The sequence below is a fragment of the Janibacter anophelis NBRC 107843 genome (genome assembly GCF_001570945.1).
Lineage (GTDB): Bacteria > Actinomycetota > Actinomycetes > Actinomycetales > Dermatophilaceae > Janibacter > Janibacter anophelis.
In genome coordinates, this window is record NZ_BCSQ01000024.1 from 1 (window position 1) to 48,575 (window position 48,575).

Below are 48,575 nucleotides of genomic sequence, written 5' to 3' on the forward strand. Positions count from 1 at the left end.
TTTCCTTGCCCGTGACCACCGGGGCCGGGCCCGCCGCGGCCGCCGCGGCCGGGACCGGTCGAACCTCCGCTGCCAGAGGCAGCGGTCTGGCCGGATGCTTGTTGTTGGTCCTGGCCCTGCTGGTGCAAGGTTGGTCATGTGGTCCGGCGTCTAGGCGTCGGCGAGCTCGACGAACGAGGCCCAAGATTGGCAGTCGAGGAAGTACGTCGTGGCGTTGCGCAGGGTGCTGATGCCTGCCAGCCCGCTGACGATGACGCACAGAAACAGGAACCAGTCAGGGAAGTCGAGGGGGCGACCGTGCCGGGGGACGGTCAGGTCGTTGTTAGGGAACTCTTCAGCGATCTCCCAAAACATCGGGGTGGTCAGGACGGCACGGATCTGCTCGCCGACGGAGGCGACCGCGGCCCGCTCACCGGTGCGCGGCTGAGCGAAGGACGTCCCGGATGCCGGGTCCTGGTCGACCTCTTCGAGGGGTAGGCCGAGCATCGCGGAGGCGGTGGCGCTGTCCATCCCGCGCACCGCCTCGGTGCCCGTACTCGCCCATGCATGGATCTCGGACCGGTCGAGCCAGGTCATGACGTGGCCCCGTCCGGTGGCCCGTCCGATGTCAGCTCGTAGGCGGAGTAGGCGGAGTAGGCGGAGTTGAGTCCCCGATAGTGGTGTAGCGCGGTCTGCGGGGATTGAGCGACCGGGCTCTCAACCTCGCATCGTCTGTGATGCTCCAGAGCCACCTCAGACTCGAGTGGCGGAGGACTGTCAGGCGTCCGCCCGAATGAGAGCTAGGCCGCCAGCTCTGAACGAACGGCTCAGGAAGTCGGCTGTCCCTTGGGGCGGGCGGCCAGTGGCGTCTTTCTGCTGAGGTGTGGTGGCCAGGCAGGTTGGACGACCTACCTGGTCACCACGTCCTAGGCTGCCGCCTGCGGGACAGGGGCAGCCAGTCGCAGTTTGGGCAGCGGGACGTCGTCCAGCGCTGGTGTGTCCCCTATCGCTTTCTGGAGGGCCCGGCGGTGCGCGACGGCGTCTCTGCGGGTGCTTCTGTCGTTGAGCACGCCGAGAGGGATGCCCTCTTTGATGAGCAGTTGGCTCCAGGGGCGGCCGCGCATGTGCGTGTCCGTGTCGCGGATTGCCGTGATTGAGCGATGGGCGGCCACACGGTACTCGTCGACCCGCCTGCGGATCTGCTCCACGTCCAGGCTCGACGCTCCGCCTCGTTGCTGCTTGACGGTCAGCATGAGGGTGACCCATCGGCTGAATGAGCGGAGCAGGTACGCCTCCAGGGCCACGAGGGTGGTCACGCGACGAAGGTCCATACGGAGGGCCTGCTTCGCGGCTGGCGCGGTGCGGAAAGCGAGTGTCTTCTGCACGTCGCTTAGCTCGATCAGGAGCTGTCGGTGCTGCGCCTTGAACAACTGTTCAGCGTGTGCGATGCGCTCCCAGTCGGTCTGAGAGACGGCGCCCGTGCGCAGGTATGACTCATAGACCTCGGTGTCGATCGTCTCGACCATGGCCAGAATCTGGCCCTGCTGTTCGCCGTGGAGGAACGCCTTCAGCTCCCCGACTTCGACGCTCAGGTCCTTGACCATGTCGGTCAGGCGGTCGATGGACGCCTGAAGGCACGCGATGGCGGCCATGATGGCCAAGGAGGCTGGGTCCACTGAGGTCTGGCCGACCACCTGGGAGGGGTCTACCTCTCGGATGCCCATGTTGGTGGCGAACTTGCCGTCCTTGCCCCACGCTGTCGCGTACTTGTATCCATCGGGACGCGTGTGGTGCTTCAACTGGTCCCAGACCGCGAAGTCCTCCGGGCACGCCTCGAAGTACCTCGCTGAGCCGCTCGACGCGCTGGTGCCTCCTGCCAGGTCCAGCAGTGGCCGGATGTGCTCCCATGCTTGCTGGCCGATGGGAATCCATCCTGGGACGTCGCCCTCGGCGTAGACGACCGCTTCCCGCTCGCCCGTCTGGACGATGAGCATCGGCGCGGAGCCAACGTTGTCGTCGAAGAAGTCCTCATCCGTGGCCATGGTCCCTCACTCCTCTGGGCTCTTGGCAGCGTCGGTGTCTTCCGGCGCATCGGTGCGCGACCGACGCTGCAGGGCCTCGGCAGCGATGACCCCGAGGCCGGCTCCAGCCGGTCCTCCGGTGACCAGCCCGAACGCGCCCGCAACCGCGTCCGTGCCGATCCGCTCCCAGTCCAGGTTCCCGGTATTGCTCATGGTGACTCCTTCAGCGAGTGATTTCGTAGGAACGCCTCTATTAGAGTGAGTTGGTAGGTATCTGTCAAGTACGTGTGGTACTAACGGTCTATGCCCACCTTGCCGATCACGGTTGTAGTCGCCCCCGTCTCTGCCGTCCCAGACGGCGACGGCGATCTTGTCCTGGCCGTATACCGACCGGGAGGGTCCTGGCTGAAGCGACGCCTAGAGGCCAGCCGCCCCGAGGAGGTTGCCCAGCAACTGCTCGTGGATGACGGGCCGCAACTCGTGAAGGACCTCACCGAGTGGCAGCCACGGCTGGAGCCGGTGCGTTTCGAGGTGCTACACGACGAGCTTCACTTGCTCTACACCGTGGCGGTGCCACTATCGGCACCTCTCCTCGACTCCGAGGGCCGGCTCCAGGACATCTCTGAATACAAGGACGACTGGACACGCTTGGGCCGGGCAGACGTGGCGGCGGACCCCCTGGCGGGCCTCACCCGCGAACACTGGCGCCGAAATTTGCAGGAGACGGATGCCGTCCTGAGTCTCCTGCCGAAGTACTTCACGTCACCGCAGGCACGCTCCATCTACGAGAGCCTCTGGGGCAAAGAGCTCGACCCAGGCAACTTCACCAAATGGATGGTCCAGCAGAACCGCATGTGCGAGGTTGTCGAGGATGCCGAGCTCAGCATCCGTGGCGAGCTCGACGCATTCGCCGCGACCCGACTCGCCCGTGGACGCGGCCTTGCCGGAGTCTCTCTGGCTAAAGCGGTCCCCCAAAGCATGATCGGGGTCAGTCCGTTCATCATCGCTGCCGGGGTGCTGGGCGCCCCGCTGGGCACGGCCGTGGGAGCCGCCGCAGCCGGGTTGGTTGCTTACCAGGCCAAACCGCAGCCCGGGCGGCGTCCCGCCTGGTACACCGCGCGACGAGACCCCAGCCACGGGCACGTCCTCAAGCACGTATATGTGCCTCGCCCCGTGTGGCGTCATTAAGCGATGGGCGGGCGAGGTCGGGTCTACCGGCTCTAGGGGCGCGGGGCTGACTCTCTTTCACGCGCATCGCGTCCGCAAGCTTGGACGCACCGCGTTACTCAACTCCCGGATCCGCGTTACAGCCCTTGAATCGCCCGGACCCTGACCGGCCGAGACAGACTTTTCCGCGGGACCCTAGAGGCCCCTGGATGGTGGTACCGGGTGCGGCACCCCGAGGGAACATTCTTGGGGAGGATACGCGGCTCCCGCCGACGGGGTGCGCGCACCCGCTTGTCCGGGACGGCACCGCGGCCGGCCTCTCAGTAGCCCACCCACCCGCGGCGCTCGTAGTCGAGGATGACCGGGTCGAGGAGCGTCGAGACGTCCACCTCGCGCTGGCTGCGGTCCGGGGGGAAGGTCGCCGCCGCGTCGAGCACCTCGTCGGTGGCGAAGCGCAGGCCCTCGGGCCGCTCCTGCGGCAGCGCCAGGTCGGGCGTCGCGCCCTCGGCGGCCAGGACGAAGCCCCACTCCCCGAACGACGGGACGGAGGCGTGGTACGGCACGGTGTGCAGCCCCGCCGAGGCCACCGTCGTGTCGACGCACCAGAAGGCGTCGGGCGCGAAGAAGGGGCTGCCGGACTGCACGGTAAGGCGACCACCGTCGGCGAGCAGCCCGCGCAGGAGGGAGTACATCTCCACGCTGTAGAGCTTCGCCGTCGCCGTCGAGTCGGGGTCAGGGAAGTCGGCGATGATGACGTCGTACTCGTCGGGGCGAGCGCCCCCCTTCGCGCTGCTGGAGTGCTCACGTGCCCAGGTGAAGGCATCGGCGGCGACGTGCTCGACCCTCGGGTCGGCGAAGGAGTTGTCGGTCAGCTCGCGCAGCGGCTCGTACGTGCGCGCGAGGTCGACGACGGCTGGATCGAGGTCGACGAGGGTGACCTCCTCGACGTCGTCGTAGCGCAGGACCTCACGCAGGGCGAGCCCGTCCCCGCCACCCAGGACGAGCACGCGGGCGTGCCCGCCGCGCATCGCGGGGTGGACGAGCATCTCGTGGTAGCGGTACTCGTCGATCGACGAGAACTGCAGGTCGCCGTCGAGGAAGAGCCTCATGTCGCTGCTCTCCGGGCCGAAGATCGCCCCCTCGGTGACCACGATGGACTGGTACCGGGACCGCTCCGCATGGACGATCGGGTCGCGGTAGAGCGCTTGGCGAGCGGTCACCTCGAAGTCGTCCGCACGCGCCGCCATCGTCACGAGCATGACCCCGGTCAGGGCCGTGGCGACGGTGACGAGGGCGACGCGGGGGCCCGGACGGGTCGCCCTCGTGGCCAGCGCGAGGCCGACGACCCACGCGGCCACGACGTTGAGTGCGGCGACGAGGAGCATGCCGTCCAAGAGGCCGGCCATTGGCAGCAGGACGAAGGGGAAGGCCAGTCCGCCGACAAGGGCCCCGACGTAATCGATGGCGTTGATGTCGGCCACGGCCTCCGAGGCGCGCTGCCGGCGCAGGCGCTGCATGAGCTCCATGAGGAGCGGGATCTCCGCCCCGACCAGCCCGCCGATGAGGAGGCAGACGACGACCATCGCCGGGGTGTAGAGGTGCAGCCAGGCGAAGGCGGCATACAGCAGGGGCACGCTGAGCCCGCCGACGACGGCGAGGGCCAGCTCCACGGCGACGAATGCCCTGACCGGACGCCGCGTGAGCGGCTTGGCGGCCATCGCCCCGATCCCCATCGCGAAGAGGGTCACCGAGATGACGATCGAGGTCTGGGTGATCGAGCTCCCGAGGAGGTAGGTGCCCAGGGCCACGAGCGCGAGCTCGTAGACCAGACCGCAGGCGGCACAGACGAAGACGGCGGCGAGGACGACCAGTCGGACCACCCGGTTGCCGAGCCGCAACCGCGCGCCGCCCGGCCGCGTCCCCCCTTCGCTCGTCTCCACGCCCTCGCTCGTGGTCATGATCGTTCGGGTGCCCGTCAGGACAGGGAGGCGACGACGATCAGGCCGATCGTCAGCTGGGTCGCCACGGCGACCCACACCGCCGGGTCCTGGTGCTCATCGGCGATGATCTCGCCGAGGCGACCCGGGGTGACCAGGTCGAGCACGACGAGGGAGATCGCGAGGAGTGCCACACCGAGCAGTCCGTAGACCAGGGCGTTGACGAGGCTCATCAGGTCGTCATCGGTGGTCACCCAGATCGCCATGGCGACGATCATGCCCAGCGCGAGCAGTGACGACGCCAGCACGAGCGCGGCATCACGGTTGCGCGCCACGAAGACGTGGTGGCCGAGCCGACCCGGCGTCACCAGGTCGACCATGTAGTAGCCGGCCACGAGGACCCCCATCCCCACGGCCGCGAAGGCCAGGGTCGAGAGCACGTCCATCATCAGGTCCATCATCGGTGTCCCTTCACTTTCCGTAACCTCCGCCGCCGCCGCGGAAGGAGCTGCCTCGGTGGTGGTACCAGGGGCCGACGTGGCCCGCGTGGCGTCGATAGCCCTCGTCGAACTCGGTCACCTCGATCTGCGTCTGCCCGCCCGACGGGTAGACGCAGATCAGCCAGTCGTCGTCGTAGCGCAGGTAGTGGACGTCCTGCGGGTCGGCGCCAGTCGGGCTGGACAGCGACGTGGTCGTGGCCGACCCCCGCTGCCTCTCGTCGGGCCTGGTGCCGGCCACCACCGCGGCGAGCACGGAGTCGACGTCGTCCGAGGACGAGTAGACGACGGGCCCCTCGTCCGGGTCGTCGCCGCTCACGTGGGTGTAGTGCTCGCGCACCCACTCGTGGGGGTCCGTGGTGACCGCGGACACGGCCATCGGGATGGCGAGGAGGGAGCAGATGACGGCGATGACCACTGCCACGCCGGCGATGCAGCCCCAATTCGTGCTGGAGGTCTGTCCGTTCACGGGTTCTCCTTCGCGTCGCTGGACGTGGTCGACGTCGTGACGAGCTCCCCGGTCTGCGGGTAGGCGTGCCAGGTCCGCCACGAGATCGTGCCGGGTGTCGGCTCGTCCGCGAGGAGGGCCGTCACCGCGTGCGGGTCGCCGGGGAAGGCACCGATGACGGCGCGCGGCTCCTCGGCGAGGTCGGTCAGGAGGGCGTCGACCGCTCGACGCAGCTGCGCTCCGTCGAGCCGCTCGACGCGGGAGGTGAGGACGTAACCGCCGACGCCGACGCGCTCCGGGAGGGCGTCGGCACCCGGGAGGCCGCAGGCGACGGTCTCCGACAGGAGGGTGCGCGCTCCGTCGCGCACGAGGACCTGGTGCGAGGCGCCGAGGACGCGCAGCACCAGGGCGCGACCGTCGTCGAGCCCGATGGTCTGCTCGGCGAGCGCCGGCTGCTCGGGCAGACCCAGAGCCCATCCCAGGCCGGCCGCCGACACATCGGCAAAGGGCACGTGGATCCGGGTGATGGTCATGCGCCCGCTCCCGGGCGGATCGTCAGCTCGGACGGTGGCACGACCTGACCCAGGTGGACCTCCCACTCGTCGCCGAAGCGCTCGCAGCCGAGGAGCTGTCCGCCGTCTGCGTGGTAGTCCACCCAGTCCGCGGAACCGCTCGCAGCCGTGCCGGTCGAGCCGACTGCCGTGAAAGATGCCGTCCCGCGCTCGTCGAGGCGGTAGGTCACTCCCCCGACACCGAGCTCGGGGTCGCCGACGCTGCCGCTCTCGAGCTGTCCGCCGGGGAGCTCGTACCAGAAGGTGACGGGTGAGGCGGCGTCCGACTCGACACCGACCCAGCAGCGCGTGCCCTGCCCGTCGGCGACGATCAGCTCGGTCCACCGCGAGCCGTCCTCCATGAGGTCCAGACGGCCCAGCACGGTCAGCTCGTAGTCACCCCACAGGACGACACCGCCCTGCTGGAGACCTTGCAGGGCAACAACTTTCGCGTGATCCGGGGACGCCGCCAACGCCGGCGCGTCGCCGTTGCTCGCCTCGCGGCGGCTCCATGGCCAGCGCACGTCAAGGTCCCCCTCCGTTGTCGTCCCGGGGCCGGACACTACACGGCAGGCGCCCGGGCTGCTGGCGGGGCGGGCGTCGGGACCGTGACGGCTTTGCCCCCACGACGTGATCTGGGGCACAGTGGGTTGGATGCCCGCGGAGACCCTGCGGGCCACGTCAGAGAGGACGCCATGAGCAGCCAGGACACCACTCCCTCCAAGGTCGCCGTCGTCGGCGCCGGCATGGTCGGGCTCTCGACCGCCTGGTTCCTGCAGGAGCACGGCGTCGAGGTCGAGGTCTTCGACCGTGAGGGCGTCGCGGCCGGCTCGTCCTGGGGCAATGCCGGCTGGATCACCCCGGGCATCTCCACCCCCCTCCCCGACCCCGCAGTCCTCTCCTACGGCATCAAGGCGGTCATCTCGCCCGCGTCCCCGGTGTACGTGCCCGTGACGACCGACCCCCGGCTGCTCACGTTCCTCGCGGCCTTCACCCGCAACAGCACGATGCGCCGGTGGAGTCGCTCGATGCGGGCGCTCGTCCCGATCAACGGGCACGCGCTGCCCGCCTTCGACGACCTGGCCGCGGGCGGGGTGAGCGCCCCGGCGCACGAGGCGCACTCCTTCATCGCCGGGTACGAGACCCGCGCGGAGACCGAGTTCCTGCTCACCGAGTTGCAGCACATCGCCGAGTCCGGGCAGGACGTCGGCTTCGAGGAGCTGACGGGCGACCAGGTCCGCGAGGCCGAGCCGACCTTTTCCGAGCGGATCGGCGCCGGCATCCGCCTGCTCGGGCAGCGCTACCTCAACCCCGGCGAGTACGTCGCCGCCCTGGCCGACTCGGTGCGCGCCCGCGGCGGCAAGATCCACGAGGGCTCGCGCGTCACCGGCGTCACCGACGAGCGCACCGGGGTGCGCCTGGCGATCGCCCAGTCGGGCACCCAGACCTTCGACCACGTCGTCATCGCCAACGGCACGTGGCTCGACCAGCTCGCGCGCCCCTTCGGCGTGCGCATGCACGTGCAGGCCGGGCGCGGCTACAGCTTCAGCGTGCCGATCGAGCACACCCCCAAGGGCCCGGTCTACCTGCCCTCGCAACGCGTGGCCTGCACTCCGCTCGGGGACCGGCTGCGCGTCGCCGGGATGATGGAGTTCCGCCCGCCGGAGGCGCCGCTCGACGAGCGCCGCATCGACGCGATCGTCGACGCCAGCCGCCCCTACCTCTCCGGCGTCGACCTCGACGACCGGCAGGACGAGTGGGTCGGCTCCCGCCCCTGCACCTCCGACGGCCTGCCGCTCATCGGCGCCACGACCTCCCGCCGCGTGCACGTCGCCGGCGGCCACGGCATGTGGGGCATGACCCTCGGCCCGGCCACCGGGCGCCTGCTGGCGGGGTCCATCGTGACCGGACGGCCGGCCCCCGAGCTCACCCCCTTCGACCCCCTGCGCTGACGGCAGCGACGCCGTCGGCGAGCGCGCATCTCCCCGGGGAAATGCGCAGGTGAGCGCGCATTTCCTTAGGGAGATGCGCGGTCTGGCGGGGGCGTGAGATGGTCAACACCGCCTCGACGTGCCCCGCCGTTATCGTTCCGTTACGGTCGAAGGGATGTCCTCCGCACCCATCGGCACCCTGCTGTCCAGCCGCGACAACTCGCTCAACGCGGTCCGCCTCGGCCTCGCCGCGGCGGTGATCCTCGCGCACTCCTGGCCGCTCGGCGGCTACGGCGCGAGCGCATGGGAGCGCCTCGGCGCGGTGGGTGTCAACGGGTTCTTCGCGCTGTCCGGCTTCCTCATCGCCGGCAGCCGCCTCCGAGGCGGCTTCCCGCGCTACATCTCGCGGCGGGCCCGGCGGATCTTCCCCGGCTTCTGGGCCTGCCTGGCGATGATCGGCTTCGTCTTCGCCCCGCTCGGCGGCCTCATCGGCGGCCACGGGTGGAACCCCGCGCAGTCGCTGTCCTACGTCCTCGACAACGCGACGCTCGTCATGACCAATCCGGCCATCGGCGGCACCCTCGCCGGCGCGCCCAACCCGGGCATGTGGAACGGCTCGCTCTGGACGCTCATGTACGAGTTCGCCGCGTACCTGCTCTGCGGCGCCGCGCTCGGCATCGTCTGGGTCCGCCGCCACCTCGCCCTCTCGGCGGCCGCCGCGACGCTCGCCCTGCCCGTCCTCAGCTGGTGGGTCGGCGACCTGTCCGGCGCCGCGCACATGATCACGAGCGCGTTGCGCCTGTTCTCCTTCTTCGCCGTCGGCGTGCTCGCCTACGCCCTGCGCGACCACGTCCGCACGACGACGCCGCTGGCGATCGCCGCGGTGGGCGTCGTCGCGGCGCTCGGCATCACCTCCGAGACCGCGCTCAACCTGCTCTCCCCGATCCCCCTGACCTACGCGCTGCTGCACATCGGTGGCACGTGGCGCACGTCGATCGCGGCGAAGGAGGACGCTTCCTACGGCCTCTACGTCTATGGCTGGCCGGTGCAGCAGGTGCTCGGCATGGTCGGCCTCGGTGCGCTCGTCCCGGCTCCGGTCTTCGGCCTGGTCTCCTTCGCGTGCACCCTCCCCTTCGCCATCGCGTCGTGGCGGCTCGTCGAGCGCCCGGCGATGCGCGCCAAGCTGCCGAGCCTGCGCGGCCGCCCGACCGGCGACCTGCACCCGGCCGAGGTGCCGGTCCGGACGCCCAGCCGTGCGGGCCGGGAGCACGCCGGATTGACCGTCGGCCGCTGAGGTCAGTCCCCGGGGCGCTCCCCGGGCATCGGGTACCAGCGCAGGTCCTCGAGGGTGATCGTGCTCTGCCCCGAGCCGTCCCACGTCGGCCGCAGGCCCTGCTCCTCGAGCGCCGCGACGACCCGTCGCCCGATGGCCTCGTCCTCGGCGTACTTGCCTGCGGCAGTGGTGGACTCGTAGCGCGTGGCGGCGTAGCGCAGGTGCAGCGTGCCGGGACCGTCGGCGATGCGCTCGACGTCCTGGTGGTGGAAGAAGACATAGCCCTCGGCCGATCCGGCCGACTCGGCGGCGTAGTCATGGCCCTCCGCGTTGTCGTACCCCAAGGCTTCGAAGGCCGCGACGCCGCGCGCCCGCAGCTGCGCGAAGGCCGCCCGGAGCGTCGTCGACTGGTCCTCACCCGCGTGCTCGACGGCGAGGGCTGCCCGTCGGTCCCACTCCTCGCGGAGGATCGTCCGGCCGCGCTCCAGGGGGAAGCCCTCGGACGCGAGGTCGCGCGCGAGGTGGTCGAACTCCTCGAACGGCTCCGTGGCGGTCGCGAAGACGACCTGCGCCCGCTCGCGCAGCGAGTCCTCCATGTGGGCCAGGTCGTCGGGGTCGAGGTGGTTGTCCGGCGCCGCACCGGGAGCGGGGTCGGGGGTCGCGGCTCTGCCGCGCAGGCGGTCGAAGAGTCCCATGGTCGCCAAGGTAGTGACCACAGGCCCCACGACGAAGGGGGAGGGCTCCCCCCTTCGTCCCGCGTCAGGAGATGAGGACGGCGACGCTGTGGATCGCCAGGCCGGCGAGAGCGCCGACGACGGTGCCGTTGATCCGGATGAACTGCAGGTCGCGCCCGACGAAGAGCTCGATCCGCTCGCTCGCCTCGTCGGCGTCCCAGCGCTCGACGGTCACCGAGATGACCTCGGCGAGCTCGTCGCCATAGGTGTTGACGAAGAACGCGACGACCTCACCCAGGTGGGTCTCGAGGCGCTCCTGCCACTCGCGGTCGTGCGCGAGGTGGTCGGCGAGATGGGTGAGCAGGTCGTCGCCACGACGCCAGAAGTAGGACTCCCGATCGGCCATCGCGCCGGTGAGCGAGGTGCGCAGCGACTGCCACACGGCCACCGCGCTCGTCGGCACCTGCGGGTGGACGAGGAGCCGCTCCTTGAGCGCTTCGGCGCTCGCCATGACGTCGGGGTCGTGCTGCAGGTCGCTCGCGAGACGGGTGAGCAAGTCGTCCAGCGCCACCCGCGCGGGGTGGCGCGCGTCCGCACGCATCTCGGCGAGCCAGCCCAGGGCCTGGCGGTAGGTCCAGTCGATGACCTTGTCGTCGACCCACTCGGGCGTCCACCACGGCGCCTTGTCCCCGACGACCTGCTTGAAGAGGTGCGGGTTGTCGGCGAGCCACTGGCGCACCTCGTCGACGCCGAGGTCGACGAGGCCGGTGTGGTTGCCCCCTTCGACCACGCCCTCGAGGAGCGAGCCGAGGATCGGGCTGATCGGCTCCTGCGCCAGGCGCGGGAGCAGCAGCTGGCTGAGGAAGTCGTGGACGTCGTCGTCCTCGACCCGCGCCAGCGCCCGGGTGCCGCCACGCGCGATCTCCGTGAGCACCCGCTCGCGGTGGGCCGGTTCGGCGAGCCAGGCCCCGAGCCGCTCGGCGACGTGCGCCGCGGCGAGCCGGTCGCGGGCGATCTCCTCGGTGAGGAAGTTCTCCGTGACGAACTCCTGCAGGTTGCGCCCGAGCTCGTCCTTGCGCCGCTTGACCAGGGCCGTGTGCGGCACGGGAATGCCGAGCGGGTGGCGGAAGAGGGCCGTCACGGCGAACCAGTCCGCGAGCGCACCGACCATCGCCGCCTCCGCGGCGGTGTTGACGAAGCCCCAGACCCCGTCGTGGTCGAGGCGGAGGGTCGCGACGTAGATCAGCGCGGCGAGGACGAGCAGGCCGGTGGCCACGGCGCGCATGCGGCGCAGCCCGGCCCGGCGTCGGGCGTCGGCGGGGGTCTCCTGCAGGAAGCTCACGCCCCAGATCCTCCCCCATCGGGGCACCTAGACTCGTCACGTGGAGTTCCTCGACGGCCTGATGCCCCAGCACGACCTGACCTACGACGACGTCTTCATGGTGCCGCGGCGCAGCGACGTCGCGAGCCGCCACGAGGTCGACCTCACGACCAGTGACGGCACCGGCACGACGATCCCGCTCGTCGTCGCCAACATGACCGCGATCGCCGGTCGCCGCATGGCCGAGACCACCGCCCGGCGAGGCGGACTGACGGTCATCCCGCAGGACATCCCCGTCGACGTCGTCGCCGAGGTCATCGCCTGGGTCAAGGGACGCGACCTCGTCCACGACACCGCGATCACGCTTGAGGCGAGCACGACGACCGGCGAGGCCCTCGCCCTGATCAACAAGCGGGCACACGGTGCCGCGGTCGTCGTCGAGGACGAGCGGCCCGTCGGCATCGTCACCGAGCGCGACCTCGAGGGCGTCGACCGCTTCGCCCAGGTCCACGACGTCATGACGCCCGAGCCGATGACGCTGTCCGAGGACACCGACCCGCGGGCCGCCTTCGAGCAACTGCACCGCGCCCGGCGTCGGGTGGCGCCGGTCGTCGACGCGCAGGGCCGGCTCGTCGGCATCCAGACGAGGAAGGGTGCGGTGCGCGCGAGCATGTACACGCCCGCCCTCGACGGACAGGGGCGGCTGCGCATCGCCGCCGCGGTCGGGATCAACGGCGACGTCGGCGGCAAGGCGGCCGCGCTGCTCGAGGCCGGCGCCGACGTCCTCGTCGTCGACACCGCGCACGGCCACCAGGCCAAGATGCTCGACGCGCTCGCGGCCGTCCGGGCGCAGGACCCGCAGGTGCCCGTCGTCGCCGGCAACGTCGTCTCCGCGGCCGGCACCCGCGAACTCATCGAGGCGGGCGCCGACATCATCAAGGTCGGCGTCGGGCCGGGTGCGATGTGCACGACCCGCATGATGACCGCCGTCGGACGGCCGCAGTTCTCCGCCGTCCTCGAGTGCGCGGCGGCCGCCCGCGAGCTCGGCAAGCACGTATGGGCCGACGGCGGCGTGCGCCACCCGCGCGACGTGGCACTGGCCCTGGCGGCCGGCGCGAGCAACGTGATGATCGGCTCGTGGTTCGCCGGGACGCTCGAGTCGCCCGGCGACCTCGTCACCGACTCCGACGGGCGTCGCTACAAGGAGTCCTTCGGCATGGCCTCGGCGCGGGCGGTGCAGAACCGCACGGCGACCGACTCCCCCTTCGACCGGGCGCGCAAGTCGCTCTTCGAGGAGGGCATCTCCAACTCGCGGATGTACGTCGACCCGGCCGGCCCGGGCGTCGAGGACGTCATCGACGAGATCATCGGCGGCGTGCGCAGCTCGTGCACCTACGCCGGTGCGACCACCCTCGAGGAGTTCCACGAGCGGTCGCTCGTCGGTCTGCAGTCGACCGCCGGCTTCGCCGAGGGACGACCGCTGCACACCTCGTGGTGACGCGGTGAGGTCCCTCGAGCCGCTGCAGGCGCCCGTCGACCCCGTCGAGGCGCTGCGGCGCGTGGGATTCCTCCTCGAGCGCTCCCGGCAGCACAGCCGGCGCGTCGAGGCCTTCCGCGGCGCGGTCAAGGTCCTGCGCGGTCTGGACGAAGGGGAGGTCGCGCAGCGGGTCGAGGCGGGCACCATCACCGAGCTCGCCGGCATCGGGAAGTCGACGGCCGGCGTCATCGAGCAGGCCGTGCGCGGCGAGCTCCCGGCCTACCTGGCCACCCAGCAGGAGGAGCACGGCGGTCCTCTCGTCGAGGGCGGCGAGGACTACGTCGAGGCGCTCATCGGCGACTGCCACCTGCACTCCGACTGGTCCGACGGCGGCAGCCCGATCGACGAGATGGTGCTCACCGCCGTGGAGCTCGGCCAGGAGTGGATGGTCCTCACCGACCACTCGCCGCGCCTGCGGGTGGCCAACGGCCTGACGGCCGCGCGCCTGGTGCAGCAGTTGGAGCTGCTCGAGCGGATCGACGCCTCGCTCGGCGATGCCTTCACCCTCCTGTCCGGCATCGAGGTCGACATCCTCGACGACGGGGGGCTCGACCAGACCCCGGAGATGCTCGGCCGGCTCGACCTCGTGACGGCCTCGGTCCACTCGAAGCTGAAGATGGCCAAGGAGCCGATGACCCGGCGCATGGTCGCGGCCGTGGCCAACCCCCGGGTCAACGTCCTCGGGCACTGCACGGGGCGGCTCGTGACCGGCTCGCGCGGCACCCGTCCCCAGAGCGAGTTCGACGCGCGGGCCGTCTTCGAGGCCTGCGCCGAGCACGACGTCGCCGTGGAGATCAACTCGCGCCCCGAGCGGTGCGATCCGCCGGACGAGCTCATCGAGCTGGCCCTGGAGATCGGCTGCCTCTTCGCCGTCGACTCCGACGCGCACGCTCCGGGGCAGCTGGAGATGAAGGCCTACGGCGCCGAGCGGGCCCAGCGGCTGGGGGTGCCGCTCGACCGGATCATCACGACGTGGGACGCGCAACGACTGCGTGATTGGGCCCGCCCGGCCTGACTCCACCCTCGTTTTGGTGATCCGGGCCGAGTCTGCGTATGATTTCCGAGTCCTCGACGGATTCGGGTGCTGCCTGCTGCGTAGCGAGGGGGTTCTCGGAGACGGGTCCCCATCGTCTAGCGGCCTAGGACCCCGCCCTTTCACGGCGGTAGCACGGGTTCGAATCCCGTTGGGGATACGCACAAATGAATGTGCCTTGCACCATCAAGGCCCTGTAGCGCAGTTGGTTAGCGCGCCGCCCTGTCACGGCGGAGGTCGCGGGTTCGAGTCCCGTCAGGGTCGCTCGCTGGTCCGGTCAGGACCGGCTCGGCCAGGTAGCTCAGTTGGTACGAGCGTCCGACTGAAAATCGGAAGGTCGGCGGTTCGACCCCGCCCCTGGCCACCGGAGCCACGCACGCAAGGGCGCCACCGTCACGGTGGCGCCCTTCGTCGTGCCGGCGGGCCGGGCCACGTCGCGCCCCACCGGGCGTGCGAGGATCTGTGCGCCGGCACTGGCCCCTCGCGCCCCGCACGACCACCCTCCCGACGACGAAGGACGAGCACCTTGACCCCGATCGACCTGTCGAGCGTCAAGACCCAGGGCAAGCGCGCAGCGCGTGCCGCCTCTCGCGGGATCCCGCTCGACCGCGTCGCGGCGCTGCCCAACCATGGCGGCCGCGTCGGTCGCCGCGCGGTCCTTGCCCGGGCCCGTCGCCTCGCCCTCACCGGCGGTCGGCCGCAGGACGCCGTCGCGCTCCTCCGCACCCTCCCCGAGACGGCCCTCGGCGCCACGGGCCACGCCTTCCTCGCCAGCTGCCACCACCAGCTCGGTGCGAGGGAGACGGCACTGGTCGAGGCCGCGACGGCCCTCGACCTGCGACCGGACGCCGAGGCCCTCGGGGTCGTCATGTCCGTCGCCCAGAGCTCCGGCCACGAGCCGCTCGTCCGCCGGGTCAACGCCCTCGCGGCGACGACGACGCCTCGCCGCACCATCGACGCACAGCGCCTGCTCAGCACCTTCCGCTCCGACGTGCCGGCCGAGACCGACGCCTTCGTCGCCAACGCCGCGACGTGGACCGTCGACCACGACGCGAGCTGGCGGGCACGCATCAGCGCCGACACGCAGATCCACAGCACAGTCGGTCCGGAGGCCCAGCGCGCCGCGGCACTCGAGGTCGGTCTGCGGGGCGGCCCGGGCCTGCGCGTCGCCGTGCAGCACCTCCAGTCGGCCAGGGGGTGGGACGAGCTGCGGGAGCTGTGGCAACGCCTCGACCCCGCAGAGCTCGCCGCGGTGCCGCCTCACGTCTCCATCCGGGTCGCGGACCGGGCGCGTCGGGCCGGCTGGCTCGACACGGCTCAAGTGGTCGCCCAGCAGGTCATCGACACCACCGGTGACCGTCGGGCCCGGCTCATCCACGCCCGCGCCGCTGACGAGACCCAGATCGCGCACACCGGGTGGCCTGTCGACACCGCCATGGAGCAGCCGACCCACGCACCACGTCCCGGCACGGTCCTCGCGGTGCTCGCCCAGTCGTTGCCGCACCGCTCGGGCGGCTATGCCACCCGAGGGCACGGCATCCTCACGAGCCTGCAGACGATGGACTGGGACGTCCTCGCGGTCACCCGCCTGGGCTTCCCCTACGACTTCTGGCCGGCGGACGACCCCCGCGAGGTGCCCGAGCACGACGTCGTCGACGGCCTCACCTACCGGCGACTGCTGGAGCCGGACGAGCGCGCGTACCCCACGACCCCGATGGCGTCGTACATCGAGCGCTTCGCGACCCGCATCGAGGCGGTCGCCCGCGAGCACGGGTCGGCGCTGATCCAGGCCAGCAGCTTCCAGAACAACGGCTTGGCGGGCCTGCGCGCCGCCCGGCGCCTGGGCGTCCCCTTCGTCTACGAGATGCGGGGGCTGGAGGACCTGATGAAGGTCTCGCGAGACCCGGGGTTCGCCGAGACCGACGCGTACCGGTACATGACCGGACTCGAGCTGCACATCGTCCAGCAGGCCGACCTCACCTTCGTCATCACCGAGGCACTGCGCGAGGAGATGATCCGCCGCGGTGGCCCCGCCGACCGGATCGTGGTCCTGCCCAACGGCGTCCACGTCAACCAGTTCACCCCCCGGCAGCCCGACGAGGCACTCACCGACGAGCTCGGCCTGCGGGGCAGGACGGTGATCGGTTACGCCGGGTCGCTCGTCGACTACGAGGGGCTGGATCTGCTCCTGCAGGCCGCCGCCACCCTCAAGGCGACCCGTGACGACTTCGCGGTCATCATCGTCGGCGACGGCGCCCAGGAGGCCCGCCTGCACCGTCTGGCCCGTGAGCTCGACGTCCTCGACGTCGTGACCTTCACGGGCCGTGTCCCGCACGCGGAGGTCTCCCGCTACCTGTCGATCTTCGAGATCACCCCCTTCCCACGGCTGCCGCTGCCGGTCTGCGAGCTCATCAGCCCCATCAAGCCCTTCGAGGCCATGGCGATGGGCACCGCCTGCATCACCAGCTCGGTGGCCGCGCTAACGGAGATCGTCGAGCCCGACGTCCGTGGGCTCGTCTTCGACAAGGGCGATGCCGACGACCTCGCCCGGGCCCTCACCCGCTACCTCGACGACCCCGAGTTGCGCGCGACCATGGGCCGGCAGGCCCGTGAGTGGGTCCTTGCCGAGCGCGACTGGGCACAGGTGACCGCCATCATGGACGACGCCTATCGGCGCCTGCTCGGCTGAGGCGTCCGATCAGGGGACGTCGTCGACGGTGATCTGCGACGAGTCGCGCTCGGTGAGGTCGAGCCGGGCCAGCGACCGGTAGAGCATCGGCGTGAGACTGCGGACGTAGCTGGCCGTCACGTGGCTGCCCTGTCGGTACACGAGGGTCGTGCCGATGACCGGCGGGCACTGCTCGCCCGGTGGGCAGATCCACTGGTTCAGGTCGACGAAGGGTGCGTCCGTCGCCTCCGCCACATCCCGCAGGAGCGGCGTCCCCGTCCCGTCCCGACCCTCGTCCTTCGCCGGGAAGGCGCAGCGGGAGAAGTCCTCGGGGTTCTCCTCGACGCACGTGTACACGGGCTCGGACCCGGGACGCGGGGAGTCGGCGAGGACGACGACGTCGGTGCCCTGGTCCTGCAGCTCCTTCACGGCGGCCGTGCTGCCCTCGCGCAGGGTCTTGCCGTTGGGCGCGCCCTGGGAGACCAGTGCGATGTCCGGCGCACCCTCGTCGTCGAAGTGCGCACTGACGTTGCGGCCGAACTCGGCGCAGTCCGCCTCCTTGCTGTCGTGCGTGAAGGTGCAGGCGGACTTCAGGTACAGCTCGACCCGCCAGCCCTCCTGCTCGGCGATGGCGACGACCGCGGGGAACCACTGCCCCATCTTGGAGTCGCCCAGCAGGGCGATGGTCCGCTCCCCCTCGGGGTCGCCGTAGACGCAGGTCGTGTCGACCTCGGAGTCGCCGGGCTGGATCTGGCACTCGTCGTCGTAGTAGGCGGGGACGTCCTCGGGTGCCACGGCCGGGTCGGGGGTGACCTCCCCCGAGGTGGGCGTGACGGCCCCGACGTCCTGGCGCACCTCCCACGGATCCGCATCGGGCGAGGCGACGAGTGCGGTGGCCCCGTCGACCGGAGCAGCCTCGTCGAGCTTGGGCACGGAGGCCCAGACCGCCCCGCCCACCAACGCCGTGACGAGCATGGACGCGGCGCCGAAGAGCAGCCCGCGGGAGGCCTTCGCACTCAGTCCCGGGTGGAAGCGGACCGGGTCCTCGACCAGGTGCTTGGTCAACCACGCGAGCACGATCGACAGGATGCCGACGACGACGAGGTGACGGATGCGCACCTCGGGCCAGGCCGCCTTGGTGAGGATGATGAGCGGCCAGTGCCACAGGTAGATCGCGTAGGAGATGCCACCGATCCACACCATGGGGCCGATGCTCAGCAGCCGCGCGGTGACGGTGGCCTGGGTCGCGCACCCACCGGCGATGACCAGGGCGGCCCCGACGGTCGGCAGCAGCGCCCAGCCGCTCGGCCACGGCGTGCCCGAGCTGAGGAGGAAGGCCGAGCAGACGATCATCACCAGGCCGATGCCGGCGAGGGCCTCGGCCGCGATGCGGGGCAGGGAGGTCAGGCGCAGCACGAGGAAGGCGAGCAGCGCGCCGATCGCCAGTTCCCACACGCGGGTCGTCGTGTAGAAGTAGGCCGTGGCCGGGTCGCTCTCGGTGTGCAGCACCGAGTACACGAGCGAGGCCAGGGCGATGAGGGAGAGCAGCCCGAAGAGCAGCGGCTTGGGCCTGGCCCGCGTCCGCCGGGCGAGGAAGAGCCCGAGGATGATGACGAGTGGCCAGACGACGTAGAACTGCTCCTCGACCGACAGCGACCAGTAGTGCTGCAGCGAGGAGGGTGCCGCGTCCTCGGCGAGGTAGTCGACGGACCGGTAGGCCAGCGCCCAGTTGATGACGTAGAAGGTCGCGGCGATGACGTCGGTACCGAGGTTGGCCCGGTCCTGACCGGAGAGGACGAACCATCCGACGACCGCCGTGAAGACCAGGACGACCGAGGCCGCGGGCAGCAGGCGCCGGGCCCGTCGGGCGTAGAAGTCGGCGATCGAGATGCGACCGCTCTTGCTCGCCTCCCGCAGCAGCAGGGAGGTGATGAGGAAGCCGGAGATGACGAAGAAGACGTCGACGCCGACGAATCCGCCCGGCATGAAGGGGATGCCGACGTGGTACAGCAGGACGGTGCCGACGGCGACCGCCCGCAGCCCCTCGATGTCACCGCGGAGCTGCTTCTTCCCCTTCGCACCGTGCTGCGCCCCGGCGGCCGACTCCTTGGTGTCCTCCGTCGAGAGCGTGTCCCCCGGTCCGGCGGTCACGCCTCGTCTCGGCGCGAGGCGCCCACGGAGGCGGCGAGGACCTTGGCGATGCGCTCACCGGCGTGCCCGTCCCAGAGCGGCGGGGTGTCCCACTCGCTCAGGGGGCCCGTGGCGAGGACCTCACGGACGCGCTCGGGCAGGGACTCGCGGGTGACGAGCTGGTTGGTGCCGTGGGTGATCGTCACCGGACGCTCGGTGTTGGGACGAAGGGTGAGACACGGGACCCCGAGGATCGTCGTCTCCTCCTGGACACCGCCGGAGTCGGTGACGACCGCGGCGGCGCCGCGGACGAGACCCATGAACTCGAGGTAGCCGAGGGGATCGATGACCCGCATCTGCGGGTGGTCGAGGAAGCCGGCCTCCTCGAGCCGGGCCCGACCGCGCGGGTGGAGGGGGATGACGACCTGCGCCTGGTCGGCGACCGCGTGCATCGCGGCGACGAGCTGCTTGACGTCGTCGGGGTCGTCGACGTTGCCGGGGCGGTGGAGGGTCGCGACGACGTAGTCGCCCTCGATGCCGACCTCGGAGCGCACGGCCTCGGAGTCGAAGCGGTCCTTGTTCTTCAGCAGGGTGTCGATCATGGGGTTGCCGACGAAGTGGATGTTGTCGGGGTCGGTGCCCTCGTTGCCGAGGTGGCCGATCGCATCGGTGCTCGTCGTGAGCAGCAGGTCGGAGAGCTTGTCCGTGACGAGCCGGTTGATCTCCTCGGGCATCGTCATGTCGAAGGAGCGCAGCCCGGCCTCGACGTGGGCGAAGGTGATGCCCATCTTGGAGGCGACGAGCGCGGCCGCGACGGTGGAGTTGACGTCGCCGTAGACGACGACGAGGTCGGGGCGGCGCTCGGTGAAGAGCTCCTCCAGCGCCTCCATGACCTTGGCCGTCTGCGCGCCGTGGGCACCCGAGCCGACACCGAGGTTGACGTCCGGCTTCGGGATGCCGAGCTGGCGGAAGAAGATGTCGGACATCTTGTCGTCGTAGTGCTGGCCGGTGTGGACGAGCAGCTGCTCGACCTGGTACCTCGCCAGTCCCTCCAGGACCGGAGCCGCCTTGGGGAAGTTGGGACGTGCGCCGGTGACGTGTACGACAAGGGGAGCCATGTCTGCCCTTCGCTCGAGGAGTTGGTGCTGACCGTCGGTCAGTCTGGCACGAAATCCGGTGGCTCCCCGCATCCGTCAGCCGTAGGCCACCTGCGCCAGAACCTGCAGGGCCGCGCTCACGTGGTCGACCGGGGAGCGGTAGGTCAGCCGCTCCAGATCGAGCCGGCTCCCGGGCTCCACGATGCCCCAGACCGGGGTTCCGGACCCCTTGTAGTCACTGATCTTCGACGGGAGGAAGGGGTTGACACCGACCTCTGCCGGGGTGACCGCGTCGTTGACGAGCAGGCAGTCCATCTTGGTGCACAGGTTGAGGAACTCGAGGAACTGCGCGTACGGACGCACGACCATCGAGTCCCCCAGGGCGACGATCTCGGGGTCCTGCTGGAGCTGCGCGACCTTGTTGGTGAAGACGTGGACGGTCACCTTGGCGCGCAGCTGCGCCGGCATCGCGCCCAGGGCGTCGACGACGGTCTGCATCGAGCGGTTGGCGTAGAAGTTGCCGAAGTACCCGATGTGCTTGCGCCCCTCGGCGAGCTCGTACTCGCTGTCGACACGGTGGTAGTACTCGCGGGGCAGCGTCGGGTGCGGCGAGACGGTCGCCTTGGTCGCCGCGAGCTCCGCGAGCTGTGGGTCGTGGCAGCGCTCGAGCATGATGTCGCGCTGGTTGGGATTGGTGAAGATCAACTCGTCGGCCAGGACGAAGGGGAGCACCTCGGCCCACTCGAAGACGTTGTCCCCCGGCAGGTGGAAACCCCGGGCGGCGACGTCCCGACGCAGCTGGGCGCTCAGGGCGTTGTCGGTCACGTCGGCCCGTCGCACGCGGCCGAGGACGTCGTGCGAGAGCGGGTCCGAGAACTCAGCCGTCCAGCGCACCTCGGGACGCGCCAGCGCGTAGGCCGCTCCGAGGATGTGGGACGCGGAGAAGTGGGCGCGGCTGTACAACCGCTCGTACGGCCCCTGCTCCTCCTCCCACTCCAGCGCCTGGTCCAGGCCCAGGCGCGTGAAGGCCGTGACGGGACCCCACTTGGAGAAGTGCGTGGGGCTGGGGATCGCCGCGAAGCGGCGCACCAGCCCGCCACAGAGACTCAGCAGGCTGGGGTCGGGCGTGCGCACGCTGTCCATCGCGTTGTAGATGACGTCCACGGCCTGCCCCTGCTCACGCACACGCTTCGCGGCCACCACCGCGGCGGTGTCGCTGTAGGGCGGGAAACAGTAGGAGGCGACGAGAGTCGAGGCGCGGTGCGTCGCAGCGAACTCGGTCGGCATGGGCGCTATCGTGACACACCGGAGTTGCACCGGCACGAAGTGAGGAAAATGTGACGTCAGCATGGGCAGCCGCGCCCCGGCCGTCCCGGCGACCAGCGCTCACCGCAGTGATCGTGTCGGGTGACGACGCCCCGGCGACGGCGGACCGTCTGGACGGGTTGACCACGGGCATCGGTGACCGCGACGACGTCGAGATCGTCCTCATGCTGACCGGCCCGGTCGACGAGGCCGCCCTCGCGCAGCACCGCGCGGCGGTCATGGCCAGCACTCCGGGCAGCTACCAGGTGGTCCACGCACCCGGTGCGGATCTGGCCACCGTCGTCTCACGTGGTGTTGGCGCCGCGCGCGGCCAGCACGTCACCTTCCTCGGGATCGGCGACGAGGTCTCGCGCGGGTACCTGTCAGCGGTCGTCCGGACGCTGGCTCCCGACACCATCGGAGTGGCCGCCGAACCCGGGTGGACCCCGGCCTGGATCGGTGCGCACCCCATCGCCCAGGGCGTGACGGAGACGAGTCGGATCACCGGCAAGGTCTTCCCCGTCGACGTGCTGCGCGACGTGCCCGTACCCACCGACGTGGCCCCGGGCGCCTGCGGCGCCCTCCTGCTCGCCCGCATCGCCGGCTCGTACCGTCACCAGCACGTCGCGATGTCCGCCGCGCCCGCACGGGCCGGCGCGGTGCACCGCGGTCGCGGTCTCGAGGACGACGACGCCCACCAGCGGGCCATGTCCGGCCTCGCTGACCTGGCCCAGCACGACGAGCGCGTCGACCCACGCTCTGCCGAGGCCCTCTCGCGCATCTGGATGGACCGGCTGCGACGGGAGATCTCCACGGGCCGTCGCGACCTCACCCACGTCCACGAGGCCCTGCGCGCGGACGGCGTCGACGTCCAGCTGGGTGACCTCGTGGGCCCGGCCCCCTCGCGGACCCTCGTCTCGTTCTTCACCGAGCAGGAGCCGAAGGAACGACACCTCGTCGTCGTCCTCGACGACGTCGAACGCGCCACAGGGTTCAGCTCGGCGCTGCGCGGGCTCGCCCGATGCGGTGACAGCCTCGTGGTCGTCCACGCCGACGGGGAACCGTCGTCGAAGCTCGTCAAGTACGCCCGCACGATCGACGTCCGGGAGGACGAGGCCGCAGCGCGCTCCGCCCTGTCCGATGCCGATCAGGTGGTCACCGTGGGCCGTGGCGCCAAGGCCCTGCTCCACCGCCTGGCCCCGGAGTGCGACCACGAGCACGGCGTCGACCACGTGCTCGCCGCCTACCTGGACAAGGCCGCGCGTTCGTCGAAGGGCTCCGCCATGCCCGAAGCGCTCAACCGGGCCGCGAAGCGCCTCTCGACCTCCGGCGAGCACCTCGGTCAGGTCGACCCATGGACCTGGCCGGTCCTCACCTTCGCTGTGGTGCGCCTCCGCGCCGGGGCCCACATCGACGACCTCGTCACCGCAGGAGAGCAGGCCCTTCAGCCGGACTCCCCCGCTCGCACGGCGCTCGACGCGGTCCGGGCCCTCGACGGCTCCGAGAGCCTGGGCGCCCGTGGACTGCAGCTGGTGGCAGATCGCGTCCTGGCCACGGCCGACGAGACCGACCCCGCCGAGGAGCGCATCGCCCGGTTCCTGCACTACCTGGCGATGTGCCTGCTCTTCGAGCCGACCCAGCACACCTCGGTGCCGTCGACCCCGCTCGTCGAGGCACCCGACCGGCACCTGGGCGCGCTCCGGTCCAGTCGCCTCCATCGGCGCGTCATCGACGTGACGCGGCCCGTCGTCACCCCCCGCACCCCCCGGCGTCCCGGGCACGCGGTGCTCTTCGCCGGAGCCTTCCCGAAGTTCCACGGCGTGCTCCATGAGGCACTGTCCGTCGACCACACGGTCGAGCGGGTCGACCTGAGCGGCATCGAGCCCCGCTTCCGCAACGTCATCACAGACCCCGTCACCTTCGTCCAGCTCCTCGACACTGCCGAAGGGCGGCGCAGCCGCCTCCTGGACCGATCCGTGACGCATCAGGTGGGATCCGCCGAGATCGTCGTCGTCGACTGGGCGGACAAGGGTCTTGCTCTGGCCAGCCGTGTCGTGGGGGACCACACCCGACTCTTCGTGCGGGTCCATGGCGTCGACACCCTCAGCCCGTGGGCGCACCTGACGCGATGGGACCGCGTGGACGGCATCATCGCGCCGAGCGAGCACCTCGCCCGGGCTCTCGTCGCCGCCGTCGGCCCGGCTCTCGACGGGGTGCCGGTGCACGTCGTGCCCAACCCGGTCGATGCCTCCAGGTTCACGCTGGACTCGTCCCCGGCAGCCCGCCACACCCTCGGGCTCGTCGGGTGGGCACAGCGGGTCAAGGACCCGCACTTCGCCCTCGACACGCTCGGCCTGCTGCGTGCCGAGGACCCGCGGTGGCGCTTGCGCCTGGTCGGCAACGACTTCCCCGACCCGGCCCGCCCCGTCGAGCAGGCTGCCGCCGACGCCTTCCGTCGTCGCTCGACCCGCAAGGACGTCGCCGGCGGGATCGACTTCGTGCCGTTCACCTCGGACGTCGGTTCGGTGATGTCCGACATCGGGTGGGCGCTCAGCACCTCCCTGCGCGAGTCCTTCCACCTCGGCCTCTTCGAGATGGCGGCGTCGGGCGCCGTCCCCGTCGTGCGGGACTGGCCCGTCTACGCGGGGACCGGGGGTGTGGCCACCCTCGTGCCCGAGGAGTGGGTGATCGCCTCCCCCGAGGCCGCCGCCGAGCGCATCCTGCGGACCGAGTCCGACTGGGAGGAGCAGCGACACCTCGCGCGCCAGTACGTGGTGGACCACTTCGACCACGGCCGGGTGGTCGAGCGGCTGCGCGACATCTTCGCTGCTCCAGTCCCCACTGACACACCCGACCTCAACGCACCGCACGGGAGCACCCACTGATGGACACCCCCCACATCCCCTCCAGCGCCCGTCGAGTGGTCGGCGGAGCCGTCCGCAAGGTCGAGCGGCGCGTGGGACGGCAGATCATCCCGCGGGAGTTGCTCGGTCGACGCCCGTCGAAGGGTGAGACCCAGCCCACCCGGGCGGCCAAGGCCCCGAAGCAGCCCACCGCGCCCGCGGCTCCGGGGGCGGCACCCACGCCGTCGGCGGTCCAGGCAGCCGGGACGTGGTCCGGGCAGCCGCGGACGTCGGTACGCGCCGCGGTGATCGCGGATGATCGCTTCGCCCACCTCCTCGCTCCCGAGTGGCTGCAGACCCGACCCTCCCCCGGCCGCGAACTGGGCGCCGACCTGGACCTCCTCCTCGTACAGCTGGACACCGACGGTGTCCCGGGCTGGGACGAGCGGGCCGCGGCCGCCACGGTCCGAGCCGCGGTCGAGGCCGGCGTCCCGGTCACGGTCTGGGCCACCGCGGCCGGCCCCGTCCCTGCGTGGCTCAAGCACTGCACCGGCGTGCTCGCCTCGGACGAGGCCGCGTTCGCCGCCCTGACCGACGCCGGTGCCTCCGTGACGCGGGTGGCCCCCTTCGTCCAGCCCCTCACGCAGGGTCCGGCCGGCAACAGCGAGTCGAGCAGCCGCCGCGCCCGCCGGATCGGGATCGTCCTCGACCACCGAGCCACCTTCGACGATGAGTCGTTGCGCGAGGTGTACGCCCCTGCGCTCGAGCGGATGCCGCGTCGCGAGGTCGCGATGGTCGCGACCCACGAGGAGCACAGCCCACTCGTGCTGCCCGAGGGTCTCCCTGATCGCATCCAGGCGGTCGGCCCCTGGGCCGACCTCGGCGGCAGCGTCCGCGCGGTGACGGCCGTCATGGACCTGTCGGGCACCTCACCGTGGGCTCCGTGGACCTCCCTGGCCGCCGGCATGGGCGGCACCCCCCTGGTCGGCGCCACCGGTCCGACCGGTGCACTGCCGCAGGACATCGCCGCCCTCGTGCCGCGCGCCGAGACCGCCTTCGACCTGCGCACCGACCTCGGGGCACGGATGCGCCAGACGGAGCTCTCCCGGCGCGAGGGTCACCTGCTGCTGCGTTCGATCGTGCGCTCGCACACCGCGGGTCATCGCGTCCGGGACCTCCTCGCACCCTCGGGCATCGCCCTGAGCGCTCCCGAGCGGACCGTGTCGGCGATCGTCCCGACCAACCGGACCCACGAGCTGGACAACGTCTTCACCAACCTCGGCCGCCAGGAGGACGTCGACGTCGAGCTGGTGCTCGTCCTGCACGGTCTGACCACTGCGCACGACGAACTGCGCGCCGCTGCCGCCGAGGCGGGGGTGCAGAACCTCGTCATCGTCGAGGCCGATGCCTCACTCACGCTGGGCGCGTGCATGAACCTCGGCGTCGACGCCGCCTCGGGCCGGTACGTGGCGAAGATGGATGACGACAACTACTACGGCCCGCAGTTCCTGGCCGACCTCGTCGACTCGTTCGAATACTCCAGCGCCGGCATCACCGGCAAGTGGTGCCACTACGTCTGGCTCTCGTCCTCCCGGGCCGTCGTGCTGCGGTTCCCCGAGCACGAGCACCGGTTCGGCAACCGGGTGCAGGGCGGCGCGATGCTCTTCAGGTCGGAGGTCGTGCGACACCTGCGCTTCAGCGACATCCCCCGGCGGGTCGACTCGGACATCCTCGACCGCGCCCACGCCGAGGGCATCGGCATCTACAGCGCCGACCCGTACAACTTCGTCTCCGTGCGAGGTGCCGACCGACATGCCCACACCTGGACCGTGGGCGACAGTGTCTTCCTCACCGACACCGGTGACCTGCGGTTCTTCGGCGACCCGCGGGAGCACGTCACCCTCTGACGCGGCCCCACGTGCCGAAGTCCGGGTGCCGCAGCAGGCCGAGCCACTGCTCGCGAGCGCCGACGAGGAAGTGGCCCAGGTCCGCCGACCACGTGTGGTCCGTCCCGGCCTGACGGACGTAGACGTAACCGATGTCGTGGGGGCGGTAGATCTCGGCGCCGGCGCTCCCGGCTGCCCGCATGAGGGCGCTGTCGACGGCGCGCGGCACGTCGGCCCAGCCGCCGAGGGCCCGCAGGTCGGCCGCCGCCATGAGGATCGTCCCGCCCGCCACCCGGTGGACGAGCGTCTCGGGCGTGCCGACGATGCGACGCACGGTCGTGTCGAGGGGCTCGAGGTGGACGACCGTCGCGCTCTTGCCGACGACCGTGGCGCCCGAGTACTCGTGCGCCAGCACGAGATCGAGCAGGTGGTCCGGGCCGTAGTGGTCGTCGTCGTCCATCTTGGTGAGCAGGTCCCCACTGGCTGCCTCGGTCGCGAGCGCGAGCGCGTGACCGAGGCTGCGGTCCGCGGGGGCACCGATGACGCGCAGTGGCAGATCGCCGACGTCCGGTCGGGGCACCTCGGCGGGGTCGCCTCCGTGCACGGCGACGATGACTTCCACCCGGCGATACGTCTGGGCCCGGATCATGGCCGAGATGTCCGCGAGCAGCTCGGGACGACGCGTGGGCAGCAGCACCGAGACGGTCGGTGCCCCGTCGACCTCGGCCCGGGGCCTGAGGATCTCGCGCCGTTGCCGGACGGCAGCAGCGTCGAAGGCGAGGTCCCCGGGTCGTCCATGGGCGACCCCGGGGATCGTCGCGGCGACACCCCGCGCCACGGTGGCCGGCAGGTCACCGACGACGAAGGTTCCGCGCGCGACGGCACGCGTGACGAAACCGGCCAGCAGGCGCGTGGTCGCTGCATCGAGCGCAGGACCGGTCGGCTCGGCGTCGACGCGCAGGGCGTGGACCTGGTCGAGACGGCCCAGGCCCTCGATGAGCGCGCCGCCCTCGGTCCAGGAGCCGGACAGGCGGCGACGCCACGGCACGGTGAGCGACCAGCCGGACCCGGCCAGCTCCAGGCACGCCCGGCGATCGGTCTCCGGTCCGGGCACTCGACCCCGGGGGGTGTCCCCCTTCGCCGGGGCGGTCGCGGACGGGCACATGGACCCACGGTAACCGGGGGTGCGCCCTAAGGTGATGCCATGACCGCAACGCTGTCCCCGCCAGAGGTCGATGGCGACCACACCGGCGGTGCCGACGAACTGGTGCGGGTGCTGGGGACGGCCGATGAGGTCCTCGTGCGTCGCAGCGGCACCCGGCTGGCACCGGGTGTGCCCGCTCGGCTCGTCCACGCGCTGCACCGTCCGCACCGTCGCCTCGTCCGGGTCCTGTGTGACGGTGGGCCCTGCTACCTCGCTCGCACGGAGCTGCTCACCCAGGCCCTCCGACACGGCATCACCGCCGACGAACTCGTCCGTGACGCACCCGACCTCGACCGGCGCCTCGCCGAGACCCTGCAGATCGTCGACCCGCACGAGATGACCCGGGTGGACGACCCGGCCGCCGGACGCTGGCGGGTGTGGGTGGACGCGAGCGCCCTCGGCGAGGAATCGCCCGGGCGATGGCTGGCCTCGTGGTCGCGCCGCCGGGCCGGTATCGTCAGGCGCGAGATCGTGCGGTTGCGACAACGGTCCTGACCGGATCCGACCGCACGCAACCGATGTGCCGGCACGGGCGTCGGATGCACTGAGGGACGGATGCACTCGCGGGAGGGGCAACGCATGCGACCACGTCGACGGGGACTGTCACGGGGGACGGCCGCAGCCGGGATGTTGGGGCTGGCGATGGCTGTCGTGGCGGCCACTCCCACGCAGGCCGGGCCGACGGAGGCGACCGCCAGCGACGATGTGGGCCACTCCTTCACGGACAGGCCCTGGGGTCAGGCACCGTGCCCGGAGGGCATGTCCCGACGCCGGACCGTCTACACCAACAGCTTCGAGGACGGCCTGCCCTGGGCCCGGTTCGCCCACGGGTGGAGCTCGGTCACCTCGTCGTCCTCCTCGGGCAGCAAGGTCGCCCGCTCGCGCATGACGGCGGGTCAGAGCGACCCGGGAGAGTACTTCCACCTCCCGATGCAGCAGGTGACCCCCGGCGAGCACACCCGCGTCGCCATGGCGTCGCGCGGCACCATGGGCCAGCGTCGTGGCTGGGTCACGGCGAACTCCGTGCGGTACCAGACCAGCGGTTCCTCCTCCTGGCGCGGGGTGAGCGTCAACATCACCGGTGCCACCGACGACGACGGGGGCTGGATCGGGACCTACATCGAGCAACGACGCACCTCGGGCGTCAACTCCGTGTGGGACATCGACAACCTCCAGATGTACACCTGCCGGGACAACCGCACCACGCGCATCTTCGGGGCCACCCGATATGAGACGGCCGCCGCCATCACCCGCAGCTACTCCGCACGCCAGCCCGTCGTCTACGTCGCCCGCGGGGACGCCTTCCCCGACGCCCTGGCCGGCGCAGCCCTGGCGGGCCACAAGGGAGCCCCCCTCCTCCTCGTCGAACCCGGTCGGGTGCCGACGGCCGCCGCCCGGGAGCTCGAGCGACTCGATCCCGCGTCGATCGTCGTCCTCGGCGGCCCCGACGCGATCTCCGACGGCGTGGTGCAGCAGCTGCGTGGCCACTCGGGGCAGGTGCGGCGTCTTGCTGGCGATCTGCGGTGGGAGACCTCGGCGCTGGTCGCCCAGGAGTTCGACGACCCTGACCGCATGTACCTGGCGACGGGTCGTGATTTCCCCGATGCGCTCTCGGGTGGCGCTCTCGCGGGGAGGGACGGCGCTCCGGTCCTGCTCACCGACACGGCGACGCTGCCGCCCGTCGTGGCCGACGAGATCCGACGGGTGCGGCCCTCGGAGGTCGTCATCCTCGGCGGCCCGAACGCGGTCCAGCTCGCGGTCGAGAGCCAGGTGCGTGCCCTCGGGGTGTCGGTGAGACGGCTCCAGGGCGCCACCCGGTACGCCACCTCCGCGGCGATCGCCGAGGCCTTCGGCAATGGGCCCGACCGCTCGTACCTCGCGACGGGCACGGACTTCGCCGACGCACTCGCGGGGTCGGCCCTCGCCGGACACACCGCCTCCCCGCTGCTGCTCACCGAGCCCAACCAGATCCCGGCGCCGGTGAATGCCCGGTTGACCGCGATGTCCGAGCGCACGGGTCACGTCCTCGGCGGCCAGGACGCCGTCGCCGCCATCGTCCGTGACCGATACGGCCGGACCCTGCCGTGACCCGAGGGGAGTCTCGATGAGGACGCGCACACGCATGCTCGACGGCGAGCTGCTCGACGTCGACGCACCGGGCGCGGCGACGCTGTCGACCGCCACGGCCGTGTCGGTCGTCGACGTGGACAGCACGGAGCTGGAGCTGACCGCGGGACCCCTTGAGGTCCTGGAGTTCTTCCTGTCGTCGACCTCGACGACCCTGGACCGACAGGTGACCCTGCGCAACCAGCTGACGATGCGCCACGGAGCGCTCGGCGGCACGCCCCGTCACGGGCGCGCCTTCGCCGTCGAGGTCGCGGAGCACCGGGTCTTCGGGTCCGTCCCGCCCGGGCTCGCGCTCGACGACCTCACGGCGTGGTTGGGGCGCATGACCTTCGCCAGCACGCGTGAGGGCGCCCGGGTCGATCTTGGCCCCGGGCAGTCGTGGTCGGCGACCCGCGCCCACGCGGTCGCGCAGCATGTCGGACTGGACGCTGACACCGGGTACCTCCTCGACGTCCGGCGGGCGCGAACGCGCTCCGCCCGGGCCCGCACTGCCGGCCACGCGGTGCGCGGGGGCTCGCTCTCCCGCAGCCCGCGCAGTGACGAGCACCGTCACGTCGTGCTCGACGCGCCCGAGTTCGTCTCCTACGGTCTGCCCCTGGCGGCCACGAGTCTCGACGAGGTGGCGACGTCGATGTCGACCCTGACCACGGAGCTGGCATGACGCCGGTGGCACTGCTCACCTGCGCGCTCGTCCTGGGTGCCACGGGCCTGGGACATGCGGCTGCGCCCGGTCGCACACGGCAGGAGATCGCCGCCCACCGGGTCCTCCCCCGCCCGCTCGCCCACGTCGTCGCCCTCGCCCTGCCGCCCCTGGAGCTGGGCATCGCCGCACTGCTCGTCGGGGCCGTCCTGACGCCTCAGGTCGCGCTCGACCGGTGGTCTGGTGGGGCGGCCGCGCTGCTCCTCACGGCCTTCGCCGGCTACCTGGCCCTCGCGCTGCGGCGGGGTGCCGGGGGCCTGCCCTGCGCCTGTGGGGCCGGCACCGCCCCCCTGGCCGGCTGGAGCGTGGCGCGGGCCGCGCTCCTGGCCGGGTGCGCACTGCTGGGGGCCCTCCTTCCCTCGCCCCTCGCGATCACGTCTCGACCGTGGGCGGAGGTGGTGATCGTCGGCTGCGCCGCGGTGACCTTCGCGATCGGCCTGTGGGCGTTGCCCTCGGCCCGCCATGACCTGGGCGCCCGCCCCCGAGAGGCGCACCCGTGAGCTTCACCACCGCAGCCCTGCTCGTCTCGTGGTTGGCGATCGCACTCCTCGCCTTCGGCATGGCTGGCCTGATGCGCCAGATCGCGGTGCTCACGGTGCGCCTGGAGCACGGCCAGTCCAGCGGCAGCCGTCGCACCACCCGGGACCTCATCGGCTTCTCCCTGCCCGACACCGGCCCCGGCGGCCCGCTGCGCGGCCCCCGCGGCTCGCTCGTCCTCTTCAGCTCGCCCGCCTGTGCCAGCTGCGGCGAAGCCCTCGAGGACCTCGCCGGCATCCACACCGACCGCGACCTCGTCGTGGTCTCCAGCGGTGGGTGCGCCGGGGTCGAGTCGCGGCTGCCCGCCGCCCGGTGCGTCGAGGACGGCGGCGACCTGATGGACCGGCTCGCCGTCCCTGCCACGCCCTACCTCGTCGCCATCGACGCCGACGGCACGATCCGCGACGTCCTGCTGCCCTCCGGACCCGACGACATCGCCGCGTGGGCTCCGACCATGCCGACCCAGGAGCAGAGATGACCATTCGCTTCGACGACCTCCCCGAAGCCGACCAGGGGCTGCTGCGATCTCGCCTCGTCGCCGTGCCGCGCACCCGGCGCGGGGTCCTGCGGACCGTCCTGGGCGCGGGGTCCGCCGTGGCACTGGGCACCTTCACCCTCATCAACAACGGCGCCCAGCGCGCCGCGGCCGCAACATACTTCAACGACTGGACCAGCACCTCGTCCGGACCGTGCGGAGCCGGTGGCTATGCGTCCGGGCACACCGAGGCCGGGGCCAAGTGCGGCCCGTCGACGCCGTGCTACGACCGCACCTGCTGCTGGAAGTACCACAACGGCGCCGGCAACCGGGTCGGGTGGCACACCCAGGGGCCGGGCCGCGGGAGCCGCTACTACACCCACCGCCCCGACGCCTGTTACGCCGGCACGTACGACTCGTGGCACTGGCGCTTCAGCGACGGCAGGACCTACCGCTGCTCGGACGGCTGGACCTGCTCCACGACCGGTGGGTGCTACCGCTCGATCTGTCCCTGGGCCGTGTGAGCACGCAGACCGGCTCCCGCCCCACACCGACGCGTCGATGGGTCGCCGACCCCCTCGCCGCCCTCGTCGTGGTCGGCGGCCTGGTCGTCGCCCTCATCACGACCAGCGCGGCCGGCCACACCATCCCCCCGGCCGGGTTCCTCATGCTCGGCGTCACGGCCGCCGGTCTGGCGCTCTCGGGCTCGACCTGAGGCATCAACAGCGCATGGGCGCTGTTGGCCTCGGTCCGGGGCCAGATGGGTCGACTCCCCCTGTGGGGCTCCTTCGCTGCCGGCACCACGCTGGGCGGGGGTGCCACCGGGGTGGTCGTCGCGGTCATCGCAGGACTTGTCTCGGTCGTGCCCGAGCCGGTCCGGTGGTGGGGCCTGCTCGCCACCGCGCTCGTGGTCGTGGTGCTCGACCTCGTCGAACCCGTCCTCCGCCTGCCCCAGCGGACCACCCTCATCCCGCAGGAGGTCTTCGCCCGTGGCATGGCGACGGGGATCTTCCGCTTCGGGCTCGAGTACGGCACCGGTGTGCGCACGCTGGTGCCGTCGGCCGCACCCTGGGTTGCCCTGCTGACGATCATCGCGTGGAATCCGCACTGGGTCGTCACGCTCGTCGCGGGGCTCGTCTTCGGCCTGTCCCGGTCGCTGGCCGTGTTGCAGTTCGTGCTGCTGGGTGCCGACGGATGGCAGGCATTCCTCGCCGGACACACGCGGCTGCTCGAGCGACTCGGCACCCTCGTCACCGCACTCGCCTGCCTGCTGGCGGTCGCGTCCGCCGTCGGGTGGGGCCCGCCCTACCGATAGATCCAGCGAGCGATCTCGGCCCGGGCCCGCCGGTACTCCGGTGAGGACCCCTGCACGAGGTGCTCCAGCGGTGCGTTGCCCAGCCGGTGCGCCGGCAACTCCTGCGTCAGGCGAAGGGGGCGCCGCCCCCTTCGTCCCGTCCCTGAGGCTCCCTCGTCGGTGACGAGGTCGACCGGCGTGCGCGGGTCGGGCAGGGCCCGTCGCCACACCGGCGGCCCCCACCCGGTGGCCGCGAGGGGCGCCGGCGGCGCCGCGCCCGCGGCGAGGTCGACGAGCAGGTGGGCGGTCTCGCGCCCCCCGGTCGTGTCGGGCAGGTCGGCACAGACCTCGCGCAGCCGCTCGCCGGTGTCCGGCTCGAGGGCGGTGGTCACCGCGGCGCGCACCGCGTCACGGTCATCGGGCGGTGCGCTCAGGCAGACGCCGGACGCCGCGAGGGTGGCCGCGCGCCCGGGCTGGTCGTCGGTGCCGAGCGACTGCCCGGGCACGAGCACCGTCGGGACGCGGGCGCCGAGGAGCTCGTGCACGGAGTTGTAGCCTGCGGCGCTCACCGCAGCGTCGAAGGCGGCCAGCGAGCGCGCGAGCGGGTAGGTGTCGGTGAGCAGGACGAGGTCGTCGCCGGAGATACCGTGCCGCGCCAGGGCCGGGCTGGTCACGGCGACCTGCCAGTCGGGCGCCACCCTGCGGACCACGTCGAGCGCGACCTGCGCCGGCGAGGCGACGTCCTCGAGCGCCCCAGTGCCGGGCGTCAGCAGGAGCGCGGGGCGGTCCGGGTCGAGACCGAGCGCGCGACGCGCGGTCGCCCGGTCCTGCAGCTCGATCGCGTCCGCGATCGAGATCGGGGCGACGCGGTGCGCGTCGTCGCGCCCCACCGTCGCGCCGCGGTCGCCCTCTGCGGCGAAGTCACCCGGCTCGACGACGAGGTCGAACAGGCCCGCGTGCTCGAGCCACTGCTCCCCCGCACCCGGGCGCCACATCCCCCGTCGCATCCAGACGAAGGGGGTCCCCTCCAGCCGTCGTCGCGCCTCCCGCAGTCCCGCGTACGGCACGACGCCGTCGAAGAGGACGAGCCGGGCACCGGTCTCGGCGACGAGCGCGTGGAGCCGGTCGGCGAAGTAGGGCTCCCAGCCGTAGGCGGGGTGGACCTCCCGCAGCCGCCGGCCGAGGCCGCCGCTCGGCAGCCACCCGCTCTTCCTGCTGGGGCAGTACTCGGTGCGCACGCCGCGCAGCTCCGGCAGGCGCCCCTCGGCGACGGCGGTCGCAACCGTCGGCAGGGCGCCGGAGAGGGACATCAGGACCGGGTCGAGCCGGTCGGGGGCGCTCAGGGCGACGGTCAGCTGACGGGTCAGGTGACCCATGCCCACCCCGTTGCTCGTGACGAGCAGTACCGGCAGCGGCGTGTCGGGGGGTGCGGACATGCCGCTCACCCTAGGTCCCGGCTGCACGCCGCACACGGCATCCATCGGTATGATCCTCGCCAGACACCGGCGAGCTCGGTCGCTCCCACGGGAACCGCGGGAGCAGGACAACCAGAAGGAAGTACTGTGGCGGACGTCGCGATCATCGGTCAGGGATACGTCGGACTCCCCCTGGCGCACGAGGCCTCCAAGGTCGGGGTCAAGGTCCTCGGCTTCGACATCAACCAAGGTGTGGTCGACGACCTCAACTCCGGCACGTCCCACATCGACGACCTCTCCGACGACGACATCCGCGGGATGCGCGAGGCGGGCTTCGAGGCCACGACCGATCCGTCGCGCCTCGACGAGGTCAAGACCATCGTCATCTGCGTCCCCACCCCGCTGTCCGAGGACGGTGGCCCCGACCTGGGCCCGATCAACTCCGCCGTCAAGACGATCGCCGAGCACCTCCAGCCCGGCCAGACGATCATCCTCGAGTCGACGACCTACCCGGGCACGACCGACGAGGTCGTGCGCCCGGCCCTCGAGGCCGGCGGCCTCGTCGCCGGCAAGGACTTCTTCCTCGCCTTCTCCCCCGAGCGCATCGACCCGGGCAACGAGAAGTTCGGCGCGAAGAACACCCCCAAGGTCGTCGGCGGCCACACCCCCGCCTGCGGCGACGCCGCGGCCGCCTTCTACGGCCAGTTCGTCGACACCGTCGTGCGCGCCAAGGGCACCCGCGAGGCCGAGACGGCCAAGCTGCTGGAGAACACCTACCGGCACATCAACATCGCCCTGGTCAACGAGATGGCGCGCTTCTGCCACGACCTCGACATCGACCTGTGGGACGTCATCGCGGCGGCCAAGACCAAGCCCTTCGGCTTCCAGGCCTTCTACCCCGGCCCCGGCGTCGGCGGGCACTGCATCCCGATCGACCCCAACTACCTCTCCTACAACGTCCGCGCGAAGCTGGGTTACCCCTTCCGCTTCGTCGAGCTGGCCCAGGAGATCAACGCGACGATGCCGGCCTACGTCGTCCAGCGCGCGCAGAACATCCTCAACGAGGACAGCAAGTCGCTGCGCGGCTCGACCGTCCTCCTGCTCGGCGTCACCTACAAGCCGGACATCGCCGACCAGCGCGAGTCGCCGGCCGTCCCCCTCGCCCAGCAGCTCATCGCGAAGGGGGCCAGCGTCCAGTACTTCGACGCCAAGGTCGCCGACTGGAAGGCCGTGCCGGAGGCCGAGCGGGTCGATGACCTCGACGCCGCCGTGGCCGCCGCGGACCTGACGATCCTCGTGCAGAACCACAAGACCTTCGACATCGAGGCGCTGTCGGGCAAGGCCCAGCGGTTCTTCGACACCCGTGGCGTCGCCGAGGACAGCGACAAGGTCGAGCGTCTGTGACGGAGGCCCCGCAGCGGGCTCCCCTCCCTTCGCCCATCAGCTCGGAGGAGGCCGCACGCCTCGCGGCCGAGCACGGGCTGCGGACGCTCAGTGAGCGTCCACCGCTCCATCGCTACCTGGTCGACCTGTGGCAGCGTCGGTCCTTCGTGTGGACGCTCTCGTCGGCCGAGTCCTACGCCAAGAACGAGGACAACCAGCTCGGCCAGCTGTGGGCCGTGCTCAACCCGGCACTGCTCATCCTGAGCTACTACGCAATCTTCGGATTGCTGCTGGGAACCCGCGGCGGCATCGACAACTTCGTCGGCTTCCTCTCGATCGGGGTGGTGATGTTCGCCTTCACCTCGACGGTCGTCACCCGCGGGGCCAAGGCCATCACCGGCAACCTGTCGCTCGTGCGCGCCCTGCACTTCCCCCGAGCGATCCTGCCGATCGCCGTGACGTTGACGGAGTTCATCGCCGCGCTGCCGGCCTTCGCGTTGCTCTTCGCCCTGATGTTCCTCACCGGGGAGAGCCCGGACTGGGAGTGGCTGCTCTTCCCCGTGGCGGTGCTCCTGCAGGGGATCGCCCTGCTCGGCTTCGCCTTCATCTGCGCCCGACTGGTCAACATCTCCCGCGACATCGGCAACCTCATCCCCGTGGTGGTGCGGCTGCTGCGTTACGTCTCGGGCGTCTTCTTCCCGGTGCTCCACTACGCACAGAGCCTGCCCGACGCCGTCGGCAATGTGCTGATCTACCAGCCCTTCGCCCTGATGCTCACCCTGGGACGGCAGTCCCTCCTCGGGGGCGAGGGATTCGACGTCGTGCTCACCGACTGGCTCGCCATGGCCGCGTGGGCCCTCGGTCTGGCGGCCATCGGGTTGGTCGTCTTCTGGTGGGACGAGGCGAGGTACGGCCGTGGCTGAGGCAAGCGGACCCGGGACGCCCACCGTCATCGTCAGCCACCTGGACGTGCACTACACCGTCTTCGGCGGCGGTCGACGCGGCGTGCCGAGCGGGCAGGGCACGCCGACGTCCTTCACGGACCGGCTGCGGCGCCACCGGCCGACCCCCAAGGTGCGCCAGATCCATGCGGTCAAGGACGTCAGCTTCGTCGCCCGGCACGGTGAGTCCATCGGGATCATCGGCCGCAACGGATCGGGCAAGTCGACGCTGCTGCGGGCGGTGGCGGGCCTGATCCCCCCGTCGTCCGGTCGCCTGTGGGTCTCGGGCGAGCCATCACTGCTCGGCGTCAACGCGGTCCTGATGAGCAAGTTGAGCGGCGAGCGCAACATCTACATCGGCGCCCAGGCGCTGGGCCTGTCCAAGGCCGAGATCGCCGAACGCTTCGACGAGATCGTCGAGTTCTCGGGGATCGGCGATGCCGTCTACCGGCCCATGAGCACGTACTCCTCCGGGATGGGCGCGCGCCTGCGCTTCGCGATCTCGACGGCCGCGACGCCGGACGTGCTCATGATCGACGAGGCCCTGGCCACGGGCGATGCCGACTTCCGGCACAAGAGCGCCGAGCGGATCGCGAGGATCCGTGAGCAGGCCGGCACGGTCTTCCTCGTCTCGCACTCCAATGGCAGCATCCGGCAGATCTGCGACCGGGTCCTGTGGATGGACCAGGGGCGCCTGATCATGGACGGTCCGACCGAGGAGGTCCTGCCGCAGTACGAGGCCACGCTGCCGCAGAAGAAGCGCAAGAAGGTCGTCGAACCCGCCGACCCCGCGGTCCCGGGAACCGTGCGCCATGGCGGCCGTGACCGGCTCGACGTGGCCGCGGCCGTGACCCACAACTTCTGGAGCTCCGGCGTCGACGGCGCCTTCGTCGTCAGCACCCATCGTCTCGCTGCCGCGCGTGCGGTGACGCCCGTGGCCGCACGGCTCGGCTGGCCGCTGCTGTGGGTGCGGCCCGGCGCCGTGCACACGGCGACCCGCAACGAACTCGAGCGGCTGCGTCCCCAGCGCCTCGTCGTCGTCGGCGGCGAGGGGCTGATCTCGTCGGAGACCTACGAGACCCTCGAGAGCCTGGCGGTCGGGTCCATCGAACGTCTGGGCAGCGATGACAGTGCGGTCACGTCCGCGGCGCTGGTCCGGGAGTTCCCCCCGACGGACACCACCCATCTGCACGTGACCCTGCCGCACAGCGCCGGCAGCGCGCCGGCGGTCTCGCTCGCAGCCGCTGTCCGCGGCCAGGCGGTCTTCCTCCTCGACGCCTCGTCGTGCCCCGACACCGCGTACGAGGCCCTGCAGGATCTGGCCCCGAGCGTCATCACCTTCCACGGAGCGGAGGAGGACTGGTCCGCCGACGTGCTGGACCGGGTTCGGCAGGCGACCGGCGCCCGCGTCGAGTTCGAGGCAACCGGCGGGCCGATGGCGCTGGCCGCCGGATTGTGGGAGGACACCGCGCCGGGGGGCCGCATCCTGGTCACGGGTCAGTCCGCGCTCGAGGTCCTCACGGCCTCGGTTGCCGCGGTTCACGCCGGCATCCCCCTCCTGCTGACCACCGCGGACCGACTGCCCGGCCGGGTGCGCAAGACCATCGAGCGGCTCGCGCCCCGAGAGATCGTCATCGCGGCCACGGTCACGGGACTGCCGGCGCCCATCCGCGAACGCCTCGGCACGCTCGTCGGTGGACGCTCTGACTCATCGTCGGGGTGAGCGCTCCCGGGCGATGTCGGTGAGGGCCGCGACGAAGGCGGCGCCGCCCTTCGCCCAGTCGTAGCGCGCGCGGACGAGCTCGCGTCCACGCTCGCCCATGCCGGCCGCCCGCTGCGGGTCGCGCCACAGCTCCACCGCCGCGTCGGCCGCGGCCTGCGCGTCGTCGAAGGGCACGACGAGCCCCGCCTGCGCCTCCTGCACGATCTCGCGCGCGAGCGGCAGCGGCGTCGTGATCGCCGGGACGCCGTGGGCGAGGTACTCGACGACCTTGGTCGGCATGGAGCCGCGGTAGTTGGGCAGGTCGCGCAGCAACGAGAGCCCGGCCAGCGCACCGTCGATGGTCGCCATCGCGCGCTCGGCGGGCTGGAAGCCGTGCCACACGACGACGCCCTCCGCGACACCGGCCTCCATGGCCGCGCGGGACGCGTCGTCACGTGCCGGTCCGACGACCTCGAGGGTGATCGCGCCGTCGGAGGCGGCGTGGGCCAGTCGTGCCGCATCGACCATCAGCTCGCTGCCACGGGCGGTCGTGAGGTTGCCGACGTGCACGAGGCGGGCGCCGCCGGCGGGCGGCACCTCGGGCGGGACGACCACGGCATTGGGCACGACCGTGTGCGACCCGCGGAAGCGGTCGGCGTAGGCGTGCTCGGCGAGCAGCAGCGGGTGGCGTCGCTCGACGAGCCGCTCGGCGAGCCGCCAGGCACCCGCGACGGGACGACGAAGGGGGCCCGGCAGCCAGTCCTTGACGACGAGCGCCCCGGCCGGGTCCTCGTGCACATCCCACACGAGGTGCTCCAGCCCCAGCCCGGCCGTGGCGGGCAGCAGCTCGGGGTCGTGGACGAGGACGACGTCGTGCTCCGGGGCGAGCCGGCGCACGACGGCGCGGGCGGCCCGCGCGGCCGGGAGCCGGTCGCGGCCGGCGGCCCGCGGCAGGTCGATGCAGGTGAGTCCGTCCTCGGGCGCGGGGACGGGCAGGTCGTGGCCGACGAAGGGGGCCAGGTAGGTCACCTGCCAGCCGGCGGCGAGGAGCGCGGCGATCTCACGGTGCCGGATCCGGGAGTCCTGCGGGTGGTGCACGACGGTCACGACGAGGGCGCGCAGGGTGTCCGGATCGGTGCTGGCGGCCACGGTGCTCCCTCGGGTCGGCGGGTCGGGCCGATCCTACGTCGCCGCCCCTCGGACCGATGGCACGGATCCGGTCCGGCTCATGTACCGTTGGTCCCACGAGAAACCACACAGATCCGGGTCCGCTTTGGTAGTTCCGCCGTCCTCTCGAGGGTGGCGGGAGGATCAGGGCCGACCCGCACTAGCGTAATGAGGGGGTCACGCCATGGGGCGCGGCCGAGCGAAGGCGAAGCAGACCAAGGTTGCCCGCGAGTTGAAGTACTACTCGCCGGACACCGACCTGCGAGCGCTGGAGGCGGAACTTCACGGCCAGTCCGGGTCGTCGGCGGGTCACTCGGCCCATGACGCCCGCCAGGACGTGGACGAGGACGACTACGACGACTGGTCGCCGCCGGAGCGGTGACCCTCGGTCAGAGCAACCCCTGACGACGGGCTTCGGCCGCGGCGGCTTCCCTGCGCCGCACCCCGAGCCGTCCGTACGTGTGCGACAGGTGTGACTTCACGGTCGACAGGCTGAGGTAGAGACGCTCGGCGATCTCCTGGTTGCCCAGGCCCCGGTCGACGAGGCGCAGCACCTCCACCTCCCTCTCCGTCAGCGGCGGCGCCTCGCGGCGCACGCGCTGCACGAGCGGTCCCGTGGTGGGCTGGTCCGGCGCGGCGACGTCCCCACGAGCGGCGGCCCTGATCGCCGCACCGATCTGCACCGGGGTGCTCGACTCCGCCAGACACCCGTGCGCGCCGGCGGCGATGACCGCCTCGGTGGTCTCGACCTGCTCGGTGAGCACCACCCAAGCCGGGTGGTCGGCCCGCTCCGGTCGCCCGAGGACGGCAGTCGCCTCCGCCCCCACGTCGAGCCCACCCGTCAGCACCACGACGTCGACACCACGTGTCGAGGCGACCTCGGCGAGCGTCGCGGCGGGCGTGATGACGTCGAGGTCGGGCTCGGCCGCGAGCACCGCGACGAGCGCCTGGCGCCTGCTCTCGGCGGCGTCGGCGACGAGGACCCGGACGGCGGGTGTCAGGCGTGCTCCCCGACGACCTGCACGGCCCCGCCGTGCACCCCCTTCGCCCCCTGGACGACCTCGACATCCGGCACGGGCTCGGTCGTGGCCGCGTCGGCGACCTCACCGAGGACCCAGGCCTCGATGCCGGCGGCCCGGGAGCGGGCGATGGCGGCGTCGACCGACGCCTGCGGGAGGGCGGCGACGAAGCCGATGCCCATGTTGAGGGTGCGCTCGAGGTCGGCGCGGGGCACCGAGCCCAGCTCGCCGACGAGCGAGAAGATCGGGGGCGGCGTCCACGTCGCCCGGTCGACGCGGGCGATCGTGCCCTCGGGCAGCACGCGGGCGAGGTTGGCGGCCAGGCCGCCACCCGTGACGTGGCTGAGGGCGTGCACGTCGACGTCGTCGGCCCGCACGAGGTCGAGCAGTGCCTTGGAGTAGATGCGGGTGGGCTCGAGCAGCTCATCGCCCAGGGCGCGGCCGAGCTCGTCGACGTGGCGGTCGAGCTGCCACCCGGCCGAGGCGATGACCCGGCGCACGAGCGAGTACCCGTTGGAGTGCAGCCCCGAGGAGGCCAGGGCGATGACGACGTCACCGGCGGCCACGCGGTCGGGGCCGAGGACCTCGTCGTGCTCGACGACGCCCGTCGCGGCACCGGCCACGTCGTACTCGTCGGGGTCGAGCAGGCCCGGGTGCTCGGCGGTCTCGCCGCCCACGAGCGCGACGCCGGCGAGCTCACAGCCCCGCGCGATGCCGCCGACGATCGCGGCGATCCGCTCGGGCACGACCTTGCCCGTGGCGATGTAGTCGGTCATGAAGAGCGGCTCGGCGCCGCAGACGACGATGTCGTCGACGACCATGCCGACGAGGTCCTGGCCGATCGTGTCGTGGCGGTCCATCGCCTGCGCGATCGCCACCTTGGTGCCGACGCCGTCGGTGGAGGTCGCGAGGACCGGGCGCCGCATGCCCTGCAGGGCGGAGGCGTCGAACATCCCGGCGAAACCACCCAGGCCACCGAGCACCTCTGGGCGGGTCGCGCGGCGCACGGACTCCTTCATCAGGTCGACGGCCTTGTCACCGGCCTCGACGTCGACTCCGGCGTCGGCGTAGGTGATGGGGGTCTGGTCGGTCGTCACGGTCGGCGCACCGCTTCCTCGATCGGGGAGAACTCGAGCTCCAGCAGGGACTTGCCGAGGCGGTCCTCGCTCGGCAGCTCCATCGGGTAGGTCCCGGAGAAGCAGGCGGTGCACAGCTCGTCGCGGGGCTGGGCGGTCGCGGCGACCATGCCGTCCTCGCTGATGTAGCCGAGCGAGTCGGCGCCGAGCGAGGTGCAGATCTCCTCGACGCCGAGGCCGGTCGCGATGAGCTCGGCCCGCGTGGCGAAGTCGATGCCGAAGAAGCAGGGCCACTTGATCGGCGGCGAGGAGATGCGCACGTGCACCTCGGCGGCGCCGGCCTCGCGCAGCATCCGCACGACGGCGCGCTGGGTGTTGCCGCGGACGATCGAGTCGTCGACGATGACCAGCCGCTTGCCCTTGATGACGTGGTGCAGCGGGTTGAGCTTGAGCCGGATGCCGAGCTGGCGGATCGTCTGGCTCGGCTGGATGAAGGTACGGCCGACGTAGGCGTTCTTCACCAGACCTTGGCCGAAGGGGAGGCCGGACTCCTGCGCGTAGCCGATGGCTGCGGGGGTGCCGGACTCGGGCGTCGCGATGACGAGGTCGGCGTCGACCGGGTGCTCGCGGGCCAGGGTGCGGCCCATCTCGACGCGGGCCTCGTGGATGGTTCGGCCGCGGATCGTCGTGTCGGGGCGGGCGAGGTAGACGTACTCGAAGACGCAGCCCTTGCGTGTCGGCTCGGCGAAGCTGCGGGTGCGCAGCCCGTCCTCGTCGATGGCGACGAGCTCGCCCGGCTCCACCTCGCGCACGAAGGAGGCGCCGACGATGTCGAGGGCGGCGGTCTCCGAGGCGACGACCCACCCACGCTCGAGCCGGCCGATGACGAGCGGCCGCAGGCCCTGCGGGTCGCGGGCGGCGTAGAGCGTGTCCTCGTTCATGAAGACGAAGCAGAAGGCGCCCTGCAGCTTGGGCAGCAGCTCCATGGCTGCCTCTTCGAGGGTGCGGTCCTCGTCGTGGGCCAGCAGGGCGGTGACGAGCGCAGTGTCGGTGGTGTTGCCGCGGCGCAGCTCGCCGTCGGTGATCCGGCGGATGCGGCCGTCGTCGCCGGGGATCTCGCCGCCGTGGCTCTCGACGAGCTCGCGCAGCTCGGCGGAGTTGATGAGGTTGCCGTTGTGGGTCAGGGCGACGGTGCCCGCATCGTGGCCGCCAAGGGTGGGCTGCGCGTTCTCCCACGTGGACCCACCGGTCGTGGAGTAGCGGCAGTGGCCGACGGCGATGTGCCCGCGCAGGGTCGACAGGCTGCGCTCGTCGAAGACCTGGGAGACCAGGCCCATGTCCTTGTAGACGAGGATCTGGTGACCGTTGGAGGTGGCGATGCCCGCCGACTCCTGACCGCGGTGCTGCAGCGCGTACAGCCCGTAGTACGTCAGCTTGGCGACGTCCTCGCCCGGCGCCCAGACGCCGAAGACGCCGCAGGCGTCCTGGGGGCCCTTCTCCCCGGGAAGCAGGTCATGCGACAGGTTTCCGTCTCCGCGTGGCACGACGTTCATTCTCCCACAGGACGTGGGGCCTACTTCCGGTAGGTGAACAGGGCCGCGACCACGGCTCCGACGAGCGCGCCGAGGAGCAGCCCGAGCATGCTCATGTACCCGAGGGCGGCCCCCGGGTCGTAGATGACGTCGAAGCCCTCGTCGCGGTTGGGGCCGAACCACGACACCGCCGCGAAGAGGATGAACCCGATGACCGCGCCCGTGGCGATGAAGGGCAGGGGCTTGGGGTTGCTGCGGGGCCGCTTGGTGCTCACCCCTCCATCGTAGGTTGGCTGCATGAGCAGCCAGCGCCCGCATGCCGACGTGCCGGGGATGAAGCTCCCCACGCCACGCACCCCCGACCCGGCGAGCGCGCCACCGCTGCGGTGGGGCCTGCTCGGGGCGGGCTGGATCGCCTCCCAGATGGCCTTCTCCCTCCAGGGGACCAGCCAGCAGGTCGTGGCCGTCGGGTCGCGTGACGCAGACCGGGCGGAGCGGTTCGTCGCGGCGCACGCCCCCGATGCCCGGCCGCACGGCGACTACGCGAGCCTCGTCGCCGACCCCGAGGTCGATGTCGTGTACGTCGCGAGCCCGCACAGCGAGCACCTCGAGCACGCGCTGCTCGCGATCGCGGCCGGCAAGCACGTGCTCGTCGAGAAGCCCATGGCCCCCACGGCCGGCGAGGCCGCGCAGATCGTCGCCGCCGCGCGCGCGTCCGGCGTGTTCTGCATGGAGGCGATGTGGACCCGGTTCCTGCCGCACGTCGACGTGCTGCGGCAGGTGCTCGACGCCGGGCTGCTCGGCGAGGTGAGCACGGTCCTCGCGGACCACTCGATCCGGCTCTGGCCGGACGGGCCCGAGCGCCTGGCCAGTCCCGACCTGGCGGGCGGGGCGATGCTCGACCTGGGCATCTACCCGTTGTCCTTCGCCTCCCTCGTCCTCGGCGGCATCGAGTCGGCGACCGGGCTCGGCTCGCTCACCGACCGCGGGGTGGACCGCCGGCTCGCCTTCGCGGTGCAGGGCCCGACGGGCGCGGTCGGCTCGCTCGCGACCGACATGTCCGTCTCGTCGCCGACGACGGCGTCGGTCAACGGCACCTGGGCGCGGCTCGAGCTGGAGACGATGTTCTACATGCCGACGACGATGCGTCTCGTCGGCGCCGACGGGGTCGTCCTCGACACGATGGAGGGCGACCCGATCGAGCAGCACCGCGGGCTGCGCCACGAGGCCGTCGAGGTCGCGCTGCGGGTCGCGGCGGGCGACACCGAGTCCCCCGTCATGCCGCTCGACGAGACCGTGCGCCTGCTCGAGGTGGCGGAGGAGCTGCTCAGCCCCCTTCGCTGAGGGGCAGGTACGCGGAGAGGTCGGTGCGCTGCCCGCTCACGCGGACCCGACCCGCAGCCACGCCGTCCGCCCAGGCGAGCTCCCCGGTGACCAGCTCCAGCCAGGTCCGCGGGTCGGTCTCGACGACCGCTGGCGGGGTGCCGCGGGTGTGCACCGGGCCGGCGACGCACTGCACGGCGGCGAAGGGGGGGACCCGCACCTCTACGCTGCGGCCGGGGGCGGCGTCGGCGAGCTCGGCGGTCGTGTGCCGCACCGCCGTCGCCAGGATCGGGCGGGGCACGCTCGCGCGGACCTCCTGCTCCGTCCACGCCGTGAGCGCGGCCCGTCCCTCGTCCACCGGTACCCGTCGTCGCGTCGCCACGGGCCCATCCTCTCGCACCCAACGTTCACCCTCCGGCCAGATGGGGTACCCCCTTCGTCGGGCACAGGTCCCCCGAGTGCGGCACAGTTCGCACTGGTGACCCGTACCGGGTCCGTCACACCGCTGTGTCTGGGAGGAAACCGACATGTCCCTCATGAGGAAGGGTGCGTCGATGCTCATCGGCGCGGGCGCGGCCACCGCGCTCGTCGCGAGCGCCGGCGCGGCCCACGCCGCCGACCCCGTCGAGCCGGGCGGGATCGACCCGTCGCTCACGAGCGTCAACCTGCTCAACATCAACGACTTCCACGGTCGCATCGACAGCGACGGGACCGGTGACCTGGGCAAGGCCTTCGCCTGCACCGTCGTCACGACCCGCGCCGGCCTCGGCGAGGACTCGACCGTGCTGCTGTCCGCAGGTGACAACATCGGCGCCTCCCCCTTCACCTCCTCCTCGCAGGAGGACCTGCCGACGATCGAGTTCCTCAACGCGCTCGGCCTGCAGGCCACCGCCGTCGGCAACCACGAGTTCGACCGCGGCTTCTCCGACCTGACCGGTCGGGTCGACCAGGCGGCGGACTTCGAGCTCCTGGGCGCCAACGTCTACGAGCGCGGCACGACCACCCCGGCGCTGTCCGAGTACGAGGTCATCGAGGTCAACGGCGTGCAGGTCGGCGTCATCGGCGCCGTCACGCAGCAGACCCCGTCGCTCGTGTCTCCGCAGGGCGTGGCCGGGCTCGACTTCGGCGACCCCGTCGAGGCGGTCAACCGGGTCGCGGCCCAGCTCAAGGACGGCGACGCCACCAACGGCGAGGCCGACATCATCGTCGCCGAGTACCACGAGGGCGCGACCGCGGGCGAGGGCAGCTCGCTCGAGGCCCAGGTCTCCGCCGGCGGCATCTTCGCCTCGATCGTCGAGGACACCAGCGCCGACGTCGACGCGATCTTCACCGGCCACACCCACCAGGGCTACGTCTGGGACGCCCCGGTCCCCGCGGGCGAGGGCACCCGTCCGGTCATGCAGTCCAACTCCTACGGCGACGTCCTGGGGCAGCTGGAGCTGGGCTTCGACCCCGCGACCGGTGAGGTCGTCGAGTACGCCGCGACCAATGTCCCGGTCGTCGACGCCACGCAGGAGTGCGCGAGCAACACCACCTACACCACCGCCGCCGGCATCGTCGACGGCGCGGTCGAGCAGGCCAACGAGATCGGCCAGGAGGTCATCGGTGAGGTCACCGACGACATCACGACCGCCCACAAGGACGGCGCCCGCGACGACCGCCTCCGCGAGTCCACGCTCGGCAACCTCACCGCCGACATCTGGCTCGACGCCCTCAACCAGCCGGGTCGCCCCGGCGCCGACATCGGGATCATGAACTCGGGCGGTCTGCGCGCCGAGCTGATGTACGAGCCGAGCGGCTCCGAGGAGCCCGGTGAGGTGACGTACGCCGAGGCCGCCGCCATCAACCCCTTCGCCAACACGATGATGACGGTCGACATCACGGGCGCGCAGTTCATCACCCTGCTCGAGCAGCAGTGGCAGCCGGAGGGCGCCTCGCGTCCCTTCCTCAAGTTGGGCCTGTCCGACAACGTCAGCTACACCTACGACCCGGATGCGGCTGCCGGTGAGCGGATCACGTCGGTGAGCGTCGACGGCGCCCCGATCGACGAGTCGGCCACCTACACGGTCACCTCGGGCTCCTTCCTCATCGGCGGTGGTGACAACTTCACCGTCCTCGCCGAGGGCACCAACGCCACGGACACCGGCCTGATCGACACCGACGCCTTCGTCAACTACTTCCTGCGCAACGACGCCGTCAGCCCCGACTTCCGCAAGCAGGGCATCGCGGTCACCGGCGCTCCCACCGAGCTGACGGCCGGTGACGAGGTCTCCTTCACCGTCTCCGACCTCGACCTGACCTCGCTCGGCGCGCCGAGCAACACCGAGGTCGAGGTCTTCGTCGGTGACACCTCCGTCGGGACCTTCCCGGCCACGGCCGACAGCATCGACGGCGTCCCGACCCGCAAGGGCAGCGCCGACGTGAGCTTCACGGTCCCGCAGGACCTGGCCGAGGGTACGGCCAGCCTGCGCATCGTGGCCTCGCCGACCGGGTCCGAGGTCTCGTGGCCGGTGACCGTGAGCGCCGGTGGCCCGACGAGCACGAGCACCAGCGCCTCGGGCACGTCCACGAGCACCTCGGGCACGAGCACCAGCACGAGCACCTCGGGCACGAGCACCAGCACGAGCACCTCGGGCACGAGCACGCCGACCGCCACCTCGACGTCCGACACCCCGGCCCCGACGATCACGGGTGACGACACGGACCCGACCGGACCGGTCGTCGAGACCGACCTCCCGGGCGGACCCCTCGACGCCGGTGTCGTCGGCTCCGGTCTGGGTCTGCTGGTTGCGGCCGGAGCGGCCCTGACGATCGCGGCCACCCGCCGCGCCGCCTCGCGTCGCCACTGACGCCGGGCACCCACGCCGGGTTCACACCACACCAGGGGGCCACGCACCGACACGGTGCGTGGCCCCCTTCGTGGCTTCGGACGAAGCGAAGGCTTCGAGGCTCCTTCGTCGCACCTCAGCCAGCGTCCACGGTCCAGGTGCGAGGGTGTCCCCATGGCAGAGGTCGAGATGGTGCCCGACGAGCACGGCGGCGTGACGGTGATGCGGGACGGGCACCCGCAGAGCCACGTCGACGTCGACGACCCGGAGCACCTCGTCTTCGAGTACGTGCAGCACATGGCCGCGGTGCTCGACGCCTGCTTCCCCGGACCGGACCCGATCGGCGTGACGCACGTCGGGGGTGCGGGGCTGACCCTGCCGCGCTGGGTGCACGCGACCCGGCCGGGCTCACCGCAGATCGTGCTCGAGCCCGACGAGGCCCTCACGGCCACCGTGCGAGCCGAGCTGCCGCTGCCGCGCGGCCACCGGATCCGGGTGCGCCCCCAGCTCGGGCGGCCCGGGGTCGAGGCACTCAAGGACACCTCCGCGCACGCGGTCGTCGTGGACGCCTTCGACGCCGGGCGGGTGCCCGCCGACCTGCAGACGAGCGAGTTCTTCGGTCACGTCGCGCGGGTGCTGAGGCCCGACGGGGTGCTCGTCGTGAACAGTCCCGACGAGCCCGGGTGGCGCCACCTCGCGGACGTCGTCGCCGGGCTGCGCGGGGCCTTCGCGCACACCGCACTCGTCGCGATGCGCGACGTGCTCAAGGGGCGCCGCTACGGCAATGCGGTGCTCGTCGCGGCGCACCGCACGCTCGACCTCGACGAGATCCGGCGGCAGGTGGCGCGCTGGCCCTTCCCCTCGGGCGTGCTCGCCGGTGCCGAGCTGACCCGGCGCACCGCCTCCGGGAGGGCGCTCACGGACGGCGGGTCCCGCCCTTCGCCCCCCGCTCCCGACCCGGGCGCCTGGCGCGTGCGCTGACCACCCACCACCACCCCCCAGCGACAAACTGTGGCTCGCTACACCTGCGAGGGTCAGCCACACGACGTGCTGTGGCTGACCCTCGAAAATGTGGCCAGCCACAGTTTGTGGGAGCAGGGGTGGCGCGACCTCAGCCCAGGGCGGTCAGGCGCGAGATGACCGAGGGCAGGTCGGCCATGTCGTCGATGACGGCGTCGGCGCCCTCGAGCCAGCCCGTCGGCGTCAGGTCGCTGCGGTAGCCGACGACGGGCATGCCGGCGGCGACGGCCGCTTCGATCCCGGCCCGGCTGTCCTCGACGACGACGCAGCGCTCCGGGGCGAAGCCCAGCTCGCGCGCGGCGAGGAGGAAGACGTCGGGCGCCGGCTTGCCGTGCTCGACCTGCTCGGCGCTGAAGCGCACCGCCTCGGGAAAGTACCCGTCCAGGCCGGTCCGACCGAGCTTGGTGCCGATCGCCGCGAGCAGCGAGCCGGACGCGACGCACACCTCGAGGCCCAGCTCGCGGACGGCCGCGACGGCCTCACCGGCGCCGGCGATCGGCTCGAGCTGCTCCTGGCTGCGGAGGAACTCCGCCC

General features: G+C 71.8%; 45 protein-coding genes and 3 tRNA genes. 26 read left to right on the plus strand and 22 right to left on the minus strand.

Features of this window, described 5'->3' with window-relative positions:
• Window positions 1-150: 150 nt before the first annotated feature.
• From JAN01S_RS08050 to JAN01S_RS08060, 3 genes are all read right to left on the minus strand, one after another.
• The gene (locus tag JAN01S_RS08050) at window positions 151-576 is read right to left on the minus strand and encodes a hypothetical protein (RefSeq protein ID WP_068316376.1); all 426 of its coding nucleotides are present in this window, start codon (window positions 574-576) and stop codon (window positions 151-153) included.
• A 329-nt stretch (window positions 577-905) separates the two neighbouring features.
• Window positions 906-2,021, minus strand: a complete 1,116-nt coding sequence (locus tag JAN01S_RS08055; protein WP_068316378.1) for a hypothetical protein — start codon at window positions 2,019-2,021, stop codon at window positions 906-908.
• Between the two features lie 6 nt (window positions 2,022-2,027).
• A complete protein-coding gene (locus tag JAN01S_RS08060; protein ID WP_068316380.1) occupies window positions 2,028-2,213 on the minus strand; it encodes a hypothetical protein in 186 nt (61 codons plus the stop codon).
• 90 nt (window positions 2,214-2,303) lie between these two features.
• Here JAN01S_RS08060 and JAN01S_RS08065 point away from each other — a divergent pair, with 90 nt between their 5' ends.
• A complete protein-coding gene (locus JAN01S_RS08065) occupies window positions 2,304-3,188 on the plus strand; it encodes an NrtR DNA-binding winged helix domain-containing protein (RefSeq protein ID WP_068316383.1) in 885 nt (294 codons plus the stop codon).
• 299 nt (window positions 3,189-3,487) lie between these two features.
• Here the strand turns inward: JAN01S_RS08065 and JAN01S_RS08070 are convergent, their stop codons facing one another.
• From JAN01S_RS08070 to JAN01S_RS16620, 5 genes are read right to left on the minus strand one after another with little or no spacing between them, the layout of a single operon-like run.
• Window positions 3,488-5,125 (minus strand): polyamine aminopropyltransferase, encoded by a 1,638-nt coding sequence (locus JAN01S_RS08070; RefSeq protein WP_068316386.1) that lies wholly within the window; start codon window positions 5,123-5,125, stop codon window positions 3,488-3,490.
• 17 nt (window positions 5,126-5,142) lie between these two features.
• Window positions 5,143-5,562 carry a DUF350 domain-containing protein gene (locus JAN01S_RS08075; RefSeq protein WP_205353154.1) on the minus strand — a complete coding sequence of 140 codons (420 nt, stop codon included), beginning with the start codon at window positions 5,560-5,562 and terminating at the stop codon, window positions 5,143-5,145.
• Between the two features lie 13 nt (window positions 5,563-5,575).
• The gene (locus JAN01S_RS08080) at window positions 5,576-6,070 is read right to left on the minus strand and encodes a DUF4247 domain-containing protein (RefSeq protein WP_068316391.1); all 495 of its coding nucleotides are present in this window, start codon (window positions 6,068-6,070) and stop codon (window positions 5,576-5,578) included.
• Entirely contained in the window at window positions 6,067-6,582 is a 516-nt protein-coding gene (locus tag JAN01S_RS08085) for a DUF2617 family protein (protein ID WP_068316393.1), read from the minus strand. Before JAN01S_RS08085 ends, JAN01S_RS08080 begins: the two co-directional genes overlap by 4 nt.
• Window positions 6,579-7,124, minus strand: coding sequence for a DUF4178 domain-containing protein (locus JAN01S_RS16620; protein WP_169797188.1), 546 nt, complete (start codon window positions 7,122-7,124; stop codon window positions 6,579-6,581). Before JAN01S_RS16620 ends, JAN01S_RS08085 begins: the two co-directional genes overlap by 4 nt.
• A gap of 171 nt (window positions 7,125-7,295) precedes the next feature.
• On the opposite strand from JAN01S_RS16620, the gene JAN01S_RS08095 reads away from it, so the two are divergent.
• Together JAN01S_RS08095 and JAN01S_RS08100 are read left to right on the plus strand one after the other, a co-directional pair.
• The gene (locus JAN01S_RS08095) at window positions 7,296-8,552 is read left to right on the plus strand and encodes an NAD(P)/FAD-dependent oxidoreductase (protein WP_068316397.1); all 1,257 of its coding nucleotides are present in this window, start codon (window positions 7,296-7,298) and stop codon (window positions 8,550-8,552) included.
• Between the two features lie 154 nt (window positions 8,553-8,706).
• The gene (locus JAN01S_RS08100) at window positions 8,707-9,825 is read left to right on the plus strand and encodes an acyltransferase family protein (RefSeq protein WP_068316400.1); all 1,119 of its coding nucleotides are present in this window, start codon (window positions 8,707-8,709) and stop codon (window positions 9,823-9,825) included.
• Between the two features lie 2 nt (window positions 9,826-9,827).
• On the opposite strand, the gene JAN01S_RS08105 is transcribed toward JAN01S_RS08100, so the two are convergent.
• Entirely contained in the window at window positions 9,828-10,499 is a 672-nt protein-coding gene (locus JAN01S_RS08105; protein ID WP_068316403.1) for a DUF6891 domain-containing protein, read from the minus strand.
• A gap of 64 nt (window positions 10,500-10,563) precedes the next feature.
• Complete coding sequence (locus JAN01S_RS08110; protein ID WP_068316409.1) at window positions 10,564-11,820, minus strand: DUF445 domain-containing protein; 1,257 nt, start codon at window positions 11,818-11,820, stop codon at window positions 10,564-10,566.
• A 40-nt stretch (window positions 11,821-11,860) separates the two neighbouring features.
• On the opposite strand from JAN01S_RS08110, the gene JAN01S_RS08115 reads away from it, so the two are divergent.
• The 6 genes from JAN01S_RS08115 to JAN01S_RS08140 all read left to right on the plus strand — a co-directional run bounded on the left by JAN01S_RS08115 (window position 11,861) and on the right by JAN01S_RS08140 (window position 17,058).
• A complete protein-coding gene (locus tag JAN01S_RS08115; RefSeq protein ID WP_068316412.1) occupies window positions 11,861-13,297 on the plus strand; it encodes a GuaB1 family IMP dehydrogenase-related protein in 1,437 nt (478 codons plus the stop codon).
• Between the two features lie 4 nt (window positions 13,298-13,301).
• Window positions 13,302-14,351, plus strand: coding sequence for a PHP domain-containing protein (locus JAN01S_RS08120; RefSeq protein ID WP_068316415.1), 1,050 nt, complete (start codon window positions 13,302-13,304; stop codon window positions 14,349-14,351).
• A gap of 105 nt (window positions 14,352-14,456) precedes the next feature.
• Window positions 14,457-14,529 (plus strand) — tRNA-Glu (locus tag JAN01S_RS08125).
• A gap of 30 nt (window positions 14,530-14,559) precedes the next feature.
• Window positions 14,560-14,633, plus strand: a tRNA-Asp gene (locus tag JAN01S_RS08130).
• Window positions 14,634-14,659: 26 nt separating this feature from the next.
• Window positions 14,660-14,733 (plus strand) — tRNA-Phe (locus JAN01S_RS08135).
• Between the two features lie 162 nt (window positions 14,734-14,895).
• Window positions 14,896-17,058: a glycosyltransferase family 4 protein gene (locus JAN01S_RS08140; RefSeq protein ID WP_068316417.1), complete on the plus strand. Its 2,163-nt coding sequence runs from the start codon at window positions 14,896-14,898 to the stop codon at window positions 17,056-17,058.
• A 9-nt stretch (window positions 17,059-17,067) separates the two neighbouring features.
• Here JAN01S_RS08140 and JAN01S_RS08145 read toward each other — a convergent pair whose 3' ends face one another.
• From JAN01S_RS08145 to JAN01S_RS08155, 3 genes are all read right to left on the minus strand, one after another.
• Entirely contained in the window at window positions 17,068-19,188 is a 2,121-nt protein-coding gene (locus JAN01S_RS08145) for an acyltransferase family protein (RefSeq protein WP_068316420.1), read from the minus strand.
• The gene (wecB, locus tag JAN01S_RS08150; RefSeq protein WP_068316423.1) at window positions 19,185-20,285 is read right to left on the minus strand and encodes a non-hydrolyzing UDP-N-acetylglucosamine 2-epimerase; all 1,101 of its coding nucleotides are present in this window, start codon (window positions 20,283-20,285) and stop codon (window positions 19,185-19,187) included. The genes JAN01S_RS08145 and wecB overlap by 4 nt, the downstream gene beginning before the upstream one ends.
• Before the next feature lie 75 nt (window positions 20,286-20,360).
• The gene (locus JAN01S_RS08155; protein WP_068316426.1) at window positions 20,361-21,551 is read right to left on the minus strand and encodes a glycosyltransferase family protein; all 1,191 of its coding nucleotides are present in this window, start codon (window positions 21,549-21,551) and stop codon (window positions 20,361-20,363) included.
• 113 nt (window positions 21,552-21,664) lie between these two features.
• Here JAN01S_RS08155 and JAN01S_RS17310 point away from each other — a divergent pair, with 113 nt between their 5' ends.
• Both JAN01S_RS17310 and JAN01S_RS08165 read left to right on the plus strand, forming a co-directional pair.
• Window positions 21,665-24,454 carry a glycosyltransferase family protein gene (locus tag JAN01S_RS17310; protein WP_157075660.1) on the plus strand — a complete coding sequence of 930 codons (2,790 nt, stop codon included), beginning with the start codon at window positions 21,665-21,667 and terminating at the stop codon, window positions 24,452-24,454.
• Window positions 24,454-26,319, plus strand: coding sequence for a glycosyltransferase family 2 protein (locus tag JAN01S_RS08165; RefSeq protein ID WP_084360104.1), 1,866 nt, complete (start codon window positions 24,454-24,456; stop codon window positions 26,317-26,319). Before JAN01S_RS17310 ends, JAN01S_RS08165 begins: the two co-directional genes overlap by 1 nt.
• On the opposite strand, the gene JAN01S_RS08170 is transcribed toward JAN01S_RS08165, so the two are convergent.
• Window positions 26,309-27,463 (minus strand): glycosyltransferase family 2 protein, encoded by a 1,155-nt coding sequence (locus JAN01S_RS08170; RefSeq protein WP_157075661.1) that lies wholly within the window; start codon window positions 27,461-27,463, stop codon window positions 26,309-26,311. The genes JAN01S_RS08165 and JAN01S_RS08170 overlap by 11 nt on opposite strands.
• A gap of 39 nt (window positions 27,464-27,502) precedes the next feature.
• Here JAN01S_RS08170 and JAN01S_RS08175 point away from each other — a divergent pair, with 39 nt between their 5' ends.
• The 8 genes from JAN01S_RS08175 to JAN01S_RS08210 all read left to right on the plus strand — a co-directional run bounded on the left by JAN01S_RS08175 (window position 27,503) and on the right by JAN01S_RS08210 (window position 32,656).
• On the plus strand, window positions 27,503-27,997 hold the full coding sequence (locus tag JAN01S_RS08175; RefSeq protein ID WP_068316440.1) for a hypothetical protein: 495 nt from the start codon (window positions 27,503-27,505) through the stop codon (window positions 27,995-27,997).
• A 264-nt stretch (window positions 27,998-28,261) separates the two neighbouring features.
• Complete coding sequence (locus tag JAN01S_RS08180; protein WP_169797191.1) at window positions 28,262-29,590, plus strand: cell wall-binding repeat-containing protein; 1,329 nt, start codon at window positions 28,262-28,264, stop codon at window positions 29,588-29,590.
• Between the two features lie 16 nt (window positions 29,591-29,606).
• The gene (locus tag JAN01S_RS08185; RefSeq protein ID WP_157075662.1) at window positions 29,607-30,290 is read left to right on the plus strand and encodes a hypothetical protein; all 684 of its coding nucleotides are present in this window, start codon (window positions 29,607-29,609) and stop codon (window positions 30,288-30,290) included.
• Window positions 30,287-30,829, plus strand: a complete 543-nt coding sequence (locus JAN01S_RS08190; protein WP_068316447.1) for a MauE/DoxX family redox-associated membrane protein — start codon at window positions 30,287-30,289, stop codon at window positions 30,827-30,829. Before JAN01S_RS08185 ends, JAN01S_RS08190 begins: the two co-directional genes overlap by 4 nt.
• The gene (locus JAN01S_RS08195) at window positions 30,826-31,344 is read left to right on the plus strand and encodes a thioredoxin domain-containing protein (RefSeq protein ID WP_068316449.1); all 519 of its coding nucleotides are present in this window, start codon (window positions 30,826-30,828) and stop codon (window positions 31,342-31,344) included. Before JAN01S_RS08190 ends, JAN01S_RS08195 begins: the two co-directional genes overlap by 4 nt.
• Window positions 31,341-31,865 carry a hypothetical protein gene (locus tag JAN01S_RS08200; protein WP_068316451.1) on the plus strand — a complete coding sequence of 175 codons (525 nt, stop codon included), beginning with the start codon at window positions 31,341-31,343 and terminating at the stop codon, window positions 31,863-31,865. The genes JAN01S_RS08195 and JAN01S_RS08200 overlap by 4 nt, the downstream gene beginning before the upstream one ends.
• Entirely contained in the window at window positions 31,862-32,056 is a 195-nt protein-coding gene (locus JAN01S_RS08205; protein WP_068316465.1) for a hypothetical protein, read from the plus strand. The genes JAN01S_RS08200 and JAN01S_RS08205 overlap by 4 nt, the downstream gene beginning before the upstream one ends.
• Before the next feature lie 45 nt (window positions 32,057-32,101).
• Window positions 32,102-32,656, plus strand: a complete 555-nt coding sequence (locus JAN01S_RS08210) for a hypothetical protein (RefSeq protein ID WP_157075663.1) — start codon at window positions 32,102-32,104, stop codon at window positions 32,654-32,656.
• On the opposite strand, the gene JAN01S_RS08215 is transcribed toward JAN01S_RS08210, so the two are convergent.
• Entirely contained in the window at window positions 32,647-34,071 is a 1,425-nt protein-coding gene (locus tag JAN01S_RS08215) for a glycosyltransferase family protein (RefSeq protein ID WP_157075664.1), read from the minus strand. The genes JAN01S_RS08210 and JAN01S_RS08215 overlap by 10 nt on opposite strands.
• Before the next feature lie 126 nt (window positions 34,072-34,197).
• Between JAN01S_RS08215 and JAN01S_RS08220 the strand changes: the two genes are divergently transcribed.
• The 3 genes from JAN01S_RS08220 to JAN01S_RS17710 are packed head-to-tail and all read left to right on the plus strand — an operon-like array spanning window position 34,198 to window position 38,097.
• Window positions 34,198-35,454, plus strand: a complete 1,257-nt coding sequence (locus JAN01S_RS08220; RefSeq protein WP_068316474.1) for a nucleotide sugar dehydrogenase — start codon at window positions 34,198-34,200, stop codon at window positions 35,452-35,454.
• Complete coding sequence (locus tag JAN01S_RS08225) at window positions 35,451-36,356, plus strand: ABC transporter permease (protein WP_068316480.1); 906 nt, start codon at window positions 35,451-35,453, stop codon at window positions 36,354-36,356. Before JAN01S_RS08220 ends, JAN01S_RS08225 begins: the two co-directional genes overlap by 4 nt.
• A complete protein-coding gene (locus JAN01S_RS17710) occupies window positions 36,349-38,097 on the plus strand; it encodes an ATP-binding cassette domain-containing protein (protein ID WP_169797192.1) in 1,749 nt (582 codons plus the stop codon). The genes JAN01S_RS08225 and JAN01S_RS17710 overlap by 8 nt, the downstream gene beginning before the upstream one ends.
• Here JAN01S_RS17710 and JAN01S_RS08235 read toward each other — a convergent pair.
• A complete protein-coding gene (locus tag JAN01S_RS08235; RefSeq protein WP_157075665.1) occupies window positions 38,083-39,225 on the minus strand; it encodes a glycosyltransferase family 4 protein in 1,143 nt (380 codons plus the stop codon). The genes JAN01S_RS17710 and JAN01S_RS08235 overlap by 15 nt on opposite strands.
• Before the next feature lie 202 nt (window positions 39,226-39,427).
• Between JAN01S_RS08235 and JAN01S_RS08240 the strand changes: the two genes are divergently transcribed.
• Window positions 39,428-39,625 carry a DUF3073 domain-containing protein gene (locus JAN01S_RS08240; RefSeq protein WP_068316481.1) on the plus strand — a complete coding sequence of 66 codons (198 nt, stop codon included), beginning with the start codon at window positions 39,428-39,430 and terminating at the stop codon, window positions 39,623-39,625.
• Window positions 39,626-39,632: 7 nt separating this feature from the next.
• Here the strand turns inward: JAN01S_RS08240 and JAN01S_RS08245 are convergent, their stop codons facing one another.
• The 4 genes from JAN01S_RS08245 to JAN01S_RS08260 all read right to left on the minus strand — a co-directional run bounded on the left by JAN01S_RS08245 (window position 39,633) and on the right by JAN01S_RS08260 (window position 43,145).
• Window positions 39,633-40,178 (minus strand): response regulator transcription factor, encoded by a 546-nt coding sequence (locus JAN01S_RS08245; RefSeq protein WP_068316483.1) that lies wholly within the window; start codon window positions 40,176-40,178, stop codon window positions 39,633-39,635.
• Window positions 40,179-40,240: 62 nt separating this feature from the next.
• Entirely contained in the window at window positions 40,241-41,359 is a 1,119-nt protein-coding gene (gene purM, locus JAN01S_RS08250) for a phosphoribosylformylglycinamidine cyclo-ligase (protein ID WP_068316486.1), read from the minus strand.
• Window positions 41,356-42,891 carry an amidophosphoribosyltransferase gene (purF, locus tag JAN01S_RS08255; protein ID WP_244884787.1) on the minus strand — a complete coding sequence of 512 codons (1,536 nt, stop codon included), beginning with the start codon at window positions 42,889-42,891 and terminating at the stop codon, window positions 41,356-41,358. Before purF ends, purM begins: the two co-directional genes overlap by 4 nt.
• Window positions 42,892-42,911: 20 nt before the next feature.
• A complete protein-coding gene (locus JAN01S_RS08260; RefSeq protein ID WP_068316495.1) occupies window positions 42,912-43,145 on the minus strand; it encodes a hypothetical protein in 234 nt (77 codons plus the stop codon).
• A 22-nt stretch (window positions 43,146-43,167) separates the two neighbouring features.
• On the opposite strand from JAN01S_RS08260, the gene JAN01S_RS08265 reads away from it, so the two are divergent.
• Window positions 43,168-44,214: a Gfo/Idh/MocA family protein gene (locus JAN01S_RS08265; protein WP_244884788.1), complete on the plus strand. Its 1,047-nt coding sequence runs from the start codon at window positions 43,168-43,170 to the stop codon at window positions 44,212-44,214.
• On the opposite strand, the gene JAN01S_RS08270 is transcribed toward JAN01S_RS08265, so the two are convergent.
• Window positions 44,198-44,575: a sterol carrier family protein gene (locus tag JAN01S_RS08270; RefSeq protein WP_068316507.1), complete on the minus strand. Its 378-nt coding sequence runs from the start codon at window positions 44,573-44,575 to the stop codon at window positions 44,198-44,200. The two genes, JAN01S_RS08265 and JAN01S_RS08270, sit on opposite strands and share 17 nt — an antisense overlap.
• A gap of 145 nt (window positions 44,576-44,720) precedes the next feature.
• Here JAN01S_RS08270 and JAN01S_RS08275 point away from each other — a divergent pair, with 145 nt between their 5' ends.
• Both JAN01S_RS08275 and JAN01S_RS08280 read left to right on the plus strand, forming a co-directional pair.
• Window positions 44,721-47,042 carry a bifunctional metallophosphatase/5'-nucleotidase gene (locus JAN01S_RS08275; protein WP_068316509.1) on the plus strand — a complete coding sequence of 774 codons (2,322 nt, stop codon included), beginning with the start codon at window positions 44,721-44,723 and terminating at the stop codon, window positions 47,040-47,042.
• A 153-nt stretch (window positions 47,043-47,195) separates the two neighbouring features.
• Window positions 47,196-48,002, plus strand: a complete 807-nt coding sequence (locus JAN01S_RS08280; protein ID WP_068316510.1) for a spermidine synthase — start codon at window positions 47,196-47,198, stop codon at window positions 48,000-48,002.
• Window positions 48,003-48,132: 130 nt separating this feature from the next.
• On the opposite strand, the gene JAN01S_RS08285 is transcribed toward JAN01S_RS08280, so the two are convergent.
• Window positions 48,133-48,575: HAD family hydrolase (locus JAN01S_RS08285; RefSeq protein WP_157075666.1), on the minus strand; the 443-nt coding region annotated here is incomplete at its 5' end.

What these genes read in the sequence shown, in the direction of transcription:
- JAN01S_RS08085 (WP_068316393.1), bottom strand. Translation starts at nt 6,582, where the DNA reads ATGACCATCACCCGGATCCACGTGCCCTTTGCCGATGTGTCGGCGGCC.
- JAN01S_RS08055 (WP_068316378.1), bottom strand. Translation starts at nt 2,021, where the DNA reads ATGGCCACGGATGAGGACTTCTTCGACGACAACGTTGGCTCCGCGCCG.
- wecB (WP_068316423.1), bottom strand. Translation starts at nt 20,285, where the DNA reads ATGGCTCCCCTTGTCGTACACGTCACCGGCGCACGTCCCAACTTCCCC.
- JAN01S_RS08215 (WP_157075664.1), bottom strand. Translation starts at nt 34,071, where the DNA reads ATGTCCGCACCCCCCGACACGCCGCTGCCGGTACTGCTCGTCACGAGC.
- JAN01S_RS08170 (WP_157075661.1), bottom strand. Translation starts at nt 27,463, where the DNA reads ATGTGCCCGTCCGCGACCGCCCCGGCGAAGGGGGACACCCCCCGGGGT.
- JAN01S_RS08280 (WP_068316510.1), top strand. Translation starts at nt 47,196, where the DNA reads ATGGCAGAGGTCGAGATGGTGCCCGACGAGCACGGCGGCGTGACGGTG.
- JAN01S_RS08265 (WP_244884788.1), top strand. Translation starts at nt 43,168, where the DNA reads ATGAGCAGCCAGCGCCCGCATGCCGACGTGCCGGGGATGAAGCTCCCC.
- JAN01S_RS08200 (WP_068316451.1), top strand. Translation starts at nt 31,341, where the DNA reads ATGACCATTCGCTTCGACGACCTCCCCGAAGCCGACCAGGGGCTGCTG.
- purF (WP_244884787.1), bottom strand. Translation starts at nt 42,891, where the DNA reads ATGAACGTCGTGCCACGCGGAGACGGAAACCTGTCGCATGACCTGCTT.
- JAN01S_RS08095 (WP_068316397.1), top strand. Translation starts at nt 7,296, where the DNA reads ATGAGCAGCCAGGACACCACTCCCTCCAAGGTCGCCGTCGTCGGCGCC.
- JAN01S_RS08060 (WP_068316380.1), bottom strand. Translation starts at nt 2,213, where the DNA reads ATGAGCAATACCGGGAACCTGGACTGGGAGCGGATCGGCACGGACGCG.
- JAN01S_RS08240 (WP_068316481.1), top strand. Translation starts at nt 39,428, where the DNA reads ATGGGGCGCGGCCGAGCGAAGGCGAAGCAGACCAAGGTTGCCCGCGAG.
- JAN01S_RS08190 (WP_068316447.1), top strand. Translation starts at nt 30,287, where the DNA reads ATGACGCCGGTGGCACTGCTCACCTGCGCGCTCGTCCTGGGTGCCACG.
- JAN01S_RS08210 (WP_157075663.1), top strand. Translation starts at nt 32,102, where the DNA reads ATGGGTCGACTCCCCCTGTGGGGCTCCTTCGCTGCCGGCACCACGCTG.
- JAN01S_RS08100 (WP_068316400.1), top strand. Translation starts at nt 8,707, where the DNA reads ATGTCCTCCGCACCCATCGGCACCCTGCTGTCCAGCCGCGACAACTCG.
- JAN01S_RS08075 (WP_205353154.1), bottom strand. Translation starts at nt 5,562, where the DNA reads ATGGACCTGATGATGGACGTGCTCTCGACCCTGGCCTTCGCGGCCGTG.
- JAN01S_RS08185 (WP_157075662.1), top strand. Translation starts at nt 29,607, where the DNA reads ATGAGGACGCGCACACGCATGCTCGACGGCGAGCTGCTCGACGTCGAC.
- JAN01S_RS08180 (WP_169797191.1), top strand. Translation starts at nt 28,262, where the DNA reads ATGTCCCGACGCCGGACCGTCTACACCAACAGCTTCGAGGACGGCCTG.
- JAN01S_RS08155 (WP_068316426.1), bottom strand. Translation starts at nt 21,551, where the DNA reads ATGCCGACCGAGTTCGCTGCGACGCACCGCGCCTCGACTCTCGTCGCC.
- JAN01S_RS08165 (WP_084360104.1), top strand. Translation starts at nt 24,454, where the DNA reads ATGGACACCCCCCACATCCCCTCCAGCGCCCGTCGAGTGGTCGGCGGA.
- JAN01S_RS08050 (WP_068316376.1), bottom strand. Translation starts at nt 576, where the DNA reads ATGACCTGGCTCGACCGGTCCGAGATCCATGCATGGGCGAGTACGGGC.
- JAN01S_RS08070 (WP_068316386.1), bottom strand. Translation starts at nt 5,125, where the DNA reads ATGACCACGAGCGAGGGCGTGGAGACGAGCGAAGGGGGGACGCGGCCG.
- JAN01S_RS08065 (WP_068316383.1), top strand. Translation starts at nt 2,304, where the DNA reads ATGCCCACCTTGCCGATCACGGTTGTAGTCGCCCCCGTCTCTGCCGTC.
- JAN01S_RS08105 (WP_068316403.1), bottom strand. Translation starts at nt 10,499, where the DNA reads ATGGGACTCTTCGACCGCCTGCGCGGCAGAGCCGCGACCCCCGACCCC.
- JAN01S_RS08275 (WP_068316509.1), top strand. Translation starts at nt 44,721, where the DNA reads ATGTCCCTCATGAGGAAGGGTGCGTCGATGCTCATCGGCGCGGGCGCG.
- JAN01S_RS08175 (WP_068316440.1), top strand. Translation starts at nt 27,503, where the DNA reads ATGACCGCAACGCTGTCCCCGCCAGAGGTCGATGGCGACCACACCGGC.